This window comes from Micromonospora mangrovicola (genome assembly GCF_047200535.1).
GTDB lineage: Bacteria > Actinomycetota > Actinomycetes > Mycobacteriales > Micromonosporaceae > Micromonospora.
The window spans coordinates 1-54142 of the sequence record NZ_JBJZOG010000040.1 but is presented as its reverse complement, the minus strand read 5'-3'; the positions used below and the strand labels follow the sequence as shown (position 1 = coordinate 54142).

56 protein-coding genes and 1 riboswitch (1 of these 57 cut by a window edge) are annotated in these 54142 nt (G+C 73.8%); of the genes, 25 read left to right on the top strand and 31 right to left on the bottom strand.

Features of this window, described 5'->3' with window-relative positions; all coding sequences use genetic code 11:
- Window positions 1-772: the 5' portion of a carcinine hydrolase/isopenicillin-N N-acyltransferase family protein gene (locus tag ACL02O_RS17935; RefSeq protein WP_412819230.1), read on the bottom strand. It extends 221 nt beyond the left edge of the window; 772 of the gene's 993 nt are visible here — the first part of the coding sequence; the start codon lies at window positions 770-772; the stop codon falls past the left edge of the window.
- Between the two features lie 170 nt (window positions 773-942).
- On the opposite strand from ACL02O_RS17935, the gene ACL02O_RS17930 reads away from it, so the two are divergent.
- Window positions 943-1164: a DUF2188 domain-containing protein gene (locus tag ACL02O_RS17930; RefSeq protein ID WP_412819229.1), complete on the top strand. Its 222-nt coding sequence runs from the start codon at window positions 943-945 to the stop codon at window positions 1162-1164.
- 63 nt (window positions 1165-1227) lie between these two features.
- Here ACL02O_RS17930 and ACL02O_RS17925 read toward each other — a convergent pair whose 3' ends face one another.
- A complete protein-coding gene (locus tag ACL02O_RS17925) occupies window positions 1228-1701 on the bottom strand; it encodes a DUF1203 domain-containing protein (protein ID WP_412819228.1) in 474 nt (157 codons plus the stop codon).
- Between the two features lie 277 nt (window positions 1702-1978).
- Here ACL02O_RS17925 and ACL02O_RS17920 point away from each other — a divergent pair, with 277 nt between their 5' ends.
- Window positions 1979-2854 (top strand): transglutaminase domain-containing protein, encoded by an 876-nt coding sequence (locus ACL02O_RS17920; protein ID WP_412819227.1) that lies wholly within the window; start codon window positions 1979-1981, stop codon window positions 2852-2854.
- Window positions 2855-2910: 56 nt separating this feature from the next.
- On the opposite strand, the gene ACL02O_RS17915 is transcribed toward ACL02O_RS17920, so the two are convergent.
- The 6 genes from ACL02O_RS17915 to ACL02O_RS17890 all read right to left on the bottom strand — a co-directional run bounded on the left by ACL02O_RS17915 (window position 2911) and on the right by ACL02O_RS17890 (window position 9021).
- On the bottom strand, window positions 2911-4524 hold the full coding sequence (locus ACL02O_RS17915) for an asparagine synthetase B family protein (protein WP_412819226.1): 1614 nt from the start codon (window positions 4522-4524) through the stop codon (window positions 2911-2913).
- A 4-nt stretch (window positions 4525-4528) separates the two neighbouring features.
- Complete coding sequence (locus tag ACL02O_RS17910) at window positions 4529-5494, bottom strand: hypothetical protein (RefSeq protein WP_412819225.1); 966 nt, start codon at window positions 5492-5494, stop codon at window positions 4529-4531.
- Between the two features lie 99 nt (window positions 5495-5593).
- Window positions 5594-6391 (bottom strand): isocitrate lyase/PEP mutase family protein, encoded by a 798-nt coding sequence (locus ACL02O_RS17905; RefSeq protein ID WP_412819238.1) that lies wholly within the window; start codon window positions 6389-6391, stop codon window positions 5594-5596.
- Complete coding sequence (locus ACL02O_RS17900; RefSeq protein WP_412819224.1) at window positions 6388-7470, bottom strand: cytochrome P450; 1083 nt, start codon at window positions 7468-7470, stop codon at window positions 6388-6390. The genes ACL02O_RS17905 and ACL02O_RS17900 overlap by 4 nt, the downstream gene beginning before the upstream one ends.
- Window positions 7471-7632: 162 nt before the next feature.
- Window positions 7633-8376, bottom strand: coding sequence for an ArsR/SmtB family transcription factor (locus ACL02O_RS17895; RefSeq protein WP_412819223.1), 744 nt, complete (start codon window positions 8374-8376; stop codon window positions 7633-7635).
- A 111-nt stretch (window positions 8377-8487) separates the two neighbouring features.
- A complete protein-coding gene (locus ACL02O_RS17890) occupies window positions 8488-9021 on the bottom strand; it encodes a 2'-5' RNA ligase family protein (RefSeq protein ID WP_412819222.1) in 534 nt (177 codons plus the stop codon).
- 57 nt (window positions 9022-9078) lie between these two features.
- Here ACL02O_RS17890 and ACL02O_RS17885 point away from each other — a divergent pair, with 57 nt between their 5' ends.
- Window positions 9079-9507, top strand: a complete 429-nt coding sequence (locus ACL02O_RS17885; protein ID WP_412819221.1) for a nucleoside deaminase — start codon at window positions 9079-9081, stop codon at window positions 9505-9507.
- A gap of 101 nt (window positions 9508-9608) precedes the next feature.
- On the top strand, window positions 9609-11384 hold the full coding sequence (locus ACL02O_RS17880) for a DEAD/DEAH box helicase (protein ID WP_412819220.1): 1776 nt from the start codon (window positions 9609-9611) through the stop codon (window positions 11382-11384).
- Between the two features lie 44 nt (window positions 11385-11428).
- Here the strand turns inward: ACL02O_RS17880 and ACL02O_RS17875 are convergent, their stop codons facing one another.
- Window positions 11429-11800 carry a DoxX family protein gene (locus tag ACL02O_RS17875; protein ID WP_412819219.1) on the bottom strand — a complete coding sequence of 124 codons (372 nt, stop codon included), beginning with the start codon at window positions 11798-11800 and terminating at the stop codon, window positions 11429-11431.
- A gap of 106 nt (window positions 11801-11906) precedes the next feature.
- Between ACL02O_RS17875 and ACL02O_RS17870 the strand changes: the two genes are divergently transcribed.
- Window positions 11907-12395: a MarR family winged helix-turn-helix transcriptional regulator gene (locus ACL02O_RS17870; protein WP_412819218.1), complete on the top strand. Its 489-nt coding sequence runs from the start codon at window positions 11907-11909 to the stop codon at window positions 12393-12395.
- Between the two features lie 88 nt (window positions 12396-12483).
- Here ACL02O_RS17870 and lon read toward each other — a convergent pair whose 3' ends face one another.
- Window positions 12484-14820: an endopeptidase La gene (lon, locus tag ACL02O_RS17865; RefSeq protein ID WP_412819217.1), complete on the bottom strand. Its 2337-nt coding sequence runs from the start codon at window positions 14818-14820 to the stop codon at window positions 12484-12486.
- 258 nt (window positions 14821-15078) lie between these two features.
- Here lon and ACL02O_RS17860 point away from each other — a divergent pair, with 258 nt between their 5' ends.
- A complete protein-coding gene (locus ACL02O_RS17860; RefSeq protein ID WP_412819216.1) occupies window positions 15079-15426 on the top strand; it encodes a histone-like nucleoid-structuring protein Lsr2 in 348 nt (115 codons plus the stop codon).
- Between the two features lie 174 nt (window positions 15427-15600).
- On the opposite strand, the gene ACL02O_RS17855 is transcribed toward ACL02O_RS17860, so the two are convergent.
- Together ACL02O_RS17855 and ACL02O_RS17850 are read right to left on the bottom strand one after the other, a co-directional pair.
- The gene (locus ACL02O_RS17855) at window positions 15601-16833 is read right to left on the bottom strand and encodes a hypothetical protein (RefSeq protein ID WP_412819215.1); all 1233 of its coding nucleotides are present in this window, start codon (window positions 16831-16833) and stop codon (window positions 15601-15603) included.
- Window positions 16834-17098: 265 nt separating this feature from the next.
- The gene (locus ACL02O_RS17850) at window positions 17099-17965 is read right to left on the bottom strand and encodes a hypothetical protein (RefSeq protein ID WP_412819214.1); all 867 of its coding nucleotides are present in this window, start codon (window positions 17963-17965) and stop codon (window positions 17099-17101) included.
- A gap of 116 nt (window positions 17966-18081) precedes the next feature.
- Between ACL02O_RS17850 and ACL02O_RS17845 the strand changes: the two genes are divergently transcribed.
- The 6 genes from ACL02O_RS17845 to ACL02O_RS17820 all read left to right on the top strand — a co-directional run bounded on the left by ACL02O_RS17845 (window position 18082) and on the right by ACL02O_RS17820 (window position 21559).
- Entirely contained in the window at window positions 18082-18693 is a 612-nt protein-coding gene (locus ACL02O_RS17845; RefSeq protein ID WP_412819213.1) for a GNAT family N-acetyltransferase, read from the top strand.
- 10 nt (window positions 18694-18703) lie between these two features.
- Window positions 18704-19795: a DICT sensory domain-containing protein gene (locus ACL02O_RS17840; RefSeq protein ID WP_412819212.1), complete on the top strand. Its 1092-nt coding sequence runs from the start codon at window positions 18704-18706 to the stop codon at window positions 19793-19795.
- A gap of 116 nt (window positions 19796-19911) precedes the next feature.
- Window positions 19912-20100, top strand: coding sequence for a hypothetical protein (locus ACL02O_RS17835; RefSeq protein WP_412819211.1), 189 nt, complete (start codon window positions 19912-19914; stop codon window positions 20098-20100).
- Window positions 20101-20114: 14 nt separating this feature from the next.
- The gene (locus ACL02O_RS17830) at window positions 20115-20465 is read left to right on the top strand and encodes an Asp23/Gls24 family envelope stress response protein (RefSeq protein ID WP_412819210.1); all 351 of its coding nucleotides are present in this window, start codon (window positions 20115-20117) and stop codon (window positions 20463-20465) included.
- Window positions 20466-20492: 27 nt separating this feature from the next.
- On the top strand, window positions 20493-21011 hold the full coding sequence (locus tag ACL02O_RS17825; protein ID WP_412819209.1) for a DUF6286 domain-containing protein: 519 nt from the start codon (window positions 20493-20495) through the stop codon (window positions 21009-21011).
- Window positions 21008-21559 (top strand): hypothetical protein, encoded by a 552-nt coding sequence (locus ACL02O_RS17820; protein ID WP_412819208.1) that lies wholly within the window; start codon window positions 21008-21010, stop codon window positions 21557-21559. The genes ACL02O_RS17825 and ACL02O_RS17820 overlap by 4 nt, the downstream gene beginning before the upstream one ends.
- 3 nt (window positions 21560-21562) lie before the next feature.
- Here ACL02O_RS17820 and ACL02O_RS17815 read toward each other — a convergent pair whose 3' ends face one another.
- Window positions 21563-22264, bottom strand: a complete 702-nt coding sequence (locus ACL02O_RS17815; protein WP_412819207.1) for a nitroreductase family protein — start codon at window positions 22262-22264, stop codon at window positions 21563-21565.
- Window positions 22265-22320: 56 nt separating this feature from the next.
- On the opposite strand from ACL02O_RS17815, the gene ACL02O_RS17810 reads away from it, so the two are divergent.
- Window positions 22321-23037, top strand: coding sequence for a helical backbone metal receptor (locus tag ACL02O_RS17810; protein WP_412819206.1), 717 nt, complete (start codon window positions 22321-22323; stop codon window positions 23035-23037).
- Window positions 23038-23140: 103 nt separating this feature from the next.
- Complete coding sequence (locus ACL02O_RS17805) at window positions 23141-23617, top strand: universal stress protein (protein WP_412819205.1); 477 nt, start codon at window positions 23141-23143, stop codon at window positions 23615-23617.
- Between the two features lie 105 nt (window positions 23618-23722).
- On the opposite strand, the gene ACL02O_RS17800 is transcribed toward ACL02O_RS17805, so the two are convergent.
- Window positions 23723-24421 (bottom strand): CBS domain-containing protein, encoded by a 699-nt coding sequence (locus ACL02O_RS17800; protein WP_412819204.1) that lies wholly within the window; start codon window positions 24419-24421, stop codon window positions 23723-23725.
- Window positions 24422-24638: 217 nt separating this feature from the next.
- Here ACL02O_RS17800 and ACL02O_RS17795 point away from each other — a divergent pair, with 217 nt between their 5' ends.
- Together ACL02O_RS17795 and ACL02O_RS17790 are read left to right on the top strand one after the other, a co-directional pair.
- A complete protein-coding gene (locus tag ACL02O_RS17795) occupies window positions 24639-25214 on the top strand; it encodes a DoxX family protein (protein ID WP_412819203.1) in 576 nt (191 codons plus the stop codon).
- 173 nt (window positions 25215-25387) lie between these two features.
- Window positions 25388-25756 carry an FKBP-type peptidyl-prolyl cis-trans isomerase gene (locus tag ACL02O_RS17790; protein WP_412819202.1) on the top strand — a complete coding sequence of 123 codons (369 nt, stop codon included), beginning with the start codon at window positions 25388-25390 and terminating at the stop codon, window positions 25754-25756.
- Window positions 25757-25823: 67 nt separating this feature from the next.
- On the opposite strand, the gene ACL02O_RS17785 is transcribed toward ACL02O_RS17790, so the two are convergent.
- The 3 genes from ACL02O_RS17785 to ACL02O_RS17775 form a co-directional block, all read right to left on the bottom strand.
- The gene (locus tag ACL02O_RS17785) at window positions 25824-26198 is read right to left on the bottom strand and encodes an STAS domain-containing protein (RefSeq protein ID WP_412819201.1); all 375 of its coding nucleotides are present in this window, start codon (window positions 26196-26198) and stop codon (window positions 25824-25826) included.
- A gap of 99 nt (window positions 26199-26297) precedes the next feature.
- Window positions 26298-26954: a response regulator gene (locus tag ACL02O_RS17780; protein WP_412819200.1), complete on the bottom strand. Its 657-nt coding sequence runs from the start codon at window positions 26952-26954 to the stop codon at window positions 26298-26300.
- Window positions 26951-28105, bottom strand: a complete 1155-nt coding sequence (locus tag ACL02O_RS17775) for a sensor histidine kinase (RefSeq protein WP_412819199.1) — start codon at window positions 28103-28105, stop codon at window positions 26951-26953. The genes ACL02O_RS17780 and ACL02O_RS17775 overlap by 4 nt, the downstream gene beginning before the upstream one ends.
- 118 nt (window positions 28106-28223) lie before the next feature.
- On the opposite strand from ACL02O_RS17775, the gene ACL02O_RS17770 reads away from it, so the two are divergent.
- The 3 genes from ACL02O_RS17770 (at window position 28224) to ACL02O_RS17760 (ending at window position 31236) form a co-directional block, all read left to right on the top strand.
- Window positions 28224-29135 carry an ABC transporter ATP-binding protein gene (locus ACL02O_RS17770; RefSeq protein ID WP_412819198.1) on the top strand — a complete coding sequence of 304 codons (912 nt, stop codon included), beginning with the start codon at window positions 28224-28226 and terminating at the stop codon, window positions 29133-29135.
- Window positions 29132-30145: an ABC transporter permease subunit gene (locus ACL02O_RS17765; protein WP_412819197.1), complete on the top strand. Its 1014-nt coding sequence runs from the start codon at window positions 29132-29134 to the stop codon at window positions 30143-30145. Before ACL02O_RS17770 ends, ACL02O_RS17765 begins: the two co-directional genes overlap by 4 nt.
- A gap of 74 nt (window positions 30146-30219) precedes the next feature.
- Window positions 30220-31236 (top strand): SMP-30/gluconolactonase/LRE family protein, encoded by a 1017-nt coding sequence (locus tag ACL02O_RS17760; protein ID WP_412819196.1) that lies wholly within the window; start codon window positions 30220-30222, stop codon window positions 31234-31236.
- A gap of 77 nt (window positions 31237-31313) precedes the next feature.
- Here ACL02O_RS17760 and ACL02O_RS17755 read toward each other — a convergent pair whose 3' ends face one another.
- The 5 genes from ACL02O_RS17755 to pdhA all read right to left on the bottom strand — a co-directional run bounded on the left by ACL02O_RS17755 (window position 31314) and on the right by pdhA (window position 38215).
- On the bottom strand, window positions 31314-32591 hold the full coding sequence (locus ACL02O_RS17755; RefSeq protein ID WP_412819195.1) for a L,D-transpeptidase: 1278 nt from the start codon (window positions 32589-32591) through the stop codon (window positions 31314-31316).
- A 189-nt stretch (window positions 32592-32780) separates the two neighbouring features.
- Window positions 32781-34460 (bottom strand): right-handed parallel beta-helix repeat-containing protein, encoded by a 1680-nt coding sequence (locus ACL02O_RS17750; protein WP_412819194.1) that lies wholly within the window; start codon window positions 34458-34460, stop codon window positions 32781-32783.
- Window positions 34461-34572: 112 nt separating this feature from the next.
- Window positions 34573-36009 carry a dihydrolipoamide acetyltransferase family protein gene (locus ACL02O_RS17745; RefSeq protein ID WP_412819193.1) on the bottom strand — a complete coding sequence of 479 codons (1437 nt, stop codon included), beginning with the start codon at window positions 36007-36009 and terminating at the stop codon, window positions 34573-34575.
- Window positions 36006-37010: an alpha-ketoacid dehydrogenase subunit beta gene (locus ACL02O_RS17740; RefSeq protein WP_412819192.1), complete on the bottom strand. Its 1005-nt coding sequence runs from the start codon at window positions 37008-37010 to the stop codon at window positions 36006-36008. The genes ACL02O_RS17745 and ACL02O_RS17740 overlap by 4 nt, the downstream gene beginning before the upstream one ends.
- Entirely contained in the window at window positions 37010-38215 is a 1206-nt protein-coding gene (gene pdhA, locus ACL02O_RS17735) for a pyruvate dehydrogenase (acetyl-transferring) E1 component subunit alpha (RefSeq protein ID WP_412819237.1), read from the bottom strand. The genes ACL02O_RS17740 and pdhA overlap by 1 nt, the downstream gene beginning before the upstream one ends.
- Window positions 38216-38287: 72 nt before the next feature.
- On the opposite strand from pdhA, the gene ACL02O_RS17730 reads away from it, so the two are divergent.
- On the top strand, window positions 38288-38794 hold the full coding sequence (locus tag ACL02O_RS17730; RefSeq protein ID WP_412819191.1) for an Lrp/AsnC family transcriptional regulator: 507 nt from the start codon (window positions 38288-38290) through the stop codon (window positions 38792-38794).
- A 7-nt stretch (window positions 38795-38801) separates the two neighbouring features.
- Here ACL02O_RS17730 and ACL02O_RS17725 read toward each other — a convergent pair whose 3' ends face one another.
- The 3 genes from ACL02O_RS17725 to ACL02O_RS17715 all read right to left on the bottom strand — a co-directional run bounded on the left by ACL02O_RS17725 (window position 38802) and on the right by ACL02O_RS17715 (window position 40550).
- Window positions 38802-39773 carry a DNA polymerase domain-containing protein gene (locus ACL02O_RS17725; protein WP_412819190.1) on the bottom strand — a complete coding sequence of 324 codons (972 nt, stop codon included), beginning with the start codon at window positions 39771-39773 and terminating at the stop codon, window positions 38802-38804.
- A gap of 59 nt (window positions 39774-39832) precedes the next feature.
- Complete coding sequence (locus tag ACL02O_RS17720) at window positions 39833-40162, bottom strand: hypothetical protein (protein WP_412819189.1); 330 nt, start codon at window positions 40160-40162, stop codon at window positions 39833-39835.
- A gap of 157 nt (window positions 40163-40319) precedes the next feature.
- A complete protein-coding gene (locus ACL02O_RS17715; RefSeq protein WP_412819236.1) occupies window positions 40320-40550 on the bottom strand; it encodes a hypothetical protein in 231 nt (76 codons plus the stop codon).
- A gap of 304 nt (window positions 40551-40854) precedes the next feature.
- Here ACL02O_RS17715 and ACL02O_RS17710 point away from each other — a divergent pair, with 304 nt between their 5' ends.
- The 4 genes from ACL02O_RS17710 (at window position 40855) to ACL02O_RS17695 (ending at window position 45900) form a co-directional block, all read left to right on the top strand.
- Window positions 40855-42318 carry a S8 family peptidase gene (locus ACL02O_RS17710; RefSeq protein WP_412819188.1) on the top strand — a complete coding sequence of 488 codons (1464 nt, stop codon included), beginning with the start codon at window positions 40855-40857 and terminating at the stop codon, window positions 42316-42318.
- A gap of 468 nt (window positions 42319-42786) precedes the next feature.
- Window positions 42787-43170 (top strand): hypothetical protein, encoded by a 384-nt coding sequence (locus ACL02O_RS17705; RefSeq protein ID WP_412819187.1) that lies wholly within the window; start codon window positions 42787-42789, stop codon window positions 43168-43170.
- Window positions 43171-43208: 38 nt separating this feature from the next.
- Entirely contained in the window at window positions 43209-44153 is a 945-nt protein-coding gene (locus ACL02O_RS17700) for a vanadium-dependent haloperoxidase (protein ID WP_412819186.1), read from the top strand.
- A gap of 220 nt (window positions 44154-44373) precedes the next feature.
- Window positions 44374-44463, top strand: a riboswitch (ZMP/ZTP riboswitch).
- A gap of 18 nt (window positions 44464-44481) precedes the next feature.
- Window positions 44482-45900: a glycine hydroxymethyltransferase gene (locus ACL02O_RS17695; protein WP_412819185.1), complete on the top strand. Its 1419-nt coding sequence runs from the start codon at window positions 44482-44484 to the stop codon at window positions 45898-45900.
- 373 nt (window positions 45901-46273) lie between these two features.
- Here ACL02O_RS17695 and ACL02O_RS17690 read toward each other — a convergent pair whose 3' ends face one another.
- The 6 genes from ACL02O_RS17690 to ACL02O_RS17665 form a co-directional block, all read right to left on the bottom strand.
- Window positions 46274-47926, bottom strand: a complete 1653-nt coding sequence (locus ACL02O_RS17690; RefSeq protein WP_412819184.1) for a ribulokinase — start codon at window positions 47924-47926, stop codon at window positions 46274-46276.
- A gap of 54 nt (window positions 47927-47980) precedes the next feature.
- The gene (locus ACL02O_RS17685; RefSeq protein ID WP_091658185.1) at window positions 47981-48232 is read right to left on the bottom strand and encodes a hypothetical protein; all 252 of its coding nucleotides are present in this window, start codon (window positions 48230-48232) and stop codon (window positions 47981-47983) included.
- Between the two features lie 69 nt (window positions 48233-48301).
- Window positions 48302-49237 carry a carbohydrate kinase family protein gene (locus ACL02O_RS17680; protein ID WP_412819183.1) on the bottom strand — a complete coding sequence of 312 codons (936 nt, stop codon included), beginning with the start codon at window positions 49235-49237 and terminating at the stop codon, window positions 48302-48304.
- A 48-nt stretch (window positions 49238-49285) separates the two neighbouring features.
- Window positions 49286-50128: an ATP-binding cassette domain-containing protein gene (locus ACL02O_RS17675; protein WP_412819182.1), complete on the bottom strand. Its 843-nt coding sequence runs from the start codon at window positions 50126-50128 to the stop codon at window positions 49286-49288.
- Entirely contained in the window at window positions 50125-51153 is a 1029-nt protein-coding gene (locus ACL02O_RS17670; protein ID WP_412819181.1) for an ABC transporter permease, read from the bottom strand. Before ACL02O_RS17670 ends, ACL02O_RS17675 begins: the two co-directional genes overlap by 4 nt.
- A 95-nt stretch (window positions 51154-51248) precedes the next feature.
- Entirely contained in the window at window positions 51249-52325 is a 1077-nt protein-coding gene (locus tag ACL02O_RS17665; protein WP_412819180.1) for a substrate-binding domain-containing protein, read from the bottom strand.
- A gap of 230 nt (window positions 52326-52555) precedes the next feature.
- Between ACL02O_RS17665 and ACL02O_RS17660 the strand changes: the two genes are divergently transcribed.
- Complete coding sequence (locus ACL02O_RS17660) at window positions 52556-54034, top strand: glycoside hydrolase family 32 protein (RefSeq protein ID WP_412819179.1); 1479 nt, start codon at window positions 52556-52558, stop codon at window positions 54032-54034.
- Window positions 54035-54142: the final 108 nt, after the last annotated feature.

The window sequence follows — 54142 nt, the reverse complement described above, 5'->3', positions numbered from 1 at the left end:
CCCCGACGGCCGGCACGTTGGTCAACGCCTGCCAGGGTCCGCGCCGCCGGTCGACGCGCAGCTCGCCGTCGACGAACTCCACCACCGCCGAGGCGCCCGTCGCGTCGGCCAGCAGGTAGTGCAGCGGCGGCCCGCCGTCGAAGTCCAGGTTGTACCGGCCGAACACGGCGACCGCCTCGTCCACCGTGGCCGCCCGGTCCAGCACCAGCCGCAGGATGCGCACCGAACCCACGGTCGGGCGGCCCGGCACCGGCCGGGCGGTCGCCGCGTCGTCGGCCGCCAGCCCGACCGCCAGGCCCCGCTCGTTCATCCCGTCGAAAGGCAGCAGTGGCGCGTTGAGCAGCCGGCGGTCCCCGGCCGGGTCGGCACCCACCCCGAGATACGAGATGTCCACCAGGGAGATCGAGGCGTACCCGTCCGTCGGGTCGGTCCGCAGCACCAGGGCCGGGTTCGGCTCCCAGTCGAAGTTGCGGGCGAAGACCGGCCGGTCCCGGTCGCCGAGGGCGGCGAAGAGCGAGCAGCCGAACGGGCTGGCCTCGGTGCTACCGGCCACACCGACGGTCGGGTCGTAGTCCCCCACGTACGTCATCTCGTACAGCGGCAGGTCGTCGACCTGGCGGAGGCTGGCCAGGGTCCGCTCGACCTGGCCGGCGTCCTGCCGGGAGGCGGTCGGCGTGCCGGGTGCCGGCGGCGCCGCGCTCCGGCGGCTCTCGGCGCAGCCGGCCGCGGCCAGCAGCAGGGCGACTCCGGTGGCGAGCAGTATCCTCCGCATGCCGCGACGCTAGAAGAGGCAGCGAAGGATGTCCATCCGATCAGCGCACGGGGCCGGCCGCCCCCGGGGTGCCCCTGCGGGCGCGGCCGGCGTCCACCCTCGACGGTCCGGCCCGTTTCCCGTGGTCGCCGCCCGGGTACCTGCCGTCCATCGGAGGAAGGGACGGACTGATGAGCCGGAAGGAATACCACGTCGTGCCGAACGGCGACGGCTGGAAGGTGGAGCACGGCGGCCGGTCGGTCGGCACCCACGACACCAAGCACGCCGCCGTCGAGGCGGGCCGCCAGGTGGCGCGGGACAACCAGCCCAGCCAGCTGGTGGTGCACACCGCCGACGGGAAGATCGAGACCGAGCACACCTACCAGGACGACCCGTTCCCGCCGGCGGGCTGAGCCGGAGCACACCAACGGCGGCCTGCCGCCCACCCGTCGGGTGGGCGGCAGGCCGCGCGGCGCTCAGCCCCGCACGATCGCGAACATGAAGCAGCCGTACACCACGTTGCGGCTGTGCAGGCGCTCGACCGCCGGGTCGGTGAGCAGCTCGGCGACGACGGTCTCCGGATCGTCGCCGTCGTGCAGCCGGCCACCGACGATGCGCCCCCGGCGGTCGTACGCGCGGAGCACCTGGGGCCGTCCCCGCCAGTCGGCCGGGTAGCCGGACGCGTCGTCCGGGCCGGGGCAGTCGGCGTCGTGCGCGAACACCGGCCCCAGCTCCCGGTACGGCCCGTCCGGCAGCTCCGGGGCGTACCCGAACAGCAGCAGCGGCTCGCCGGCGAGGGCGTCGCGCAGGCAGCAGCGCAGCGGCTCGCCTCCCTCGGCGGTGGCCCGCTCCACCGGACGCCCGCCCGCGTCGAGGCCGGTACGCCGCACCTCGGCCAGCACCTCGTTCGGCAGCGGCTGGATCAGATACCCGGTACGCGTGTTCGTCATGTCCACCAGCCTGGCCGCGGCAGCCGTCGGATGCTGGCGGCGATCGGACGTCGCGTCCCGACCGGCGCCGTGTCCGGTCTGCCGCATCAGCCGACCTGGAGTGGGTATGTGAATGCTTGTGCCGCAGCATCCGAACCGACACCCGGCCGAGTGCGGCGAATTCTCCGATGGTGAACATGGCCTCCCCACGCTCGTCCCTGACCCGGTGTCAGAGTCAAGCGCGACTCCGGCACCGCCGGGTTGACCCTGACACCGTGGGAGAGTCGAGACTCGACGCATGGACATCGACGACTATCGGACGCACTCCCCGTACAGCGATCCCCGTGGCCACGCCGCGCTCCTGGACGCCGTGCCCGCCACCATCGCCACCGTCGCGGCGACCGCCCGGAACGTGATCGTCCACTACCGCGCCGGCGGCGTGGAGCTGCCCGCGAGCCGGCTGGCCGAGGTGAACCACCGCTGGGTGGACCAGATCCTCGACATGGACCAGTCCCGCTTCCCGCTGCCGCTCACCGCCGCGCGTCCCGCCGCCGACCGGGTCGCGGGCTGCTGCCGGGACCACACGCTGCTCACCGTCGCGGCGCTGCGCCAGCACGGCGTACCCGCCCGCAGCCGGGTCGGCTTCGCCGCCTACTTCACCCCCGGCTGGCACCACGACCACGTGCTGGTGGAGTACTGGAACGGCGAACGCTGGGTCTGGGCCGACCCGGAACTCGATCCCGCCGCTGACCGGCGGTTCGACGGCTACGACATCGATCCGATGGCGGGGCTCTTCGACTCCGCGGCGCGGGTGTGGTCCGCGTACCGGGCCGGGAGGATCGACCCCGACGTCTACGGTGTCCAACCCGACCTGCCGATCCGCGGCGCCTGGTTCATCTACGACTACGTCCTGCACGAGCTCGCCCACCGGCAGAAGGACGAGCTGCTGCTCTGGGACGACTTCGGCGGCATGGCCGGCGGCATCGAGGGCGCGGACCACGCCCTCGCCGACGAGATCGCCGCGCTGCTGCTCGCGGCGGACGACGGCGACGAGGCCCCGGAGAAGGAGCTCACCCGACGGTATGCAACCGACCGGCGGCTGCGCCCGGGCTCCGCGGTCCGCAGCGTCGACCCCACCACGGGCGTCGTCACCACGGTCGACCTGCGCCGCTGAGCCGCCCCGCGACGCCTGCCGGCCCCGGGTCGGGCACCTCGGCGCGGTCGACCGGCTCAGCCGGGCAGGGGCGCCTCGTCCCCGCCCCGGGACCGGCGCGGGTTGACCAGCCGGCGGACCATCGGTGCCGCGTTCCACCGCGCCGCGCCGACCAGGTCCCGCGCGTGCTCCAGGACCGTGTAGTCCGGTCGGGTCAGGCCGTCGGCGATGGCCCGGTCCAGGTCGTTGCCGCAGCGGGTGAGCACGTTGTCGAAGTCGCGGCGGACCGGTTCGAGCAGCTGGTAGCCGAAGGAGCGGTGCAGCCGGGCGAAGAGCGGCTTGTAGAGCCGGGCCCGCTCGTGCAGCCCGGAGGAGTACGACATCGGGTTCTTCGGCCGCCGCCGGATGTAGTCGGGAAGCAGGTCGGCGAAGGCCCGCCGGACGATCCACTTCTCCTGGCCGTCGCGGAGCTTGAGGTCGAGCGGAATCCGCATCGCCAGCTCCACCACGCCCAGGTCGAGGAAGGGCACCCGGGCCTCGACGCCGTGGCCCATGCTGGCCCGGTCCACCCGCTGCAGCTCGGTCCGGCACAGGTTACGGATCTTGTGCAGGAACAGCCGGCGGGAGCGCTCCGGACCGACCTGGTGGTACATCGGATAGCCGCCGAACAGCTCGTCCGAGCCGTCCCCGGTGAGCACCACCTTGATCCCCAGCTCGCGCAGTCGCCGGAAGATCGGCACGGTGACCACCGCGTTGATGATGTCGCCGTACTCGGTCAGCTCGGAGACCCGGATCGCCTCGCGGACGTCGGCCAGCCGGATGTCCCGCGGGCGCAGCTCGATCACCTCGTGCGGCACGCCCAGGTCGGCGGCGAGCCGCCGGGCGTACGCGACGTCCGGGCTGTCCGGCACGCCGACGGTGACCGCCACGCAGTCCGGGTGCAGCTGCCGGGCGTGCAGCAGCGCGAGCGAGCTGTCCAGGCCGCCGGAGAGGACGACGCCGACGGTGAGGTCGGTGTCGAGCCGGACCTGGATGCTGTCGGTGAGCGCGGCGCGGACCAGTTGGGCGGCCTCGTCCGGGTCGTCGACGGGCGGCGACCCGGCGCCGAGGTCGAGCAGGTCCGCGTGCGGGCGCAACCGGACCGGACCGTCGGGCTCGGCCCAGCCGTGATGCCCGGGCGGCACCTCGCTGATCGGCGCGCCGTGCGGCACCAGCGCCTTGACCTCGGAGGCCAGGTGCAGGCAGCCCGGGCCACGGGACCAGTAGAGGGGCTTCACGCCGAGCGGGTCACGGGCCAGGTACGCGCGGCCGGTGGCCCGCTCCACCACGACGAAGGCGTACTCGCCGCGCAACCGGTGTACCGCCTCCTCTCCCCAGTGCCGGAACGCGGCCAGGACCACCTCGGTGTCGCTGACGCTGCGGAAGGCGTATCCGAGCCGGGTCAGCTCGCCGCGCAGCTGGTGGTGGTTGAAGATCTCGCCGTTGTAGCAGAGGACGTGCCGCTCGTCGGGCGACACCCAGGGCTGCACGGCCCGTTCCCGGTCCACGATCCGCAGTCGACGGACGCCGGTGAGCAGGCCGTTCTCCTGCCGGGTCTCGGTCACCTCGCCGCGCGGGGCGAGGATGGCGAGCATGCGGCGGAACGTCGCCGGGTCGGCCTCCGGGCCGATGCTCAGCGCGATCCCGCACATCCGCTCACACCCCCATCTCGGCTTCGTACGCGTGCCGGAACCGGCTGCGGACGGCGGGCGCGAGACAGAGGTGCCAGGCCTGGCCCTCGTCCACCACGTTGATCTCGCCGGCCGCCTGCCGGGCCAGCAGCAGGTCGGCCAGGGTGTCCCGGACGCCGAACCGGCGGAACCACGCCATCTCCAGGTCGGCCGCCCAGCCGAGGCAGTGCCCGCTGGGCACCATGGCGGCGTACCCGAGGCGGCGCAGCCGGTACTGGTGCTCGGCGCTGCGGGCGAGGCTGGTCACCCAGAGCGGCGGCGTGCCGGGCGGGGTGGCCAGGGCGAACTCCCGCCCGAGGTCGTTGAGCAGGGCCACCACCTCCCGCCGGGCCCGGCGGAACAGCAGCCCGGCGGTGTTCGGGGTGGCGCCGGGCAGCAGCCGCCGTCGCACCGCGCGCAGGCCACGGCCGACGAGCGTGGCCGGCTGCTCCTGGTAGCGGAAGGCGAGCAGGCCCCGGCGGCGCAGCCACTCCAGGTCGACCAGGTCGGTGCTCATGTTGACCTGGCCGTCGGTGAGGAAGACCGCCGAACTCTCCCACCACATCACGTCGATGCGGGAGAGCAGGTAGATCCGGACCAGCGCGGTGAGGTCCTGCGCCGAGCTGCGGACGTTGGGCTGGTAGCGGGCCATCTCCAGCAGCAGGGTCTCCCGGGCCCCGACGAAGCCCTGGGGGGTGGCCTCGAGGACCGCTGCGATGGCCGGCTCCCGCAGCCGCTGGTCCAGCAGCACCTGCCGGGCGGCGGTCGACGGGGCGTCCGCCAGAGCGCCCACCTCGACCAGCAGCTCCGCCACCGCCGCCCGGTACGCCGCCAGGTCCGGCTGGGCCGGAGCGGGCCGCCGGCCGGCGGTGGGCGGCCGGCGACGGGCGGGGGCGGTGGACGCGACGGTGGGCCCGGGCTGCGGGCCGGGGCTTCGGCTGGGCACTCGCATGATCGGGTCCCCTCTCCGGGCAGGGCACGGCGTGATCGAACCTCAAACACACCGTAAGCTGCGGAAAGACCCCTCTTCGAACAATTCTCCTATCTCCCCCTAAGGAGCTTTTTTCGGCACGGAAAGCTCCTGCACCCATCCGTACGTCGGCGGGGCGGGCAGGTCGGCGTCGAGCCTGCCGCGGACCGCGTCGGCGAGGTGCAGCGCCGTCCCGAGGGCGGCCCGGAACAGCAGGGAACCTGTGCTGACCCGGGCCACGCCGAGCCCACCCAGCTCGGCCAGGTCCGGCCCACCGGGCCGGTACAGCACGTTGAGCGGTAGGCCCACCTCTGCGGCGAGCCGCCCCACCAGGTCGTCCGGCGCGCCGGGCACGAAGAGGCCGTCGGCACCGGCCGCCCGCCAGGCTCGCGCCCGGGGCAGGGCCTCGCCGAGCGGCTCGGGCACGCCCAGCCACCAGGCGTCGGTGCGGGCGTTCACGAAGAGCCCCGGCACCGCGGCCTTCACCGCGGCGATCTTGGCAGCGGCCAGCTCCACCGGGGCGAGGCTGCCGTCCGGGCGGCCGTCCTCCAGGTTCACCCCCACCACGCCGAGCGCGGCCAGCTCGGCGACGTACCCGGCCACCGCCGCCGGGTCGTCACTGAAGCCGCCCTCGACGTCCACGGTGAGCAGCACCGGCAGGTCGCGCAGCCGGTGGGCCAGGTCGAGATTGTCCGCCCGGGTGGCCCCGGCGCCGTCCGGCTTCCCGGCGGCCGCCGCGACCCCGAGGCTGGTGGTGCCGAGCGCCGGATGGCCCCGGGCGGCCAGCGCGGCGGCGGAGGCGTGATCCCAGGCGTTCGGCAGCAGCAGCGGGCTGCCCGGCCGGTGCAGGTCACGGAAGAGGGCGGCACGGTCGTTCAGCACAGGGTCACCTCGAGGCTGGTCGGGACGCGGAGGGTGGGATGGGACTCGTATCCGGCGCTCTGGTCGGCACCGGTGCAGCGGCGGCGCAACACGTCGACCACCCCGGCCGCCAGGGCCAGGGCGTGCCGCTCCCCCGGGCAGCCCCGGGGCCCGGCGCCGAAGGTCAAGGCCCCGCCGGGGCGGCCGGGCCGGAACCGGTCCGGGTCGGCGTGCCCGGCCGGGTCCCGGTTCGCCGCGTCGAAGCGCAGCAGCAGCGGGACGCCCGGGCCGACCTCCCGCCCGCCGAGGCGCAGCGCGGCGGTGGTGACCCGGCGGGTGGCCCGCACCGGCGGGTCGAGCCGCAGCACCTCGGCCAGCAGGTCGCCGGTCGACAAGGTGTCCGGCGCGGTCAGCCCGTGCCGGACGGCCGCGCCGATCAGCCCGGCGGTCGCGTCGCAGGCCTGCACCAGCAGCCCGATCCGGTTCGCGGCGACCTCGGGCGCAGCGGGCGGGGACAACTCCAGCAGCACGGCCACCGCGCGGTCCGCACGGGCCACCGCCGCCGCGTCCGCACCCGGCTGGTAGGCGGCGGCCACCGCCGGCACCGCCGCCGCGGACGCCGCCGGATCGGCCAGCCCGAGCCGTGCCGCCAGCACCGCCAGGGGTACGCGCCGGGCCAGCGCCGCCATCACGTCGACCCGGCCCGAAGCCCGGCGGTCCGCTCCGGCCGGCCGGGGGGCGGCCGGCTCGCCCGTCCCCTCGGCCCGTGGCCGGGGCGCCACCGCGTCGAGCGCCTCCTCGGTCAGCCGGGCGGCCGCCTCCCGCAGGTCGTCCTGGTCGAGGGCGGCCAGTGCGGCTACCCCGACCGCCCGGCGGCCGGGGTGCCGGTCCGGGGCGCTGAACCGGCTGACCGTCCCGCGCAGCCAGGCGAGGGTGCCGGGCGGCCCGCCGGGCGCGACGGGCACCACGCACCGGGGGTCGGTCAGCGCCGCCACCACGTCGGCGTACCGGGTGAGCACCCAGCCGCTCCCGGCGTCGTGCACGGGCTCCCCGCAGGCCGGCGTGGCGGGCGGCACGGGTATGACAGGAAAGCTCATCGCCCGACCGTAGGCGCTGATCCGTTCGCCGCCGGCCGAACCGTCCCCGGCGTGCGGCGCGGTGCCGGGGCGCCCCGTTCCCCGTCCCGCCCAGGGCGTGCGAGGCGACGGCACCGGGCCGGTCGCGGCACCACCTTCACCGGCCCGGAGTCGAGCGGGAGATCAGGCGCGGGCCGGTCCGGTGTCGCGGGCCGGCCGGTCGAGGTCGGCCACGTCCAGGCCGAGGGCGGCGGCCAGGGCGGGGAGCCCGGCCGGGGTGAGACGGATCGCCCGGCCAGCGCCGCGGGCGGTCCAGCCGAGGTCGAGGAAGCGGTGGCAGAGCGCCGCGCCCAGCGCCCCGGCCAGGTGCGGGCGGCGCTCGGTCCAGTCCAGGCAGTCCCGTACCAGCGGTCGGCGGGCCGTGCGCAGCGGCTCGACCGGTACGCCCAGCTCCGCCAGCCAGGTCGCCCCCGCGGGGGTGAGGGCGAGCCCGCCGGCGCGGTCCAGCACCCCCCGGTCGAGCAGGGCGTCGTGCAGCAGCACCCCCAGCCGCCCGGCCAGGTGGTCGTAGCAGGTCCGGGCGTACGCCAGGGCGGCACCGGCCGACGCGGCGCGCAACGTGCGCGGCGGCGTCGGCGGGGCGGGCGCGTGCCCCGCCAGGTCCTCGATCAACTGGGCCACTGCCGGGCCGGCCAGGCGGACGTAGCGGTGGCGGCCCTGCCGCTCCTCGACCAGCAGGCCGCCCCGGACGAGGCGGGTGAGGTGGTCGCTCGTGGTCGACGCGGCCACCCCGGCGGCCCGGGCCAGCTCCCCCGCCGTCCAGGCCCGCCCGTCGAGCAGGGCCAGGCAGAAGCTGGCCCGGGTGCGGTCGGCGAGCAGCGCGGCGAGCTCGGCCATCGCCCGGCCGTCGGTGCTGGTCGTGGTCATCCGCCCATGCTGACACGCGGACGGTTCGGCGCGGACCGACCGGTGCCGGCGGGGCGGCCCCGGCCGGTCGGGCGACGGGGAGCCACCTCGGGGCGGGCGGCGCTGGGGCCTTCAGGCACCCGGGTGCGGGCACGCCGGGACCAACTCGCTGACCGTCCGGGTCTCGCTGTCGTAGCTGCGCGCCGCGACGAACTCCCCGCTGGGGCGGTCGGGCCCGGCCAGCGCGCGGGCCCGGCGGCGGTCGGCGCCGCGGAACCGCAGCGCCAGGCTCAGGTGCGGGATCCACCGGCCCGGCTTGTGCCACTCGCGCTGTCCGCGGGCGTCGGCGAGCACGTCCCAGACCGCGCCGTGCAGGGCGACCAACTGCGGCGCGGGACGGATCAGCCAGACCAGCGGGGCGCTGCCGTCGAGCACCTCCACCCGGTCGAGCCGGGCCGGCAGCGGCAGCGCGGCGTCGCAGAGGTCGGCGAGGCGCTGCTCGACGCCGGGCGGGAACGCCTCGACCGCGGCGAGGGTCAGGTGCGGCCGGTTGGTGGGGTGCGCGTTGCGCGCCAGGCTGGGCAGGCCGGCGGCGGCCAGCCGCACCCAGGCCGCTCGTACCGCCTCCTCCAGCTTCGGGGAACAGAGCAGCTCGACCGTGCGCACGCCGTCAGGCTAGCCGCCGCCGGTGTGCCGCGACGGCCCGTGGGGAATGCGCACCGGATGAGCGTGCTGACCGAGACCGACGAACGCCACCTGCGGCGGGCCATCGCGCTGGCCGCCGCCGCCCGGGACGCCGGGGACGGCCCGTTCGGCTCGTTGCTCGTCGACGCCGACGGGCGGGTGCTGGCCGAGGAGGTCAACACCGAGCGGACCGACGACGACATCACCGCCCATCCGGAGCTGAAGCTGGCCCGCTGGGCGGCCCGCAACCTCACCCCCGACGCGGCCACGACCGCCACCATGTACACCAGCTGCCAGCCGTGCGGCATGTGCGCCACCGCGATCGAGCGCTCCGGCCTCGGCCGGGTGGTGTACGCGCTGAGCACCGAACAGCTGGCGCGGCTGCGCCCGATGCCGCCGTACGCCCCGGTGGCGTACGCCGGGCCGGCGCTGCTGACCGAGGCCCGGGTGCCGGTCGAGGCGGCCTGAGCCGGCCCGGCGGGGTGACCGGCGCCACCGCGCGGGTGTCCCGGCCGACGGTTGCGCCGGTCGCCGCGCCGGGCCGGGGGCGGTGATGAAAGGCTTGTCGCATGAGTTCCGGAGCTACACCGACCGACCCCACCGCCCCCGACGACGCCGTCGAGACGCCCACCTTCGCCGACCTCGGGTTGCGCCCCGAGCTGCTGGGCGCGCTCACCGTGCTCGGCTACGAGGAGCCGACCCCGATCCAGCGCGAGGCGATCCCGCCGCTGCTCACCGGGCGGGACCTGCTGGGCCAGGCGGCGACCGGTACGGGCAAGACGGCCGCGTTCGCGCTGCCGCTGCTGCAGCGGATGCCCGACGGGCGGTCCGGGGGCGAGCCGGTGTCGCTGGTGCTGGTGCCCACCCGGGAGCTGGCGGTGCAGGTGTCCGAGGCGTTCCACCGGTACGGCAAGGACCTCGGTGCCCGGGTCCTGCCGATCTACGGCGGTCAGCCGATCGGCCGCCAGCTGCGCGCCCTCGACCTGGGCGTGGACGTGGTGGTGGCGACGCCGGGCCGGGCGCTGGACCACATCGCCCGGGGCACCCTGCGGCTGGGCTCGCTGGCCACGGTGGTGCTGGACGAGGCGGACGAGATGCTCGACATGGGCTTCGCCGAGGACATCGAGGCGATCCTGGAGCACGCCCCGGCCGAGCGGCAGACGGTGCTCTTCTCGGCCACCATGCCGGCGCGCATCGACGGGCTGGCCCGGCAGCACCTCACCGACCCGGTCCGCATCCAGATCGAACGCGAGCAGCCGGTGGCGGGCGAGGCACCGCGGGTGCGGCAGAGCGCGTACATCGTGGCGCGGGCGCACAAGCCGGCGGCGCTGGGCCGGGTCCTGGACGTGGAGTCGCCGACCGCGGCGATCGTCTTCTGCCGCAGCCGGGAGGAGGTGGACCGGCTCACCGAGACGATGAACGGCCGGGGCTACCGGGCCGAGGCGCTGCACGGCGGGATGAGTCAGGAGCAGCGGGACCGGGTGATGGGCCGGCTGCGGGCGGGCACCGCCGACCTGCTGGTGGCCACCGACGTGGCGGCGCGCGGGCTGGACGTCGAGCAGCTCAGCCACGTGGTCAACTACGACGTCCCGTCGGCGCCGGAGTCGTACGTGCACCGGATCGGTCGGGTGGGCCGCGCCGGCCGGGAAGGCGTGGCGATCACTCTCGCCGAGCCGCGCGAGCACCGGATGCTGAAGACCATCGAGCGGGTCACCGGCCAGCGGATCGCCATCGACAAGATCCCCACGGTCGCCGACCTGCGGACGCGGCGGCTGGAACTGACCCAGGCGGCGCTGCGGGAGTCGCTGCTGGAGGACGACCTGGAGCCGTTCCGGGTGATCGTGGAGTCGCTGTCGGACGAGTTCGACATGATGGAGGTCGCGCTCGCGGCGGTGAAGCTGGCCCACGAGGCGACCCTCCCCGGCACCGCGGACGAGGAGGAGGAGATTCCGCAGGTCGCGGTCCGTCCGCCCCGCGAGCCCCGCCCGGGGTACGAGCGGCGCGGCGGCGGCCGCCCCCGCTCCGGGGGTACGACGCAGGTCTTCATCGGGTTGGGCCGGCGCGCCGGGGTCCGGCCGCAGGACCTGGTCGGGGCGATCACCGGGGAGACCGGGGTCAGCGGCCGGGACATCGGCTCGATCGAGATCGCCGACCGGTTCTCCCTGGTGGAGGTGCCGTACGCGGTCGCCGACGAGGTGATCCAGGGGCTGCGCGGCAGCACCATCAAGGGCCGCAAGGCGACCGTACGCCGGGATCGGGACGGTGACGGCGGCGGCGAGCGGCGGGAGCGGCGCGGCCGGGAGAGCGACGGCGGCGCGCGGCGGGAGCGCCGGGACCGCTGGTGACGTCCGGGCGGGGGATCCCCTGGGGCTCCCCCGCCCGGCACGGCTCAGAAGGCGTACGGGCCGAACCGGCCCCACGCCACCACGAGGGCGGCGACCAGCAGCACGGCGGGGGCCACGATCATCTGGGTCTCCCGGGCCCGCGCGTGCACCGCGACCGCGCCCGCCAGCACGATCGCGGCGCCCACGGCGGCCAGCGGCGTGAGGACGGGGGCGATGCCGGTCACCGCCGGCAAAACCAGCCCGAGCGCGCCGAGCACCTCGACCGCGCCCAGTGCCTTGACCCGGGCCGGTGGCACCGGGTCCACCCAGGTCATCCACGCGCGCAGCTTCTCCTTCGGCTGGCTGATCTTGGTCAGGCCGGCGCCCAGCAGGACCAGGGCGAGAATGATCTGCAGGGCCCAGAGCACGATGTTCACGCGAACCTCTTCGGGGGATGGTGGCCGTCGCCGAAATTGCTTGACCGTTCAAGTAGTCAACGTACGGCCTGATACTTGAACCGTCAAGGAAAGGTAGGCTGGGCGCATGGACGAGACCCGCTGGCTGACCGACGAGGAGCAACAGGTCTGGCGGCGGCTCGTGCACCTGGTGACCGTGCTGCCCGCGGCGCTCGACGCCCAGTTGCAGCGCGACGCGGACCTGACCCACTTCGAGTACCTGGTGCTCGCGATACTCAGCGAGACACCGGGGCGGTCCCGGCGGATGAGCGACCTCGCCGGCGTGGTCAACGGCTCCCAGTCCCGGCTGTCGCACCTCGTCGGGCGGCTGGAGCGCCGGGGCCTGGTGCACCGGCAACGCAGCGCCGAGGACGGTCGTGGCTCGGTGGCGGTGCTCACCGACGCGGGCTACGACGTCGTGGTCGCCGCCGCGCCCGGCCACGTCGACCGGGTGCGTTCACTGGTCTTCGATCCGCTCAGCCCCGAACAGGCCCGCGAGCTCGGCGGTGCGCTGGGCGCGATGCTCGGCCGGATCGCCCCGCCCGAGGGCTGCCCGGGGCCGTCCGACGCCTGCTGACGGCCCGCCCCCGGTCACCCGGACCGCACCGGCGCGGACGCCCCCGCCGTCCGCGGACGGCGGGGGCGTACCGGTGGTACGGGGTCGGTCAGGCCGCGGCGAGCGGCTGACCCCCGATCGTCCCGGCGTCGACGTCGGCCGGCCGCAGCGCCAGGGCGAGCACGTCGGCGACGTCGGCGAGGGTGTGGATGGTCAGCGCCTCGCGGACCTCGGTGGGCAGGTCGTCGAGGTCCGGCTCGTTACGCTTCGGGATGATCACCTCAGTCAGACCGGCCCGGTGGGCGGCGAGCAGCTTCTGCTTCACGCCACCGATGGGCAGCACCCGGCCGGACAGGGTCACCTCACCGGTCATCCCGAACTCGGGGCGCACCGGCCGGCCGCTGGCCAGGGAGGCCAGGGCGGTGACCATGGTGATGCCGGCGCTGGGGCCGTCCTTGGGCACCGCGCCCGCCGGGACGTGCAGGTGGATCCGCCGCCCGGCCAGGGCGTTCGGGTCCAGCCCGAGCCGTCGCCCGTTCGACCGCAGGTACGACAGGGCGATGTGCGCGGACTCCTTCATCACGTCGCCGAGCTGGCCGGTGAGGGTCAGTCCCGGCTCGCCGTCCATGCTGGTGGCCTCGATGAAGAGCACGTCGCCGCCGGCCCCGGTGACCGCCAGTCCGGTGGCCACCCCGGGCACCGCGGTCCGCTCGGCCGACTCCGGGGTGAACTTCGGCCGGCCCAGGTAGCGGGCCAGGTTGTCGGTGTCCACCCGGACCGGCGCCGGGTCGGACGCCAGCGTGACGGCGACCTTCCGCAGGATCCTGGCCAGGGCCCGCTCGAGCTGCCGGACGCCCGCCTCCCGGGTGTACTCGCCGGCGATCCGGGCGAGGGCCTCGTCGGCGACGGTCACCTCGTCGGCGGTCAGCCCGGCCCGCTCCCGCTGCCGGGGCAGCAGGTGATCCCGGGCGATGGCCACCTTCTCGTCCTCGGTGTAGCCGTCTAGGGTGACCAGCTCCATCCGGTCCAGCAGCGGGCCGGGGATCGTCTCCACCACGTTGGCGGTGGCCAGGAAGAGCACGTCGGACAGGTCGAGGTCGACCTCGAGGTAGTGGTCGCGGAAGGTGTGGTTCTGCGCCGGGTCGAGCACCTCCAGCAGCGCCGCGGCCGGGTCGCCGGAGTAGCCGACGGCCAGCTTGTCGACCTCGTCGAGGAGCACCACCGGGTTCATCGAGCCGGCCTCGCGCAGGGCCCGGACGATCCGGCCGGGCAGCGCGCCGACGTAGGTGCGCCGGTGGCCGCGGATCTCCGCCTCGTCCCGGACGCCACCGAGGGAGACCCGGACGAAGTTGCGGCCCAGCGCCCGGGCGATCGACTCGCCGAGGCTGGTCTTGCCGACACCGGGCGGGCCGGCCAGGCCGAGCACCGCGCCGGAGCCGCGGCCGCCGACCACGCCGAGGTTGCGCTCGGCGCGCCGGTTGCGTACCGCGAGGTACTCCAGGATCCGGTCCTTCACGTCGGCCAGGCCGGCGTGGTCGGCGTCGAGCACCGCACGGGCCGCGGCCAGGTCGGTGTTGTCCTCGGTACGCGTGCTCCACGGCATCTCCAGGACGGTGTCCAGCCAGGTACGGATCCAGCCCGCCTCCGGGGAGGCGTCGCTGGCCCGCTCCAGCTTGCCGACCTCGCGCAGGGCCGCCTCGCGGACCTTCTCGGGCAGGTCGGCGGACTCGACCCGGGAGCGGTAGTCGGCGGAGCCGTCCGGCTCGTCCTCGCCGAGCTCCTTGCGGATCGCCGCGAGCTGCTGACGCAGCAGGAACTCCCGCTGGGACTTCTCCAGCCCCTCGCGGACGTCGCTGTTGATCCGCTCGGTGACCTCCTGCTCGGCCAGGTGATCCTTCACCCAGCCGACCAGCAGCTCCAGCCGGGCGGTGACGTCCGGGGCGGCGAGCAGCTCGGTCTTCTGCGCCAGGCTGAGCCAGGGCGCGTAGCCGGCCGAGTCGGCCAGCTCGGAGAGGTCGGTCATCCGCTCCATGGCGTCGATGACCTGCCAGGCGCCGCGCTCCTGGAGGACGGAGGTCATCAGGGCGCGGTACTCGCGGGCGAGTTCCCGGGCCCGCCCGGCCGGAGCGGGTTCGTCGATCTCGGTCGCCTCGACCCATAGGGCGGCGCCCGGACCGGGCACGCCGGATCCGATGCGGGCGCGGGTCAGGCCACGGACCACGGCGGCGGGCTCCCCGCTGGGCAGCCGGCCCACCTTCTCGATGGTGGCGATCACGCCGACGGAGCCGTACTCGCCGTCGAGGCGGGGCACGGCGAGGAGCTGCTTGTCGCCGCTGGCGCGGGCCGCGTCGACCGCGGCCTGGGTGGTCGGGTCGAGGGTCACCGGGATGACCATGCCGGGCAGCAGGACGGCGTCGGTCAAGGGAAGTACCGGAAGAGTTGCCATCGAACACCTGCTATCACGTTGAGTTGAGCGTGACAGACTCAAGTAACAAAGCGTTCCCCTTGTTCCAGGTTGTGACCCACGCCACTGACACTCCCGGGGCGCCGACCGGTCGCAGCACCCGACCGGGCGCCTGACGCGCCATTCCGGCAGCCGGATTTGCCGACTCACCGAATGGCGAACGACCGATATTGTTGCGAAATTGCCGCGCCATACGTCAAACTCTTAGCCACACCCCGCCCGACACAGGGAGTAATGGCGATGGCAAGGAAAGTAATCACCGTTCTGACCGACGACCTGGACGGCGGAAAGGCCGACCGGACCGTCGAGTTCAGCCTGGACGGCGTGGCATACACGATCGACGTCTCCGACGAGAACGCGGGTGTTCTGCGCAAGGCGCTGGACCCGTACATCAGCGCTGGCAGGCGAATCGGGCGTGGGCCGGTGGAGGCCGGGCGCGCGGCGCGCCGGACCGGCCGCCCGGCCACCGCGGGAATGGACCGCGAGCAGAACCGCGCCATCCGGGAATGGGCCGCGAAGAACGGCTACGAGATTTCCGAGCGGGGCCGCATCCCCGTGTCGGTGGTGGAGGCGTACAAGAACCGCTGAGCCCTCCCGGCTCACCGTCGGGCGTCCCGGGGTCACGCTGAGAAATCGGCGTGACCCCGCTCGGCTTTGCCGGTGTACACAATTTCCGGCAACCGTGTCCCGCTCGGCACCCGGACACGGCGACGGCCGGGGCCGCCCGGGTACGCCCCGGACGGCCCCGGCCGTCGTGCCGGCTCAGTTGACCCGGATCCGCACCACGTCGATCGCGGGTGTCTGGTTGGCCCGCTCCATCATCGGGATGCGGTGCGAGCCGTCCCCGGCCCAGACCGCGCACTGCGCGACCCCCGACTCGGGCAGGCCCGGGACCTGGATGAGCACGTCGTCGGGCTGGCCGCTGCCCCTGCCGTCCTCGGTGGCCACGAAGAACGCCGGCACGTCCTGCGGGTTCGGCGGCTGGCGGAGGCTGTTCAGCATCCGGCACGCGGTGTGGAAGTGGCCGCGTACCAGGCCCTGGTCGTTGAGCAGCGCGCTCTCCAGGTAGTAGCCGCCCTGACCGGCCGCGAGGAAACGGTCCCGCACCAGGTTCCGCGTGGTGACCCGCAGGGTGAACGGCTGGTTCCGCCGGACCTGATCGGGGAACCGGGTGATCAGCAGCGACGGATTGTTCGCCGCCGCGCCGACCTCACCGAAGGCGGTGCTCACACACCGGTTACCGGCCTGGAAACCGTCGTGCGGCTGCAGCCGGCTGTCGCTGCAGTCCTTGGCCAGCACATCCAGCCCGTTGCCGTTGTTGCCGCCGTTGTTGTTCCCACCGTTCTGGCCTCCGTTGTTGCTGCCGCCGTTGTTGTTCCCACCGTTCTGGGCATTGTCGGACAGTGCGCACTGGGCGAGTTGGTCGAGTCCCTGCGGCCGCTGCGCGACCCGGCCGATCGCGGTGGCGATCCGGTTCAGCGTCGCGGTCCGCTTGTCGGCCAGCGGCCGCAGGACGGCGTTCTCGATGAAGTCCTGGCCGTTGCGGTCGCCCTCGGCGGCGAGCCGCCGGTTGGCCTCGGCGATCTGGGTGTCCAGCAGGGCGAGGTTGCGGTCCACCTCGTTGCGCGCCCGGTCGGGCACCTGCGGCAGCCTGCTCCTGACGTCCGGGCAGGCCACCGCCGGCGTACCCGCGCCGCCGCCCCGGCTCTGCTGGCATTCGGCGACCGACATCTGCCCGTCACCCCAGTGGTTGCGCACCCACCGGCCGTTCTGCCAGGTCCGGGTGGTGCTGCCCTGGCCGCCCGGCGCGGTCGCGCCCGGGCTCGGGGCGGTGCACGACACCGGGGCGGTACGGCTCGGCCGCCGGTCCTGGGCGGACGAGATCTGGGTGACGGCGACGATTCCGCCGAAGACCGCGAGCGTGCCGACCACGGCCAGCAGCCGCTTGCTCCGCGCGTTACCGGATGACCGGCGCGCCCGTGTGGACCTGCGCATCGAATTGCTCTCCTTCTCGATCCGGTAGTTGACTCGTGACCCCGGCGGACCTGCGAAATTCGGGGTGAGGGTCACTGCGACGTTCCGGTTACACGTCGACGACCGACGATGCCCTTTCCGCACCGTCGCCGTGCCGTCCGGCGTGACGGGGAAGATCTACGTCCATTCCCGCTTAGGTACGGAGGGACAGCGGCGAAGGTTCAACCGTGATCGGGAGAATTCGAGAAGGAGATGCCACCGGGGTCCCGACGGTCGGGATGCCGGCTCAGTCGGCGCACAGGTGGTCGAAGGCGAAGCCGCCGTCGAGTTCAGCCCGCCGCGCGGCCAGCCGGCGGATCCCCTCGTGCAGTTCGTCGCGGTCGACCAGGGTCGGCTCGACCCCGTCGCGGTCGCGCAGCCGCTCCCCCACGGCCAGCACGGCCAGGTCCTCGGCCAGCCGGCCCGGCGCCACCCCGCAAAAGAGCCGCTGCGCGAAGAGCTGCACCCGCTCCACCAGGCACCGTCCGGGCCGCACCTCGACCCAGCTCCATCCCTCGGCCGGGCCACCGGTCCAGCACACGTGCAGGCCGCGCACGATCGGGTCGGCGAGGCGTCGCTCGACGTACGCCTCGACGACGGCGGCCCGGGCCAACGCCCCGAGGTCGTTGACCGGCCCGCTCCGGCCGTCCGGGAGCCGGCCGACGATGTCCCGGAAACCGACCACGTAGCCGCTCTCCGGGCCGCTGCCGTCGGCGTAGGCGCGGGCGCCGATGACGTACTCGACGAGCCGGCGGCTGTGGCCGGCGCCCTGCAGCGTCGGTGACTCGACCCGCAGCACCGGCAGGCCGACCGCGGCGCAGACCGTGCTCGTCATCCGCTCGGCGCGGCGGGCCGGCGAGCCGGGCGCCGCCGGCGGCGCGAACGCCACGGCGAACAGCGGCCGACCGGTGTCGGCGGCGCACACCACCTGGTCGAAGCTCTCCCGGATGGCGGTACTCCACTGGTTTCCGGTGACGCCCGGCGGGCGGCCCTGGACCAGCTCGCTGAGCCGGCGCGACGGATGGATGACCTGCCCCGACCGGGTGGACGGCGGCGCGCCCCCGGCCGCGACCGGGCGCAACCAGGAGGCCGCCACGCTGCCGGTGCTCGTCATCTTCGCCAGATCCATCCGTCGGTCGCCAGACCGGCCCGAGTGTAGGGCGTCGACCATGCCCGTCGCCTCGCCGGTGCGGTGAAATCCGGTTGCCCACCGCACCGGCCGGGGATGGGATGTCCGACGTGTCGATCTTCCTGACCACCGACCGCCTGGTACTGCGCGAGTTCACCCCGGACGACGCCCCGCTCCTGGCCGACCTCGACGCGGACCCGGCGGTGATGCGCCACCTCACCGGCGGCCGGCCCACCCCGCCGGCGGAGATCCGCGAGCGGGTGCTGCCGCGGATCCTGGCCGCGTACCGGCAACCGCCGGGGCTCGGGTGGTGGGCGGCCCAGCGACGGACCGACGGCGTCTTCCTCGGCTGGTTCGAGTTCCGGCCCGTCCGCGCGGGGGATCCCCGCGAGGTGGAGCTGGGCTACCGGCTGCACCGGTCGGCCTGGGGTGCCGGGTACGCCACCGAGGGAGCCCGGGCGCTGGTCCACCGGGGCTTCACCGAACTCGGCGTCGAGCGGGTCGTGGCCGCCACCATGGCGGTCAACGCCGGGTCGCGCCGGGTTATGGAGAAGGCCGGCCTGTCGTACCGGCGGACGTTCCACCAGGACTGGCCGGAGCCGATCGACGGATCCGAGCACGGCGAGGTGGAGTACGCGCTGACCCGCGCGGAGTGGGCGCGGGCCACCGACCCGGCCGCGGCGACCGGTGCGCCGGACGGCGGACGCCTCTAAGCTCCTGCGCGTGCACAGCGGACGGACCCCGGAGCGGTTGACCAAGCGCAGTCTGGTCGCCGTCTCCCACGCCATCGAACGGGCCGCGCTGGCCACGGCCGAGGACGGGCCGCTGGTGGTGCTCGCCCTCTTCCAGCGGCCGCCGTACTTCGCCCGGGAACGCGCGGTGTACGAACGGATCGCCGCCCGGGCCACGGTGACCGTGGTCGGCATGGTCGGCCCGAGCCCGGCCCAGCTGCCGCCCGGCACGTACGGGGTGGCGCTGGACGAGGCGGAGGAGCTGGCCCGGGAGTGGAGCGTGGTGGCGTTGACCCCGCGCTTCGGCGCGACGCTGGTGGCATACGACCGGGGCGAGGTGGCGCCGGCGGCGACGTTGGAGTCGGGACGGCTCTTCGACGGGCGCTGGGGGTTCCGCCGGGACGAGGCCCTGCACGAGGTGCTCCGGCTGCGCGAGCGCCTGGCCGAGCGGCTGCCCGCGCCGGCCCGGGCCGGGCTGGACGAGACGATCGCCCGGGTACGGGACATCCCGGCGGGGCCGGGCGAGTCCCGCGCCGAGGCGGCGATCCGGATGCTGGCGGTACGGGGCGAGCGGGCACACCGGCCCGAGCCGGCGGACGCCTCGGCCGGGCTGCTGGACGAGCCGGGGCTGCGCCGGTGGACCGGGATGGACGGGGTGACCGCCCCGGGCACCCTGCCGGTGGCGCTGGTCGCCGTACGGGTGGACGAGCCGGCGGGGGCGCCGGAGCGGTTCGGCCGGCGCAGCGCGGCCCGGGAGGGCCAGGCCGTCCTCGCGGCGGTCACCGCGGTGCTGCGCCCGGTGGACCGGGCGGTACGCCTGACCGACAACGAGTTCCTGCTGATCCTGCCGGCGTTGGCCGAGCGGGAGGCCCTGACCGTGGTGGGCCGGTTGCACGAGGCGATCGGCGGCCTGGCCCGTTCGTACCCGTTCGTCGCGTTCTCGGTCCACGCGGCGGTCACCGTGACGACCCGCCGCCCGCTGCCGGTGGCGGAGGTACGGCACGCCGTGGAGTGGGCCGTCCGGGAGGGCGTCCCGGTGGCCACCCTGGCCCCGGAGAACGCCGCCACCGCCGGGTCCCGCTGAGCCCGCCGCTCGCCGGACGGCCCGGGCCGGCAACGCCACCGCCGGTCGCGACTGACCGGGCCGGAAACGGGTACGCCGCGCCCGTCCGGTCGGTCACCGGCGGAGCGGAGGTGGGCATGACGCGGCAGCAGTTCGGATTCCTCACCGGGTTCCTCCTGGTCGCGGTCTGGGCGCTCGGCGGGGCCGGCGCCGCGGCCGGCGCCACGCTGGCCGGGCTCGTCGGCTGGCTGCTGGTGCGGGTCGTCGACGGCGACGTCACCGTGCCCGGTCTGGCCGACCGGGTGGGCGCGGACCGGCGCCGCTGAGCGGGGTGGCCAGGATGACCGGCACCCTGCCCCGGCGCGGCACCGCCCCGAGCGCCGGGACGGCACCGGCCCGGTGGGTGGACGAGGAGGACATCGCCCGCCTCGCCGAGGCCGCGGCCCGCCGTACCCCGGCCGTCACCGCACCGAAGGCCACCGTCCGGGTCGACGGGCCGGCCGCCCGCGTCGACCTCGACGTCGTCGTCGACCACGGCGTCCACCTGCCGACGGCCGCCGACCGGGTACGCCGCCGCGCCGCCGCCGAGATCGAGGCGCACACCGGCCTGACCGTCGAGGCCGTCACCGTCACGGTGGTGGACCTGCGGCTGCCCGCGCCCGTCCCGGACGACCACCGGGAGGCGACATGAGTACCCGTCGACGGGCCGGGGGCTGAGGTGCGCACGGTCAACCGGGTCGGCACCCTGCTGCTGGCCGTCGCCCTGCTCGTCGGCGGCGTCCTCGTCGCCGCCGCCGGCCTGCTCGCCGCGCTGGGCCGGTCCGGGCCGCTGCCGCCCGACTGGCCCGCCACCCTCGCCACCACCCGGTGGCGGGACCCCCCGGTCCGCGCGGTCGCCGCCTCCCTCACCCTGCTCGGCCTGGTCGTGCTCGTCGCCGAGCTGCGCCGGTGGCGCCCGACCCGGCTGCGGCTGCCCGGCGACGACGGCTGGCACCTGCACCGCCGCTCGGTGGAGCGGCGGCTGGCCCGGGCGGCCCGCTCGGTGCCCAGCGTCCGGCGGGCCCGGGTACGCGTCCGCCGGCGCGGCGACGCCTGGCGGCCCCGGGTGACCGCCACCGGCGACCCGGCGGCCCGCGCCGACGTCGAGTTCGCGCTGCGCCGGGAACTCGACCGGCTGGCCGCGCCCCGCCGGGACCGGATCGAGATCCGGCTCGTGCCGGCCCGGCGGGCGACGTGAGCAACGCCGCCCACCGGCTGCTCTGGACGGTGCTCGCCCTGCTGCTGGTGGCCGTGGGCGGCACGGCGCTGGCGGTCGGCGCCGGCCGGCTGCCCGGCGGCGACGCGCCGCTGCTCGGGGCCACCACGGTCACCTGGTGGCGGGCCGGGGCGCCGTGGAGCGCCCTCGCGGTGGCCGGCGGCGGGGTGCTGCTGGCCCTGCTCGGGCGGCAGCTGCTCGTCGCGGGGCTGCGGGTGCCGGGCCGGCTCTGCGGCACCCTGGCCCAGCCCGGGCACGGCGCCGGGCGTACCCGGGTGGCCAGCGGGGTGCTGACCGGCGCGCTGGAACGGGACCTGCTCCGGGCGCCCGGGGCCCGCCGGGCCCGGGTGGTGCTCACCGGCCCGGCGGCCCGGCCGGACGTCTGGGTGGAGGTGCGCCTGGATCCGTGCGCCGACGTCGCCGCCGCCCGCGACCGGGTCGACGCCGCGGTGCGGCGGTTCGCGGCGACGCTCGGTTGCCGGCCCGCGCACCTGGACGTGACGGCGCTGCTCGACGAGCCCGGGCGGTGACCGTCAACGCCAGACGACCACCTCGGAGAACGGCTTGCGGGCGATGTCCGGCACGGTGGCGTCGGCCGCCGGGTAGCCCACCGGAATGATCAGGTTGGCCCGCTCCTCGGACGGCCGGTCGAGCAGCTCGTTGAGGAAGCGCATCGGGCTGGGCGTGTGGGTGAGCGTGGCCAGGCCGGCCCGGTGCAGCGCGGCGAGCAGGAAGCCGACGGCGATGCCCACCGACTCCTTCACGTAGTACGGCCGGGGAGACCCGGGACCACGGTGGAGCTCGAACACCACGATCACGGCCGGCGCGGCCTCCAGGAACGGCTTGCTGGCGTCGGTGCCCAGCGGGGCGAGCGCCGTCAGCCACTCCTCCGGGGCGCGGCGTTCGTAGAACTCCCGCTCCTCGGCCTCGGCCGCGGCCCGCAGCCGCCGCTTCAGGTCCGGGTCGGTCACCACCACGAACCGCCACGGCTGCCGGTTCGCGCCGCTGGGCGCGGAGGCCGCCGCCCGCAGCGCCTCGGCCAGCACACCGGGCGGGATCGGTCGGTCGCTGAAGTCACGTACGGTCCGGCGGCGGGCGAGTTGGTCGGCGAACTCACGGACACGGGGCAGCGCCTCGGCGGGCGGGACGCCGTAGTCGGGGACGGGGATCACGGCGCGGAGGTCGGGGTCGACAGGCACCCGCCCATTCTCGACGCGGCGGCGGGCCCCGGCCAACCGGCCCGCGAGCCCAATACGCGAGCATGGGCGGGACAGCGAGGAAGGGAGCCGTCGTGCGGGTGGTGTCGCTGGTGCCGTCGTTGACCGAGGCGGTGGCGCTGACCCGACCCGAGGTGCTGGTCGGCGCCACCGACTGGTGCACCCACCCGGCCGGGCTGGCCGTCACCCGGGTGGGCGGGAGCAAGTACCCGGACCTGGACCGGGTGCTCGCGCTGCGGCCCGACCTGGTGCTGCTCAACGAGGAGGAGAACCGGCGCGCGGACGCCGACGCCCTGCACGCGGCCGGCGTGCCGGTACGGGTCACCTTCCCGCGTACCGTCCCGGAAGCGCTGGACCAGCTCGGTGAACTGGTCACCGCGCTCGGCGTGGCCGGCGAACCGGAGTGGCTGTGGGCCGCCCGGCGGGCCTGGGCCGGGCTGCCCGCGCCGGCGGCGCTCCGGGCGGCGGTGGTGCCGGTCTGGCGGCGGCCCTGGGTGGTGCTCGGCCGGGACACCTTCGCCGGTGACGTGCTGCGCCGGCTCGGCGTGACCAACCAGTGGGCGGAGCACGAGGAACGCTATCCCCGTCCGAGCCTGGCCGAGCTGCGCGGGCGGCGACCGGAGCTGGCGGTGCTGCCGGACGAGCCGTACCGGTTCACCGCCGAAGACGGGCCGGAGGCGTTTCCCGGCGTGCCGGCCGCGCTGGTCTCGGGCCGGCACCTGACCTGGTACGGGCCGTCCCTGGCCGAGGCTCCGGCACTGCTCGCCGCCCAGCTCGCCCGCACGGTGTGAGCCGCGGAACGGGGCGAACGACCCGTGCGCCGCGGGCCCTTCGCGCCTGCCCGGACCCACCGGCACCGGTGTGGACTGCGAGCAGGAGGAGAGGAGTAGGGCGATGGAGAGCAACCGGCTGATCGTGGTGGGCGTGGACGGCTCCGACGGCGGGCGGCGCGCCCTGGACTGGGCGGTGGACGAGGCGGTGGCCCGCGGCGGCGCGGTGCAGGTCGTGGTGGCCTGGCGGTGGGACCGGATCGAGGTCGGCCCGATGACGGAGGCGACGCCGCCGGTCGATGAGCGGCAGCGCGCCCAGTCCCTGCTCGATGACGAGATCCGTGGGCTGGTGCTGCGCAAGGGTCCGGCCTGCCCGGTGGCCGGGGAGGTGGTGGAGGGTCCGGCCGCTGAGGTGCTCACCGCCGCCGCCCGCACGGCCGACCTGCTGGTGCTGGGCAGTCACGGCAACAGCCGGTTGCGGCACACTGTGCTCGGGTCGGTCAGCGAGGAGTGCGTGCGCAAGGCGAGCTGCCCGGTGGTGGTCGTGCCGGTGCCCGCCGCGACCTCGCGTACGTCCACCGAGCCGGCGTTGCGGGCCTGACCGCGACGCCGACACGGCCGCCCCGGTTCGGGGCGGCCGTACCCGCGTGCGCACGGTCCACATGGGTGGGCCCCGCCGGGTGGCGGGGCCCACCCGGCGGGGCGGTCAGCCGACCGGGGTGGTGTGGACCGGGTCCAGCTCCATCAGGCTGGTGTCGTCCACGTCGTACCCGACGGTGTTGTGCACCTGCACGACCCCGGCGACCTGGGCGGCGAGCCGACCGGCCAGCTCGACGGCGGTGCGCCGGTCCAGCCGCCCGTCCAGGGTGACCTCCCCGTCGCGGACCTGGACGGTGACCAGGCCGTCCCGGACCGCGAGCACCCGACGCAGCACCTGCTGCACCACGTCCTCGCGGATCTCCGCGTCGGTGCGCAGATGCACCCGGAGCAGGTCGCCGCGGGTCACGATGCCGACCAGCCGGCCCAGGTCGTCCAGCACCGGCAGCCGCTTGACCACCTCGCGGTCCATCAGCCGGGCCGCCGCCGGCAGCGAGGCGCGCGGGGTCGTGGTGACCGCCGGGGCGGTCATCAGGTCCCCGGCCACCAGCGCGCCCGCCTTCTCCCGGACGGTACGCCGGCGCCGCCCCTCGAAGACCCGGCGCCCGTCCGGGTGACCGGCCCGCTCCACCTTGTGCAGCAGATCCGCCTCGGAGACCACCCCCAGCACCCGGTCGAAGGAGTCCACCACCGGCACGGCGCTGATGCCCCGCCGGATCAGCACGTCGACGATCTGCCGGTACGGGGTCTCCTCCCCCACCGTCGCGACGTCCGTGGTCATCACGTCGCCCACCTGCCATGTCCGCATCACGACCTCCTCGGGCCCGGGCTTCCACTCGCGACGGTAGGACGACACCGGCGGCCCCGGTCAGAGGCGGTCGGCAGGCCGCCGAGGGCCCTCCGGACCGGGCCGGAACGGGTCCAAGGTCCCGGCCGGGAGCGCCCGGTCGGCCCTGCCGGTGACGGCTCCCCGGCGGTGGAATGAAGTTGCCACCGGAAACGCGGTGCGAGGCACAGGAAGGGACGTGGAGACCATGACCGCGACAGTCGAGCGGATCACCGCCAACACCAGGGTTCCGGCGGCCGCGACCACCCCGGATGTCGAGACCACCCGCCAGAAGGCCACCCGGTACATCTTCGCCGGGCTCCGGCTCGCGCTGGGCTGGACCTTCCTCTGGGCCTTCCTGGACAAGATGTTCGGCCTGGGGCACGAGACGGCGGCGAAGAATGCCTGGATCAACGGCGGCAGCCCCACCAAGGGCTTCCTCACCTTCGGCGCGGCCGGCCCGTTCCAGGGCTTCTACCACGACATCGCCGGCGCGGCCTGGGCGGACTGGCTGTTCATGCTCGGCCTGCTCGGCATCGGCGTGGCCCTGCTGCTCGGCATCGGCATCCGGCTCGCCGCCGTCGCCGGCGGGATCCTGATGGTCATGATGTGGACGGTCGTGCTGCCCCCCGAGAACAACCTGTTCATGGACGACCACCTCATCTACGCGGGCCTGCTGGCCGGGCTGGCGCTGGTCGGCGCCGGCAACACCCTCGGCCTCGGCAAGGTCTGGGCGAAGCTCCCCGTCGTCCAGCGGCTGCCCTGGCTGAAGTGAGGTCACCGACGGCAGTACCCACCGGGCGGGCGTCACCGACAGGCGGCGCCCGCCACGTCCGTGCCAACGCCGGTCCCCGCCGCCACGCCGCGGCGGGGACCGGCGCGTATCGGCCGGTCGCGATCCGGCAGGATCGACGACGACCGCACTGTCAGCACCGAGGAGACCCGTTCATGGAGAAGCCCGAGGTTGGCCCGATCGAGGGCGCGCCGCCCGCCGATCTCGTCATCGAGGACATCACGGTCGGCGCGGGGCCGGAGGCCCGCCCCGGCCAGCTGGCCAGCGTGCACTACGTCGGCGTGGCCCACTCGAACGGCCGCGAGTTCGACGCCTCGTGGAACCGGGGTGAGACGTTCGAGTTCCCGCTCGGCGGCGGCCAGGTCATCGCCGGCTGGGATCAGGGCGTGGTCGGCATGAAGGTGGGCGGCCGGCGGCGGCTGACCATCCCGCCGCATCTGGGCTACGGCGCCCGGGGCGCCGGTGGCGTCATCAAGCCGAACGAGACGCTGATCTTCGTGGTGGACCTGCTCGGCGTCCGCTGACCCGTAGCAGACCCGCTTTCGGGCCGTCGGCGGCGACGCCGGCGGCCCGGCGCGCACCCGGGGCCGGTCAGGCCGCAACCAACTCCCGCGCCGGTGACGCGGCAGCCGGCGGCGGGACGGGCCGGGTCGTCACCGGCACGACCCGGTGCAGGCCGGTGGCGCGCAGCACCCGGGCAACCACCGGATCGGGGTCGACCAGCACCAGCTCACCGCCCCGGGACCGGACCCGCAGGTGCACGGCGACCAGGGCGCGCACGCCGGCCGCGGAGAGCAGCCGGACCCCGGAGAGGTCCAGCCGCAGCACGGGCCGCGCCGGAGCGGCCCAGAGCGCCGCCCGGAACGACCCCACGGTGGCGATGTCGATCTCGCCGACCGCCCGGACGTCCACCACGTGGTCGGCCACGTCGATCTCCATGTGGAACCGGTCGCTGCGCTGCCCCATGCCCAGCAACCTATCCCGCGGGACCGACACTTCCGGCCGCTGGAGACCGGGATCCGGGAACGACCCGGGTGCTCCCCTGGAGAGCCTCCGGGGGAACCCTCAGGCGCCCTCCGCGATCCGGTTCTCCCAGGCCCACGCCGCGACCTCCACCCGGTTGCGGGCACCCAGCTTGCGCTGAATCGCGGAGACGTGGCTCTTGACCGTGCTCAGCGAGATGAACAGCTCCGCCGCGATCTCCTGGTTGGTCCGCCCCCGCGCGACGGCCCGCACCACCTCGATCTCGCGGTCCGACAGGGCCGGGCGGAACCGCCCGTCGGCGGGCCGCGCGGGCGGGTTCAGGTGGCGCAGCAGCCGCAGGGTCAGCGCGGGCGAGACCAGCGCGTCACCGTTGTCGGCCGCCCGCACCGCCTCGACGAGCAGGGCCGGGCCGGCGTCCTTGAGGATGAAACCGACCGCGCCGCCCCGCAGGGCGCCGTAGACGTACTCGTCGAGATCGAAGGTGGTCACCACGACCACCCGCAGCGGGTCCGCGACCTCCGGCCCGGCCAGGGCGCGGGTGACCTGGAGACCGTCGAGCCGGGGCATCCGGATGTCGACCAGGCAGACGTCGGGCCGTAGTCGCCGGGCCTGCTCCACCGCGTCGACCCCGTCCACCGCCTCGGCCACCACCTCGATGTCCGGCTGGTCCTCCAGGATCATCCGAAGGCCGCCGCGGACCATCGCCTGGTCGTCGGCGAGCAGCACCCGGATGGTCACCGCCGCTCCCGGGTGGAACCGGGCAGCACGGCCGTGACCGCCCAGCCGCCGCCCGGTCGGGGGCCGGCGGCGAGCGTCCCGCCCAGGGCCTCGACGCGCTCCCGCATCCCGACCAGCCCGTACCCGTGCCGACGGGGATGCCGGGCGGGGGCGGGCGGGCCGTCGTCGACGACCTCGACGGTGACCGTGCCGGCCGCCTCGACCACCGTGACCGCCACCGCACCGGCGTCGGGCGCGTGCCGGGCCACATTGGTCAGCGCCTCCCGGGCCACCCGGTACACGGTGGCGGTCACCTCCGGCGGCCAGCCCGGGTCGCCGTCCGGGACGCGCAGCCGCACCGTCGCGCCGTCCCGTTCGAAACGGGCGGCCAGCTCGGCGAGCTGCTCCGGGCCGGCCGAGGACGGGGCCGCGTCGGCGCTGTCCCGCAGGACGCCGACCAGGCGCCGCATCGCGGCCAGTGCGTCGGCGCCGGCCGACTCGATGCCGGCCAGGGACTGCCAAGCCAGCTCCGGCCGGCGTCCGCCGACCAGCTGCGCGGCCTGGGCCTGCACCACGATCCCGGTGATGTGGTGGACGACCACGTCGTGCAACTCCCGGGCCAGCTCCAGCCGCTCGTCCCGGCGTACCCGCTCGGCGGTGGACCGGCGCCGGGCGTCCGCCACCCGCAGCGCGCCGCCGACGCCGACGGCGACCAGCCAGGCCGCCACGTTCCACCAGGTCACCGCGGCCGCGCCGGTACGGGACCAGGAGCCGCTGTTCGCGCCGGCGGCCGCGGCCGTGGCCGCCACCACGGCGAGGCCTCCGGCGGCGACCGCGACGGCCGGGCGCGCCGGCAGCGCCCCGACCGCCGAGGCGACCAGCACGGCCAGCGGCAGGGCGGTGGCCGGGCCCGGCTCGTGCGGCAGTCCGGCCAGGTCGGCGACGAGGACGGCGACCGCGGCGACCACCAGGCCCGCGACCGCCGCCCACCCCCGATGCCGCCGCCGGAACAGGGCGAGCAGCGTGACCAGCACGCCCACCCCGCAACCGAACACCCAGTACGCTCCGCCCCAGCTGACCGCCAGCGCGGCCGCCTGGACGGCGATCGCGGCGGCGCAGCCGAGCCCGAGCCCGACATCAGCCGCCACGCTCCACCGGTCCGGATGTCCCATGCCGCCCAGGCTAGGGAACCGCGCCGCGCCTCGAACCGGCCGAAAGTACGGTCACGGCAGCGGAGAACCATGCTCCGGACCGATGGCGGGGCCCGCCCGGTCGGCGAACGTTCGGGGCATGACCGACGAGAACTCCCCACCGGTGCTGCACGCCGAGGGCCTGACCAAGCGGTACGGCAAGCGGGTCGCGCTGTCCCACTGCGACCTGCGGATCCCCCGGGGCCGGGTGATCGGCCTGGTCGGCCCGAACGGTGCCGGCAAGTCCACGCTGCTCCAGCTCGCCTGCGGGCTGATCACCCCCACCGCGGGCACCCTGCGGGTGCTCGGCGCCCGGCCCGCCGCCGACGCGGCACACCTCGCCCGGGTCGGCTACGTCGCCCAGGACACGCCGGTGTACTCGTCCCTCACCGTCGGGGACCACCTGCGAATGGGCGCCTGGCTCAACCCGGGCTGGGACCGGGCCCTGGCCGAGCGGCGGATCAGCCGGGTCGGGCTGGGCCGGTCGCAGCGGGCGGGCCGGCTCTCCGGCGGGCAGCGCGCCCAGCTCGCCCTGACCGTCGCCGCCGCGAAGCGTCCCGAGCTGCTGATCCTCGACGAGCCGGCGGCCGCGCTGGACCCCCTCGCCCGGGTCGGGTTCCTGCACCAGCTGAGGGAGTTCGTCGCCGAGCTGGGCGCCAGCGCACTGCTCTCGTCGCACCTGCTGGGCGACGTGGCCCGGGTCTGCGACCACCTGGTGGTGCTGGCCGGGGGCCGCGTCCAGCTCGCCGGCGACGTCACCGACCTGCTGTCCGGCCACCACCGGCTGACCGCCCCGCGCGGCGGGCTGGACCGGCTGCCGGCCGGCGTGACGCCGGTCCGGCGGGAGTCCGCCGGCGGGTACGACCGGGTCGTGGTCCGCACCGCGAGCCCGCCGCCGGCGCTGCCCGGCACGGCGGAGCCGGTGGGGCTGGAGGAGCTGGTGCTGGCGTACCTGAGCCGGGCGGCCGGCGACGTGACCGGGGCGGCGCCGGGCCCGGAGGTGCGGCCGTGATCCGGCTGGCCTGGCGGCAGTTCCGCACCCCGGCGCTCGCCGGCCTGGCCGGGCTGGCCCTGCTCGCCGCCTACCTGCTGCACCTGGGGCTGGCCGTGCGGCACGACCACGAGAGCTACCGGTCCCGGTGCCGGGCCGGCGGGGACTGCGCAACCGCCCTCGCCCAGTTCCTCGGCGACTACCAGAACACCCTGCTGTACGTGGCCGGGCTGCTCGCCCTCGTGCCGGCCGTGCTCGGCATGTTCTGGGGGGCGCCGCTGGTCGCCCGGGAGCTGGAGGCGGGCACGCACCGGCTGGTGTGGAACCAGAGCGTCACCCGGACCCGCTGGTTCGCGGTCAAGCTGCTGGTCGTCGGGGTGGCCGCGACGGCCTTCGCCGGCCTGACCAGCCTCCTGCTCACCTGGGCCGCCAGCCCGGTGGACCGGCTCGCCGGGGACCGGTTCAGCACCATCGTGTTCGGCGCCCGGAATATCGCGCCGGTCGGGTACGCCGTCTTCGCGTTCGCCCTCGGCACGGTGGTCGGGGTGCTGGTCCGCCGTACGCTGCCGGCGATGGCGTTGACCGCCGTCGTGTTCACGGTGGTGCAGTTCGTCATGCCGAACGTGGTCCGCCCGCACCTGATGCCCCCGGTCACGGTCTCCCGGCCGATGACCGCCGAGGCGATCAACGAGGCGCGGGGGCTGGGCAGCGTCACCGGCGCGCCGGTGGTCAAGGGGTTGTCCGTGCCGGACGCCTGGGTCAGCGGCGTCAGCGAGCTGCGCACCGCCGACGGCCGGCCGCTCGCGGCGGAGCGCTTCGACCGCTGCTTCCTGGACCCGCCGCACGCCGGGGCGACCGGCACGTTCGGCGACACGGCGGTCTGTCTGGGCCGGCTCGGCCTGCACGTGCGCCTGTCCTACCAGCCGAACCGGCGCTACTGGACGTTCCAGTGGCTCGAGTTCGGGATCTACCTGGCGTTCAGCGGCCTGCTGGCCGGCTTCGGCCTCCGGCGGATCCGCCGGGTCAGCTGACCGCCGACGGGCAGCCCTCGGCGACACGCCGCCGGGGGCTGCCCGACACGGCATCGGCGGGGAAGAATGACCGGATGGTCGTTCCTCGCCCGCGGGCGCCCCTGCTGATCCGGCCGGTCCGCGAGCCGGCCACCGTGCCGCCGCCGCTGGACGGGCCGTGGGCCCCGGCCGACGTCCGGCTGGACCGGGTCGAGCTGCTGCCGCTGCCGGAGGGTGCGCACGGACCGGAGGACGTGCTGATCGATCCTGACGGCCGGGTGATCAGCGGCGACGAGGACGGCCGGCTCTGGTGGTGGCCGGCGGACGCCCCGCCCGGTGCCCGCCCGACGCTGCTCGCCGAGACCGGCGGCCGGCCGCTCGGCGTCGAACTGGACCCGGTCGACGGCGGACTCGTGGTCTGCGACGCGTACCGGGGGCTGCTGCGGGTCACGCCCGACGGGGTGGTGCGCGAGCTGACCGGCGGGGCTCCGGTGCACCTCGCCGACAACGCCACGCTGGCTCGCGACGGCACGATCTACTTCACCGACAGCTCGGACCGGTTCCCGCTGTCGCACTGGCGGCGGGACCTGCTGGAACACCGTCCCAACGGCCGGGTGCTCGCGTACGACCGGCGGACCGGGCGGACCGAGGTGGTGGCCGACGGGCTCTACTTCCCCAACGGGGTGGCGCTGACCCCGGACGAGTCGGCGCTGATGCTGGTGGAGACGGCCACCCACCGGCTGTTGCGGGTGGACCTGCCGGACGGCCGGGCCACCGTGCTGACCGACCTGCCGGCGTACCCGGACAACGTCGCCGCGGTGGGCGACGGGACGTACTGGATCGCGCTGCCCAGCCCTCGGTTGCCGATCATGGAGCGGCTACTGCCGCACCCCCGGGTCCGGCAGCTCGTCGCCCTGCTGCCGGGCGCGGTACAGCCGCAGCCCCGCCGGTACGGCCTGGTCGCGCTGGTCGACGGCACCGGGCGGGTGCTGCGCACGCTGCACGGGCCGAGCGGGGCGTACCCGATGATCACGGGCGTGCGGCAGCACGGCGGGCACCTCTGGCTGGGCAGCCTGACCGCGACGGGCGTGGCCCGGGTCGACCTCGCGTGACGGCCGCCGGGCCGGCCGAAGGGGGCCGGCCCGCCGTGACGGCGTGACGGCCCCCTGGTCGTTCCTCCCCGGGTGGATCAACCGCCGTTGCTCTTCGACGGGGCGGGGGCGGGCGACGAGCCACCGGCCACCGCGCCCGGGTGCGGCGTGATGCTGGGCGTGGGCTTCAGCCCGGCCGGTACGGGCAACGCGCTGCCCTTGGCGAACTCGTCCCAGCTGACGTTCCAGGCGGTGAAACCGTTGCCCTGATCCAGCTTCACCTCGGTGCCCTTGACCGTGACCAGGTCACCGACCTGCGTGACGCCCATCAGCCAGTCCGCGGCGGCGGAGGAGACGTTGGCGCACCCGTGCGAGACGTTGGTGTAGCCCTGGTCCCCCTCCGACCACGGCGCGGCGTGGATGAACTCGCCGCCCCAGGTGAGCCGCTGGGCGTCGTCCACGTCGACCACGTACCCGCCGTTCGGCTCACCGCGCGTGTCAAACGTGGTGCGGTCGAACTTCTCCATGATCACCATCTTGCCGCTGGAACTCGGCGTGCTCGCCTTGCCGAGACTCACCGGGATCTTCCGCAGCAGCTTGCCGTCCTGGAAGACGGACATCTGCTTGGTGGCGTTGTCGATGTCGAGGCTGACCTGCCGGCCGATCTTCGAGACGGCGGTGTGGTCGGCGTCCCCGATGGCGTCCTTGCCGATCGGCAGCCCCTCGAGGGCGCTCCGGACACTGATCCTCGTGCCGGACCTCCAGAAGTCGGGCGCCCGGTATTCGACCTGCTTGCCATCCGACTCCCACGACCAGGTGCCCGGCTGCGGCGGGTCGGTCTTCACGAACAACCGGCGCTGCACGTCCGCTCTGGCCTCTTTGGGAATTGGTGGATCGAATGCGACGACCACCGGCATCGCCGTCCCGTACGTCTGATTACTGGTGAAATACAGTTCGCTGGTGATCGCCTGTTTGGTGGATTTCGCCATCGTGGTGAAGGTCGTCTGCTGCGTGGTCGTCCGCCCGGAATCGCCGGTCGCGGTCACCTCCGCCGTGTACGTCCGCGAGTTCCGCAACGGGCGGTCCGGCACCCAGCTCGACCCGTCCTCGCGCGGCTCCGCCGGCACAGGGCGACCCTTGTCGTCGGTGAGCTTCACCGCGGTGATCTTCCCGCCGCTGACCTTGGCCCCCACCTCGGCGCTGATCGGCACGTTCTTCGTCCGGTCGGCGGGGGTCACGATCACCGACGGCGCGGCGGCCGCCCGGCCGTGGCCGGGCTTCACGGCCTCCCGCTGCCCGGCGGTGCACGCGCCGACCACCAGTGGTGTGGCTGCGATGGTTACCGCAAATAGCGTCAATCGCCGCCTCACGTCCATATTCCGCACCCCATTTCCAACTCCCCTTGGCTCACATTCTGTACGGCCGGCAGGAAGCCGTGGCATATTCGGCGGAATTGCTCGACCAGCGCCGACTTCGATTTCGACGCGGCCGTGCGGAAGTGGGAATCGGCGGGGTGGAAGGGGGCGTGCGTCACGTCCGGCGCCAGACGCGCCGGGACGACCGGTTCAGGCCCAGTCGACGTCGCCGCCGTGGTTGCGTTCCCACCGTCCACCGATGGGTAGGGTGTCCAGTCGGGTCGCATCCTCCGCGTTCCCGGCGAGGTCGTTGTCCTCCACCCGGCAGTCGACGCAACTGCCCTGCCCGGTGATCCAGAGCCCGTGGGTCTGGGCGCGTGTCTGCCGGCCGTCCCAGATCCGGTTGCCCCGGATGCTGACCGAGTCGAGGGCCGCGTTCACCGTGATGCCGGCCCGGGTCGGCGGCGCCGCGGGCAGTTCGTACCCGCTGCCGGGCGTCGGGGTGTCCCCGCTCCACGCGGTGAAGGAGTCCGGGCGGATCGGTGCCAGGGTCAACGACGTGGCGTCGTTCGCCGCGACCACGGCGACCCGGTCACCGACCAGGACGACCTTGCCCCGGTGCTCGTCGTGCTGCCAGTTCGCCCGCCGGTCCACCACCTGCTTCTCGCCGTAGCGCACCGAGTCCCCGCCGCCGCGGACCGCCGGACCGCACTGCCGCCCGTTGCCCCGGATCCGGTTGTTGACGATGATCGCGTCGATGATCGGCCGGTCGATCCGGATCGCGTCGAGGCTGTTGCCGTAGAAGTCGTTGCTCTCCAGGACGATCTCCCGGGCCTGCTGCTGTTCCTGCTCGCCCAGGCTGCTCTGGTGGTACCCGTACCGGCCGTTGCCGCTGATCCGGTTCCCCCGGATGGTGTACGGCCCGGGGGTGTTGCCGATGCTGATCCCGTCGCGCAGGTTGCCGTCGATCACACAGTCGCTCACGATGCCGCCCCGGCCGGCCATGCCGGTGGTGCCCTTGGCCGAGACGTGGAAGCCCGCCTCCAGGTTGCCGGCCATCGTGCAGGCCGAGACGATCAGCCCGTTGCCGCCCCAGTCCGAGATGCCGAACCGGTTGCCCTGGGCGTGGCAGCCGATGATCCGGATGCCACGCGGTCGCAGCTCGCCGACCTCCTGCAACTCGAGGAAGATCCCGTTGGTGGCGTTGGCGACCGCCGTGCAGTTGATGATGTTGAGCCGCTCCATGCTGTCCCACCCGCCGATGCCGACCCCGATGCCGGCCCCGCCCATCTCGGTGCCGTTGTCCAACCGGCCGCAGCCGACGACCAGCACCCCGTCGATCAGGCTGTCCTGGAGGAAGTCGCAGCCCAGGCCGGTCGCCGCCGTGTGGTGGATGTACAGGTTGCGGAACACCCCCCGGACGACGTACTGCAGGCCGAGGCCCTTGGCGAGCGGGTTGTACTCGGCCGACGCCACCCCGGAGCCGTCGATCTCGAAGTCGGCGAAGGTGCAGTACGCCAGGTGGCGCTTCCGGTCCGCGCCGTGCTCGGCGGCGGTGTGGAAGGCCAGCGGGGTGGGATCGGCCCGGTTGCCCGAGTTGCTCAGCACGAACCGGGTCGCCCCGGGGCCGGCGCCCACCAGTGAGACCCCCGTGCGCCACACCGTCCCGGCGTCCCGGATCGAGTAGACCCCGGGCGGGCAGTAGATCACCCGCGCCCGCCCGTCGGCGGCGTACGCGTCGCCCAGCCGGTCCACCAGCGCGGCGAAGGCCGGCTGGTCGTTGGTCGTCCCGTCCCCGGTGAGGCCGTGCTCGCGGGCGTCGCACAGCAGCGGCGCGCCGGCGACCGGGTACGGGCGCACGCCACCGGCGGGCATGTGCGGGTACGCCATCCGTCTCCTCCCCCTCGACGACCGGGGGCGGATTCCCGGTCCGGCGGCGGAGAAACGGGCCGGCCCCGGCCCCGAAGGTGGACGGGGCCGGGGCCGGGGCCGGGTCGGGGCGTCAGACGTTCGCCACCAGCAGCGCGGGCTGCTCGACGCAGTCCGCCACGTGCCGCAGGAACCCGCCGGCCACCCCGCCGTCGCAGACCCGGTGGTCGAAGGTGAGGCTGAGCTGGCTGACCTTGCGGACCGCCAGCTGCCCGTCGACCACCCACGGCTTGTCCACGATGCGACCGACGCCGAGCAGCGCCGCCTCAGGGTGGTTGATGATCGGGGTGGAACCGTCCACGCCGAACACCCCGTAGTTGTTCAGCGTGAAGGTGCCGCCGGTGAGCCGGGCCGGCGGCAGGGTGCCGGCCCGGGCGGCGGCGGTGGTCTCCGCCAGGGCGGCGGCCAGCTCGCGGGTGGTCAGCCGCTGGGCGTCGCGCAGCACCGGGACGACCAGGCCCCGGTCGGTCTGCGCGGCGATGCCCAGGTGCACCCCGGCCGACTGGACGATCCGCTGCCCCTCCGTGTCCACCTGCGCGTTCAGCTGCGGGTACCGCCGCAGGCCGCTGAGGCAGATCCGGGCCAGCAGGGCCAGGATGCTGACCGGCGCGTCCGCGGTGGCGGCGTTGATCGCGGCGCGGGTCTCCAGCAGCCCGGTGGCGTCCACGTCCACCCAGATGGTCACCTCGGGGATCTCCCGCCGGCTGCGGGAGAGCTTGTCGGCGATCGCCTTGCGGATGCCGGTGAGCGGGATGACCACGTCGCCGTCGCCGGTGGGGGCGAGCCCCACGTGCGCCGCCGGGGCGTCCGGCACCGCCGCGAGCCGGGCCGCCGGGGCCGCCAGGGCCGTCTCGACGTCGGCGCGGCGGATCACCCCGCCCGGCCCCGTGCCGTGCAGCGAGGACAGGTCGACGCCGCGCTCCTTGGCCAGCCGCCGGACGATCGGGGAGATGACCAGGGGCGCCGTGCGGGATCCGTCGTCTCCCGCGGTCGGGCCGCCCGCCGCCGGGCCGGTGCGGTCCGCCGAGGTCGCCCGGCCGGCGACCGCTCGGCTCGCTTCGGCCGGGGCACCGCCGTCCGCCGCCGGGGCGTCGGCCGGGGCCGACGGACCGGACTCCGGGGCCACCGCGAGGCGGGGGCGACGCCGGCGGCGGCCGGAGCCGCCGTGGCCGGTGCCGTACCCGATGAGGACGTTGCCGGACCCGGCCCGCTCCTCCTCGCGGTAGGTGGCGTGCGGGTCGTCCCCACCCGCGCCGTCCAGCGGGGCGATGGTGATCAACGGCTGGCCCACCGGGCGGACCTCACCCGGCGCGCCGTGCAGCGCGACGACCCGCCCGGCGTACGGGCAGGGCACGTCGACGACGGCCTTGGCAGTCTCCACCTCGACCACGGTCTGGTCGACGCCGACCACGTCGCCGACGGCGACCCGCCACTCGACGATCTCGGCCTCGCTGAGCCCTTCCCCGAGGTCCGGCAGGAGGAAGTCGCGGGTCCCGGTCGTGGTGGTCATGCCGCCACCCACCGGGTGTCGGGCTGGTCGTCCCACTGGAGCCGGGCGACGGTGTCCAGCACCCGGTCCACCGAGGGCAGGTGGGTGTGCTCCAGCATCGGCGCCGGGTACGGGATGTCCAGCCCGGACACCCGCAGCACCGGGGCGTGCAGGGCGTGGAAGCAGCGCTCCTGCATCCGGGCGGCGATCTCCGCGCCGACCCCGGCGAAGCCCTGCGCCTCCTGGATCACCACGCACCGGCCGGTCCTGCGCACGGACGCGGTGACCGTGGCGTCGTCGAACGGCACGATGCTGCGCACGTCGACGACCTCCAGGTCCCAGCCCTCCTCGCGGGCGGCCTCGGCCGCCTCGAGCGCGACCGGCACGGCCGGGCCGTAGGCGACCAGGGTGGCGTCGGTGCCGGCCCGGCGCACGACAGCCGTCCCGAACGGCGCGGTACGGGCCGGCAGCTCCGCCTCGCCGCTGGAGAAGTAGAGCTTCTTCGGCTCCATGAACACGACCGGGTCCGGGTCGTCGATCGCCTCGCGCAGCAGCGAGTACGCGTCCTCGGCGGTGGCCGGGGTGACCACCTTCAGGCCGGGAGTGTGCGCGAAGTACGCCTCGGAGGAGTCGCAGTGGTGCTCCACGCCGCCGATGCCGCCGGCGTACGGGATGCGGATGACGATCGGCACGCTCAGCGCGCCCCGGGTCCGGTTGCGCAGCTTCGCCACGTGCGAGGTGATCTGCTCGAACGCCGGGTAGGCGAAGGCGTCGAACTGCATCTCCACCACCGGCCGCAGCCCGGACATGGCCAGGCCGACGGCGAAGCCGACGATGCCGGCCTCGGCGAGCGGGGTGTCGAAGCAGCGCTTGTCGCCGAACCGGGCCTGGAGTCCGTCGGTGATCCGGAAGACGCCGCCGAGCTGGCCGACGTCCTCGCCGAAGACGACCACCCGCTCGTCGTCGAGCATCGCGTCGGCGAGCGCGGCGTTGAGCGCCTTCGCCATGGTCATGGTGGCCATCAGGCGTCCCCCTCCTCGTCCCGGGCGGCGGCCAGCTCGGCGCGGACCTGCTCGCGCTGCTCGACCAGCTGCGGGGTCGGCTCCGCGTACACGTGCTCGAAGAGGCTGAGCGGCTCGACCGCCGGCTTGTCGTGCATCCGGTCACGCAGCTCGGCGGCGTACGCCTCGGCCTCGTCGGCGATCGCCGCGACCGCGGCGTCGTCCAGCACGCCCTGGCTGCGCAGGTACGCCTCCAGCCGGGCGATCGGGTCGCGGTCCCGCCACGCCTCGACCTCCTCGGCGTCCCGGTAGCGGGTGGCGTCGTCGGCGTTGGTGTGCGGCTCCATCCGGTAGGTGTGCGCCTCGACCAGGTACGGCCCCTTGCCGGAGCGGGCGTGCTCGACCGCGCGGGTGAGCACCGCGAGGACGGCCACCGGGTCGTTGCCGTCCACCTGCTCGCTGGGCACGCCGTAGCCGACGCCCTTGTAGGCCAGGCTCGGCGCGGCGGTCTGCCGGGAGAGCGGGACGCTGATCGCGTACTTGTTGTTCTGCACGAAGTACACGACCGGGGCCTTGAACACGGCGGCGAAGTTGACCCCCTCGTGGAAGTCGCCCTCGCTGGTGGCGCCGTCGCCGATGAAAGCCAGCGCGACGGTGTCCCGCCCCTGGTACGACTCGCCGTAGGCCAGGCCGGCGGCGTGCACGCACTGGGTGGCCAGCGGGGTGCACTGCGGTGCGGTGTGCCGCGCGGCGGCGTCGTAGCCGCAGTGCCAGTCGCCGCGCAGCAGGGTGAGCACCTCGACCGGGTCGATGCCGCGGGCGGTCAGCGCCATCGACTCGCGGTAGGTGGGGAAGACCCAGTCGCTGTCCCGCAGGGCGAGGACCGCGCCGACCTGGCACGCCTCCTGGCCGCGTGAGGACGGGTAGACGGCGAGCCGGCCCTGCTTGGTCAGCGCGGTGGCCTGCACGTCGAAGCGGCGGCCGACGACCATCCGGCGGTACATCTCCCGCAGCGCCTCGTCCGACGGCTGCGGGTAGTCGTCCCGGGCCGGCAGCGTGGTGCCGTCCGGGTTCAGCAGCCGGACCGGCTCGGTGGCCGGCAGCAGACCGGCCGAGGGATCGGGAGCGGCCGGGGTGGCCGGCCGGCGGGTGCGGGGGGATGCCCTGCGGACCGCCTGGGGTGTGGTCGTCACGGCGGGGACCTCCTGGACGTGTGGTGGCCCTATGCTCCTGCTGTTGGATGATTGACTCAACATCGCGGATGAACGCGGGACGAACGGCATCGGAATGAGGACTTCATGAGCCAGGAGACCGGCACCGCACCGGGCACGGGGGGCGGAACGGGACGTTCGGTCGGGCTGCTCGACGAGGTGGACCGGCGGATCCTGGAAGAACTGGTCCGCGACGGCCGGTTGTCGATGCGCACGCTGGCCGAACGCGTGCACGTCTCGCGCACCAACGCCTACGCCCGGGTGGAGCGGCTGGTCCGCGACGGGGTGGTCACCGGGTTCACCGCCCGGGTCGCCCCGGAGCCCGCCGGGCTGGGCACCTCGGCGTACATCGCGCTGACCATCGAGCAGAACACCTGGCGGGAGGTGTCGGACGAGCTGGCCCAGGTCCGCTACGTCGAGCACGCGGCGCTGCTCAGCGGCGAGCACGACGTACTGGCCCTGGTCCGCGCGCCGGACAACGCCACCCTGCGCAACGTGGTGCTCGAACGGGTGCAGAGCATCGCTGGGGTGCTGTCGACCCGGACCTGGCTGGTCTTCGAGGAGTTCGACGGGACGCAGAGCCCGTGGCAGTAACCAGGGCCTAACGCTCCGGCGGGGACTCCAGACCCTCCCGGTCGGCCAGCTCCAGCAGCGGTTCGAGCGAGAAGACCCGCCCGTCCAGGCCGGCGTGCGGGTCACCCCGCTCGGCGAACCGGGCCGGCATGCTCACCACGTCGAAGTCCTCGGGCCGCGCGTCATCCAACTCCGCCCAGTCCAGCGGCGCGGAGACCAGGGCACGTGGCGTGGGCCGGATCGAGTACGCCGAGGTCATGGTGTGGTCCCGGGCCATCTGGTTGTAGTCGACGAAGACCGGCCGGTCCCGCTGCTCCCGCCACCAGGTGGTGGTGACCACGTCGGGCAACCGGCGCTGCATCTCCCGGCCCAGCGCCAGCACCGCCCGCCGGCAGTCGCCGAAGCTCCACCGGGGCTCGATGGACAGATAGACGTGGATACCCCGGCCGCCGGTGGTCTTCGGGTACCCGACCAGGCCCAGCTCGTCGAGGAACGCCCGCACCTCGTGGGCGACCGGCACCACCTGGGCGAAGTCCACCCCGGGCATCGGGTCGAGGTCGATCCGGAGCTGGTCGGGGTGCTCCACGTCGCCGGCCGAGACCGGCCACGGGTGGAACCGCAGGGTGCCCAGGTTGGCCGCCCACGCCACCACCGCCAGCTCGGTCGGGGCCACCTCGTCGGCGGTCCGGCCGCTGGGAAAGGTGATGTGCGCGGTGCGCACCCAGTCGGGCGCGCCGGCCGGCAGCCGCTTCTGGTAGAAGGCGTCACCCTTGTTGCTCTGCCGGGTGGCGACCTTCGCACCCTCGAACACGCCGCGCGGCCAGCGCTCCAGCATGGTCGGACGGTCACGCAGCGCGCGCAGGATGCCGTCCCCGACGGCGAGGAAGTAGCGGACCACGTCCAGCTTGGTCAGTCCGCGCTCCGGAAAGTACGGCTTGTCGGGGCTGGAGACGCGGACCAGCCGCTCCCCCACCCGGATCTCCTCCGCCGCCGTCACCACGCCACACACCGTAGCCGCCGGAAGCGGCCGCCGGGCCAGCCGCAGCATCTCCATGGAGATCAGGTGATGAGCAGAAACCCGACGACGATCAGCGGTACGGAGACGAAGAGGAAGATGCCGATGCCGGTGAGCACCCGCCCGCCGCCCGCGTCCTCCCGCTCCGGGGCGAGGCCGAAGGTGGACCGCGCACCGAGCATGCCGATCCGGCTCAAGGTCAGGTCACCGGTCATCCCGAGCAGCGCGCCGACCAGCATGAACGCCACGCCGAGCCGGTGGGTGAACTCGCCGCCGCTGACCGCGACCCAGACGCCGACGGCGACGCCGACCGCCACCACCGCGATCGCGAAGAGCACCAGCGCTTCCCGTAGCCCCTTGATGACCGTCGACATCGTCGCCCTCCCCGCGGACCGGGCCCACCCCGGCACTCCGGACGACATTCTGCCCGGTCGATGCAAGATGCGGGGTCCCGGACCGGGCGGGTGCGCCGCCGGCGGACGCGCGACGGCCGGACGGGCGCGTACCGCCCGTCCGGCCGCCGCGCACGGCTCAGCCGTTTTCCTTCTGGAGCCGGTCCATGAGCATCTTCTTGCCCTGATCACCGGCCTTGCGGTTGTTCTCCTGGATCTTGCGGAACCAGGTCGCCAGCTCGGTGTCGCCCCGGTCCTCCGCGTCCGCGATGTACGTCTCCAGTTGCCAGATGTGCTGGAGTGACATCTGCACCGCGTGGATGAGGTCGTAGTTCTTGTCCTTCACCGGGCTCATCGGCTCTCGAACCATGGTCGCCACGGCACACCTCCCCCTGTGTCGACTTTCGGAGCCCGCGCTTACCCGCCGAGGCCCGGTTCACGCACCCCCCGGGCCGGCGGCCGGAGCTGGCCCGGCTCCGTCGGGTGAGCGGCCGCTGCACCCGGCCCCTCCGTTGGCCACCGTCTGACGGTTGCTGTTCGTCCGTTCGGGTGTGTGTAACACCACACTCGGCCCCTACGCTGGTCCCTCGAAGGCGAGCAACCTGCTCGTCTTCCGCCGGCCCGCTTCCCACCAGGGAGTGGGGCTCGGCTGGATCGGCCCCCTGGGAGTCTGTGTGAAGAACCTTCGTCGCAAGACACTGGCCGCCGCGTCCGCAGTGACGCTCGGCGTCGGTCTCGCCCTCACCGGCGGGCTGGCTCCGGCGGCGGCCACCGGACCGGACACCACGTTCCTGGTCCTCGCCCCGCAGGGCGCCAACACCACCAAGGCCGCCGCCCGGGTGGCGGCCGCCAACGGCACCGTCGTGGCCACCTACGACCAGATCGGCGTGCTCGTCGTCCGCTCGACCAACCCGAACTTCGCCACGCAGGTGGCGGGCGCGGGCGTCGAGTCGGTCGCCGCCACCACCGGTCTGGGCACGGCCCTCGACGAGGGCGAGACCGTGGAGGCCACCGCGGCCGACGTCGCCAGCGTCACCGGCGACCCGACTGGGGAGCCCCGCTACGGCGAGCAGTGGGACATGGACATGATCCACATCCCGCAGGCCCACGCGGTGACCATCGGCAGCCCGAACGTCGTCGTCGGCGTGCTGGACAGCGGTATCTCCAGCACGCACCCGGACCTGGCGACCCAGATCGCCAAGGACAAGAGCACGTCCTGCCTGGGCGGTGTCGTCGACACCAACGAGGCGGCCTGGAACCCGACCACCAGCGACCACGGCACCCACGTGGCCGGCACCATCGCCGCAGCCATCAACGGCGTCGGGGTGACCGGCATCGCACCGGGCGTCAAGGTCGCCGCCGTCAAGGTGGTCAACGACGGCGGCTACATCTACCCGGAGGCCGCGGTCTGCGGGTTCATGTGGGCAGCCGACCACGGGATGCAGCTGACCAACAACAGCTACTACATCGACCCGTGGGAGCTGAACTGCCGCAACGACGCACGCCAGCGTCCGGTGTGGCAGGCCGTGCAGCGGGCGATCCGCTACTCGCAGTCCAAGGGCGTGCTCAACGTGGCGTCCGCGGGCAACTCCAACTACGACCTGGCCCACAAGCTCTCCGACTACGGCAGCCCGGATGACGGGACTCCGGAGGAGCGGGAGAACCTGACCAACGCCTGCATGGACCTCCCCGCGGAGGCTCCGGGCGTGGTGACCGTCTCGGCGGTCGGCCCGACGGCGAAGAAGAGCTACTACTCGTCCTACGGCCTCGGTGTGGTGGACGTCACCGCTCCTGGTGGCGACAGCCGCTTCCGCACCGGCGGGGCGAGCCCGACCATCCCCGACATGATCCTCTCGACCACCTTCGACACGGCGACGAGGACCAACGGTTGGGGTTGGAAGCAGGGCACGTCGATGTCCGGCCCGCACGCCACCGGCGTCGCGGCGCTGGCGCTGTCGGCCCACCCCAGCATGACGGCGGGTCAGCTGGCGGCGTTCCTCGAGCGGACGGCCGTGGCGCTGCCGTGCGAGGAGGGCGTCTACGAGCCGCGGCCGGGCTACCCGGCCACCTGCACCGGGGGCGAGCGTAACTCGTTCTACGGTGCCGGCATGGTCGACGCGTACAACGCCGTCAAGTAGCACCTGCACCACCAGCGACGGGGTCCGGCGTTCCCACGCCGGGCCCCGTCGTGCTGTTTGCGTTGATCGCTCTGCGGCCAGCAGACGCGAGGTGCAGGCTGGTCACCGGACCGGAGTTCGCGGCCGGCCCGGGCGGTCGCTGCAGGCGGCTGGCATGCCCGGAGCGAACACGCCGCTGAAAGTCGGCGAGCCTCTCCGCGTCAGCTGCCGCCGACCGGATGCCACTCCGCGCCGCTACGGAGGCTCAACTACCCTTAAGTGTCTTCAAAGCAGCGAAATTCCACAAGCCTCTCGAATTGCTATCTTCCGCCAATTCCTGGGCGGCCAAAGCATCTGCGATCTTCACTGTTGTTTACGCCAGGACAACCTGGTCTAATAGGAATCACGTTCGCGCGAACGAAACGCTTGTCGATGACCTCCACGAGCCGATCGGATCGGCGCGTCCACGTACGGGGGAAGTATCCAAGAATGGGAAAAATCCGGTCCTTAACCAAAAAATTGACGCCCCTCAGCCTCGCGATAGCAACTGGCCTCACCCTCGCTGCCACCACCGCTTCACCCGCGCGCGCCGGCATCGATCCGCCGTACGACCCGGACATGGAAATCCAGGAAAGTGCGACGTACTGGAACGGCGTGCTGGTGGAGACGTTCCGCCGTATGGGCGGTGGGCCAGGACCGATGGCACGGGTCGCCGCGATCGTACACGCCAGCATTTTTGACACAGCCAACTCGGCCTACGCCAGCAAGTACCGGAATGGTCTGCCGGAATACGACCCGTACCTCACCTTCAAACGCGCCGATGCGTCCGTCAACACGGACCTCGCCATGGGTTACACGCGCGCGATCTGCTGATCTGGGCGGTACCGAACCAACGCACCTACTTCGAGCAGATGTTCAGCCAGCGGTACGGCACCGCTACCGACACACCGGCACGGCAACTCGCGGATGCGGTGATCAGCAACATTAAGGCGGCGCGAACCAACGACGGCTCCAGCGACACCGCCGGGTACACGCCGGACGGGGTGGCTGGCGCCTGGCACCCCACCGACGGCTGCACGGCCGTGACGCCCAACTGGGGCAAGGTGAGGCCCTTTGCGATGACCTCGTCAAGCCAGTTCCGCCAGCCACCACCGGCCACCGACTACACCAGCATCCTGTCGAGCAGCACCTACGCTGACAACCTGGCCGATGTCCGCAGCCTGGGCCGGTATGACTCGACGACACGTACCGCCGAGCAAACACAGATCGCCTGGTTCTGGGCCAATGACGTGGACGGCACGTACAAGCCGCCGGGTCAACTTCTCACCGCCACCGAATTCAGTGCCCAACTTAACACCGTTGGAGTGGCGACGCCGCGCCTCTACGCCCTGGCCTCCCTGGCAATGGCCGATGCCGGCATCGCAGCTTGGGACATGAAATTCCAGACCTCGGTCGACCTCTGGCGGCCGGAGACCGCGATTCAGGAGGGGTCGATCAACCCGGACCCGGCCTGGGAACCACTCTCGGCCGATCCGGCCAACAACAATTCCTTCAGCCCGTGCTTCCCAGCGTACGTATCCGGGCACGCGACATTCGCTGCGGCCTGGGCCGGCGTGATGCGGAATCTATTCGGCGACAGCACCTACCTTGTGCTCGGGACAGATGATCCGCACGCCGTCGGGGTGACCCGTACGTACATGTCGTACACTGCGGCGGCCACCGAGAATGCGCGAAGCCGGGTCTATCTCGGCGTGCATTACCAGTTCGACGGTGACGAGGGCGGAAAAGCTGGATACGGCATCGCCGACTACGTCGTCAACAACTACCTTTCGCCGAACAGCGGAGCCGCAGGCTGACAGGTGACGTGGGTGGTGGTTGATTGCGACCACCACCCACACCCGGTTCGGTGATGGAGCGCTGGACGACGCAGAGGAGGAAGAACGCGAGGGCTCCGTGGGGCGGGAACCGGTTCTCGCCGGTCCCCGCCCCACGCGACGGCTCCCAACCATGCAGTGACGACCGGCCCGGGTTGGCGGAGGTGGACCCGGCTGGCCGAGGGACGGACCCGGTAGGATCAGCGCGGGCCGTGACTGGCGCGTGGGGATGGAGAACCATCGGGAAGCGGTCCCGTCATGAGGACGCACGCCGAGCGCCTGGGCCTTCCGCACGTCACCAGGAGGTCGCATGTCGCTGAACGCCGAATCCACCGCATTCCGCAGCGCGCTCGAGGTGATCCGCGCCGTCGAGCCGCGGGTGGCGGACGCCATCGAGGCTGAGCTGGCCGACCAGCGCGAGTCGCTCAAGCTCATCGCCAGCGAGAACTACGCCTCCCCCGCGACCCTGCTGGCCATGGGCAACTGGTTCAGCGACAAGTACGCCGAGGGCACCGTCGGCCGCCGCTTCTACGCCGGCTGCCAGAACGTCGACACCGTCGAGGCGCTCGCCGCCGAGCACGCCCGGGAGCTGTTCGGCGCCGCCCACGCGTACGTGCAGCCGCACTCCGGCATCGACGCCAACCTGGTCGCCTTCTGGGCGATCCTGGCCGACCGGATCGAGTCCCCGGCCCTGAAGAAGGCCCAGGTACGCCAGGTCAACGACCTCACCGAGGCGGACTGGTTCGCGCTGCGCCGGGAGCTGGGCAACCAGCGGATGCTGGGCATGTCGTTGGACGCCGGCGGTCACCTGACCCACGGCTTCCGGCCGAACATCTCCGGCAAGATGTTCGACCAGCGCAGCTACGGCACCGACCCGGCCACCGGCCTGATCGACTACGACAAGGTCGCCGAGGCGGCCCGCGAGTTCCAGCCGCTGATCCTGGTCGCCGGCTACTCGGCGTACCCCCGGAAGGTCAACTTCCGGATCATGCGAGAGATCGCCGACTCGGTCGGCGCCACCTTCATGGTCGACATGGCGCACTTCGCCGGCCTGGTCGCGGGCAAGGTCTTCACCGGCGACTTCGACCCGGTGCCGCACGCGCACATCGTCACCACCACCACGCACAAGTCGCTGCGCGGCCCGCGCGGCGGCATGGTGCTCTGCGGCCCGGAGCTGGCCGACCAGGTCGACCGGGGCTGCCCGATGGTGCTCGGCGGCCCGCTGCCGCACGTGATGGCCGCCAAGGCCGTCGCCCTGGCCGAGGCCCGCCGCCCCGACTTCCCCGACTACGCGCAGCGCATCGTCGGCAACGCCCAGGCCCTCGCCGAGGGGCTGCTGCGGCGGGGCGCGAAGCTGGTCACCGGTGGCACCGACAACCACCTGGTGCTGATCGACGTCTCCGGGTACGGCCTGACCGGCCGGCAGGCCGAGCAGGCGCTGCTCGACTCGGGCATCGTGACCAACCGCAACGCGGTCCCGCAGGACCCGAACGGCGCCTGGTACACCTCCGGCATCCGGATCGGCACCCCGGCGCTCACCACGCGGGGGCTCGGGACCGCCGAGATGGACGCGACCGCCGAGCTGATCCACACTGTGCTCAGCCAGACCAACCCGGGCGGGTCCAAGGCGAAGTACGTGCTCGACCCCGCCCTGGCCGACAAGGTGAGCAAGCAGGCCAGCGAGCTGCTGACCAAGTTCCCGCTCTACCCCGCCGTCGACCTGGGCTGACCCGTTCCCCCCGACGCCCCACGCCCGGCTCCGGCCCGGCGCGGGGCGTCGCCGTTCCACCATCGCTGTTTGCTGGTCGCGCGGTTCGATGAGCACGACGCGGCCGAGTGGTCGCCCGGGCACCGGCTTGATGTTTTTGCGCCTGCGAACTTGATGACGCAGACGATTCGCGGTGTGGTGGCGCCCCGCCCGCACCGCCGAAGGTGCGGTGGCGCCCCGCCCGCCCCGCCCGGACCGGCTCGGCGGAGAGTTCCCTCCCGCGCTCACCCGGCCCTGAGTCGTTCACGCCATCAAGTTCGTAGCGGGAGTCCGGTGATGCTGTCCCCGCCGTGGACGGTCACGTAATCAGGGTCTCGAAACGGTGGCATGCCCGTCAGGAGGTGAGGTGGGTGCGGCGGCGCAAAGCGCGGAGGCGGTGCAGGACCTCCGTCCCGCCGCGGCCGAAGTGGTCGTGCAGGGCGCGGTACTCGGCGTACAGCTCGTCGTAGGCGGCGGCCCGGGCCGGATCCGGGTACCAGGTCTCGCGGCGCGGCGCGGCCATCGTCGCCGAGGCCGTCTCCAGGTCGGGGTACGCCCCGGCGGCCACCGCCGCGTGGATCGCCGAGCCCAGCGCGGCCGGGTGCGCCGCGTCGACCACGTGCAGCGGGCGGCGCAGCACATCGGCGTAGCTGCGCAGCAGAAGCCGGTTGGCGGTCAGCCCACCGGCGGCGGTCAGCTCGTCGACGCGTACGCCGGCGCCCTCGAACGCCTCGACGACCGTGCGGGCCCCGAACGCGGTCGCCTCGATGAGGGCCCGCCAGATCTCCTCCGGCCGGGTGGCCAGGGTGAGGCCGACCAGCACCCCGCTCAGCTCGTGGTCCATCAGCACCGAGCGGTTGCCGCTGTGCCAGTCGAGCGCGAGCAGCCCGTGCCCGCCCACCGGCTGGTCGGCGGCGAGGGCGTCCAGCAGCTCGGGCACCGGTACGCCACGCTGGCGGGCCTGTTCGGCGTACCCGGCGGGCAGCGCACGGTCCAGGTACCAGGCGAAGATGTCCCCGACGCCGCTCTGCCCGGCCTCGTAGCCCCACCGGCCCGCGGTCACCCCGCCTTCGACGACCCCGCAGACGCCGGGGACCTCCCGGCAGGTGTCCGCGTTCATGATCAGGCAGGTGGAGGTGCCGAGCACGGCGAGCATCCGGCCCGGCGCGACCGAGCCGGCCGCCGCGGCCGTGACGTGGGCGTCGATGCCGCCGACGGCCACCGCGATGCCCTCCGGCAGTCCGGTCCATCCGGCGGCCTGGGGGGTGAGGCCGCCGGCCCGGCCGCCCGGCGGCAGCAGCGGCCCCTCGATCTTCGGCAGCAGCGCGGGCAGCTCGGGGTGCAGGGCGGCCAGGAACTCCGAGCTCGGGTATCGGCCGTCCTGGCGCAGTCCCTTGAATCCGGCTGCGGAGGCGTTGCGGGTGGGGCGCCCGCAGAGCTGCCACACCAGCCAGTCGGCGGTCTCGATCCACTGCTCGGCCCGGTGGAAGACCTCCGGGTCCTCCTCCAGCACCTGCAGCGCCTTCGCGAGCTGCCACTCGGCGGACACCCGGCCCCCGTACCGGGGCAGCCAGGACTCGCCCCGGGCGGCGGCCAGCGCGGTGATCCGCTCGGCCTGCGCCTGCGCGGCGTGATGCTTCCAGAGCTTCGGCCAGGCATGGGGCCGCTCGCGCAGCACGGTCAGCTCGGCCAACGGGGTGCCGTCGGCCCGGGTGGGCAGCAGCGTGCAGGAGGTCGCGTCGAGGCCGATGCCGATCACGTCGGCCGGGTCGATCCCGGCGGCCCGGACCGCGGCGGGCACGGCCCGACGCAGTACCTCCCGATGGTCGGCCGGATCCTGCAGGGCCCAGTCCGGGGGCAGCGGCGGCCCGTCGGGCAGCCGCTCGGTGAGCACCCCGTTCGGGTACTCGTGGACCGCGCTGCCCAACTCCGCGCCGTTGGTCACGTCGACCACGACGGCCCGCCCGGAGAGCGTCCCGAAGTCCAGCCCGACGACGTACCGACCCACCCGTGGCTCCCTCCCCCACCGCCGGGGCCGGCGCTGGGGAGACAGGCTAGCCGGTCAGCGCAGCGGCCGCTTGAGGTGGTAGCGGTGCACCTCGGTGCTGCCCTGCACGTTGTTCACGTCCTCGGCGGCGGAGACCAGCTCCCAGCCCTCGCGGCCGACCCGGTTGAGGTGGGCGATGGCCGTGTCGCCGTACGCGGTCACGTCGGTGCGCGACCCGTCCGGGGCGTACCAGACGAACGAGACGTGGAAGTTGCGGCCCTGCCCCTGATAGCGGCGGACCAGCAACGCGTACTCCCAGGCAACCATCCGTCCATTATCTACGGACGGATCTCCGCGCGGGAACACGGGTGGTGGCGGAACGACGACACCGCGGTGTCAGGCCGGAGCGGTGAGACCGGCCAGCTCGGCCCGGGTGGGCGGATCCGCTCCCCGCCGCCCGCAGGTCCACGCGGCTACCCGGGCGGCCTCGTTGAGCACGGCGTCGAGCGTCTCCGGGCCGGCGGCGCGCAGCGCGGGACGCCGGGCGACACCGAGCAGGTCCCGCTCGCTCAGCGCGGCCAGCAGTCCCGCGGTGAACGCGTCACCCGCGCCGACGGTGTCCACCACCGCCACCTGTGGCGCGGTCACCCGCCGTTCCTCCTGCCGGGTGATCGCCAGTGCCCCGGCCGAGCCCAGGGTGACGACGACGAGAAGCGCGCCCAGTTCCAGCCAGCGCCGCGCCACCTTGTCCGGCGGCTGGCCCGGGTGCAGCCAGTCCAGGTCCTCCCGGCTGACCTTGACCAGGTCCGAGACCGCGACCAGTTCCGTGACCCGCAGCCGGGCCCTCGCCGCGTCGCGGGCGAGGGAAGGACGGCAGTTCGGGTCGAAGCTGATCGTTGTGCCCGCCCGCCGCTCCCGCACCAGCGCCAGCACGTCGTCGGCGCCCGGTTCGAGGACGGTGGCGAGGGACCCGGTGTGCAGGCACTCGCTTCCGTCGGCCACCCCGGAGAGCGATCCGTGGGGAAAGGACGGCCAGTCGATGGCGAAGTCGTACCTGGCCTGCCCGTCGGCGCCGATCTGGGTCCGGGCCACGCTGGTGCGCGGCAGGTCCGGCACCGATGCCGGATCGAGCCGTACGCCGCTGCTGGCGAGCTGGGTGCGGAGCAGCGCGCCGTACCCGTCACCGCCGAGCTGGGTGAGCAGCGTGGTGGGCTGGCCGAGGCGGGCGAGCGCCACCGCGACGTTGGCCGGACTGCCCCCGGGGTGCGCGACCGGCTCGCCCGACGGATCCTCGATCAGATCCACCAGGCTCTCACCGACAACCGTGATCAACTGTCTTCCTTTCCCGGGCCACCGGGGCCCCGGTCGCATCGCGGCGGCTCAGCCCGCCCGCCGGCCCGGCGTCTCCTCGAGGGTGGTCGCGCCGGTCATGATGGCCACCGCCTCGGGCATCGAGTGCGACGCCGGCGTCACCACGCCCGCGCAGCGGCCGAGTCGCTGGATGTGGATCCGGTCGGCCACCTCGAACACGTGCGGCATGTTGTGGCTGATGAGGATGACCGGCAGACCTCGGGAGCGGAGTTCCCCGATCATCCGGAGCACCTGGTTGGACTCCTTGACGCCGAGCGCCGCGGTGGGTTCGTCGAGCACGATCACCTTGCTGCCGAAGGCCGCGGCCCGAGCCACCGAGACCGCCTGGCGCTGGCCACCCGAGAGCGTCTCCACCGCCTGCGCGACGTTCTGCAACGTGCCGATCCCCAGATCCGTGAGGGCCTGCGCGGCCTCCCGGCGCATCCCATTCTGGTCGAGCATCCGGAACACCGAGCCGAGGACGCCCCGCCGGCGCTTCTCCCGGCCGAGGAAGAGGTTGCTCGCGATGTCCAGCGCCGGCGCCACGGCCAGGGTCTGGTAGACCGTCTCGATGCCGGCGTCCCGGGCGTCCTGCGGACGCTTGAACTGCACCGGCTTCCCCGCCAGGAACAGCTCCCCCGCGTCGGGGGTGAGCGCCCCCGTCAGGCACTTGATCAGGGTGGACTTGCCGGCGCCGTTGTCCCCGATGACGGCGAGCACCTCACCCGGGTACAGGTCGAGGTCCACTCCGTCCAGACCCACGACCTTGCCGAATGCCTTGACCAGGCCGCGCGCGGACAGCACCGGCGTACGGAGGCCGCCGTCCGCGGTGCCGGACCGACCGGCGGGGGTGTGCGTGGTGGTGGCGGTCATGACCTCACCTTCCTGATCCACTGGTCAACGGCGACGGCGAGGATCACCAGCACGCCGACGGCGAGTACCCGGTACTGGTCGTCCACCCCGGCCAGGGAGAGGCCGCTGCGGAAGAAGCCGACGATCAGCGCGCCGATCAGGGTGCCCAGCACGGCACCGCGACCGCCGAAGAGGCTGGTGCCACCGATGACGACGGCTGTGATGCTCTCCAGATTGGCGTCCGTGATGGCGTTCGGGCTGGCCGCGCCGGCCCGTCCGATGAGGATCCACGCGGTGAGGCCGTAGATCGCCCCCGCCACGAGGTAGACGCTCACCAGGACCCGGTCGACCCGGATCCCGGCGAGCCGGGCGGCCTCCTTGTCGTCCCCGACCGCGTAGACGTGCCGTCCCCAGGCGGTCTTGGCGAGGGCGAAGCCGACGGCCAGGTAGAGCAGCAGCACCGCGACCACGCCGATGGTGATCCGGAACCGGCCGACCGGGAAGGACTCGCCGGTCCAGCTCAGCAGCGGGGGCAGGTCGGTGGCCTGCACGCTGCGCCCCTCGGAGTAGAGAAGCCCGATGGCGGTGAAGACGCTGAGCGTGCCGAGGGTGACGATGAAGGGCGGCAGCTTCAGCCGGGTCACCAGGCCACCGTTGAGCGCGCCGGCTGCGGCACCGACCAGGACGGCCAGCACGACCGCGCCCGCCGCCGGCAGCCCCTGCCCCTCGGCCAGCTTGGCTGCCAGCATCATGGCCAGGATGACGATGGCGCCGACCGACAGGTCAATGCCCGCGGTCAGGATGATCAATGTCTGCCCGACGGCGAGCGCGCCGATGACCGCCACCTGCTGCAGCACCAGAGACAGCGAGTTGGGCGAGGCGAAGCGCGGGTTGAGGGTGGCGAAGACGACGAACGAGATGACCAGCACGAGGAACGGGCTGATCGCGGGGTGCGCGTGCAGGAGGTGCTGCACGCGTTGCAGTGGCGAGTGCCGGCGCAGCGCGAACTGCTGCGCGGCGGTGGTCGGTGGGGTCGTGGCGGTCATCGGGGGCTCCCTGCCGGTGTCGGCGGTGGCGGACGGGTGCCCGGCCGAGGGCGCGGGGTGGAGGCGGCCCCGGGCCCTCGACCGTGGCGGGTGGCTCAGCCCCAGCAGCGCTGGGCGCCGTCGGCGCTGGTGATGCTCTCGATCCCGGTGGCGGTCTTGTCGGTGACCAGCGTGACGCCGGTGTCGAAGAAGTCAAGGCCGTCGGAGACCTTCGGCTTCTCCCCACCGGTGGCGATCTTCTTGATCGCCTGCACGCCGAGTTCGGCCATCTTCAGCGGGTACTGCTGCGAGGTGGCGCCGATGACGCCGTCCTTGACCTGCCGTACGCCGTCGCAGCCGCCGTCGACCGAGACGACCAGGACGCCCTGGGTCCTGCCCGCGGCCTGGAGCGCCTTGTGCGCGCCCACCGCGGCCGGCTCGTTGATCGTGTAGACCACGTTGATGTCGGGGTTCTTGGTCAGGCAGTTCTCCATCGCCGTCCGTCCGCCGTCCTCGGCGCCGTTGGTCGGTTCGTTGCAGGCGATGGTGTAGGTGCCGCCCGAGTAGCTGCCGATCTTCGCCTCGTCGCCGTTCTTCTTCTGGTCGCCGGTGTCGATGCCCATACCGGTCAGGAAACCCTGGTCCCGGTTGTAGTCGACGGAGACGACCTTGTCGTTGAAGAGGTCGAGCAGGGCGATCGTGGCCGGCTTGCCGACGAGCTGGGCCGCGGTCCACTTGCCGATCAGCTCACCGGCCTTGAAGTTGTCGGTAGCGAAGGTGATGTCCACGGTGTTCGCCGGATCGGGTGGAGTGTCCAGCGCGATCACGAAGAGGCCGGCGTCCCGAGCCTTCTTGATGGCCGGGTTGACGCCGGGGCCGTTCGGGGTGATCAGGATGCCCGCGTCACCCCGGGCGACGGCGTCCTCGATGGCCTGCACCTGGCCGGCCTCGTCCCCGTCCTCCTTGCCCGCGGCCACGGTCAGCTTGACGCCTTCGGCCTGGGCGGCCTTCTTGGCGCCGTTCTGCATGGCGACGAAGAACGGGTTGGTGGAGTTCTTGGTGATCAGGGAGACGGCGACGGTCTTGTCGCCGGAGGCGCCGTCTCCCGAGCTGTCACCGCAGCCGGCGACGACCATGCCGGTCGCCGCGACGGCGGCCAGCAGGGCGGCGCGGCGGCCGATGCGCTGGATCATGTCTGCTCCCATCCGGGATCCACGGCCCGAGCCGTGGCGAAGATGACAACGATGTCAGCGCAGTTTCAAGGCAATGGCCGAGAGATGTCAATGCTTCGACCAAGGGTTTTCGCTAACCCGCAGGAAACTCCGACGCAACTCTTGACATCGATGTCGGGCCCGCTCAGGATTCGCCCCATGGTCACGCCCGGCACCCCGCCCCGAGCCCCGGATGTCCCGGCGCGCCGGCGATGGTCGCCGTCTACACCAACTGGTATCCGGCGACCGGCATCCAGGCGCAGTCGCTGGCGTACAGCACGGACCGGGGGCGCACCTGGACGAAACACGCCGGGAACCCCGTGCTGGACCTCGGCTCGCGGGAGTTCCGGGACCCGAAGGTGTTCTGGGACACCAGATCCGGTCGCTGGACGATGGCGGTGGTCCGCGCCATCGAGCACAAGGTGAGCTTCTACGGCTCCGCCGACCTGCGCTCCTGGACCCACCTGAGCGACTTCGGCCCGGCCAATGCGACCGGCGGGGTCTGGGAGGTGCCGGACCTGTTCGAGCTGCCGGTCGACGGCGACCCGCAGCGCACCAGATGGGTGCTGCTCGTCAACCTCAACCCTGGTGCGGTCGCCGGTGCATCGGGCGCCCAGTACTTCGTCGGTGACTGGGACGGTACCACGTTCACCGCCGACAACGTGGTGACCGAAGAGGCTGAGCCACCCGCCGGCACGCTCGTCGCCGACTTCGAGGACGGCTACGCGGGCTGGACCGTGGAGAACGACCCGATCCTGGAACCGGGACCGTTCGGCGGCACCCCCTACCCGGGCACCGTGCCCGGGCAGCAACTGGTCAGCGGTTTCCGTGGCCGGGCCCTGGTGAACAGCTTCCTCGGCTCCGACGCGCCCCGGGGCCGGATGGTCTCCGCCGACTTCAACGTCGACCGGAACTACCTGAACCTGCTCGTCGGCGGAGGAGCGCACCCGCACCTGCCGGGCACGACGACGACCGACTTCGTGCCGGCCGACGCCGAACCCGTGATCGACTTCGAGCTGCCCGACGGCCAGACGTACGAGCAGGCGGGCTGGACGGCGACCGGTGACCTGCTCAACCGCGCGCCGGTGGTGGGCCCCGCCCGGTGGGAACGCGGTCACGTCGGCGACAAGCTCCTCACCACCTTCTTCGATGCCGACTCGACGACCGGCACGCTGACCTCCCCGGCCTTCACCATCGACGGGAACCACCTCAGCCTGCTCGTCGGTGCCGGCGGGCACCTCGACGACGGCTCCGGACGGACCGTGGTCGAACTGCTGGTCGACGGCCGGGTGGTGCGTACCGCCACGGGAAGCTTCTCCGGCTATCTCAACTGGCGCAGCTGGGACGTGACCGAGTTCCGGGGCCGCCCGGCCCAGCTCCGGATCGTTGACGAGAACACCGGAGGCTGGGGACACCTGCTGGTGGACCACCTCGTCGCCACCGACCAGCCCGTGCTGCCCCGCGCGGTGGAGACCGCGATGAACCTGGTCGTGGACGGTGAGGTGGTGCGCACCGCCACCGGCACGGACAGCGAGCGCCTGGACTGGGTGGCCTGGGACGTTCGCGACCTCGCCGGAAAGCGTGCCCACCTGGAGATCAACGACTTCAACTCGGGCGGCTGGGGGCACATCCTGGTCGACCACGTGATGTTCGCCGACCGGCCGGCGCAGCGCCAGCTGGAATGGCGCTAACGTGGCAGTCGATCACCGCCGGGGGGGGGGGGGGGGGGAGGGGGGGGGGGAGGGACCCCCCCCCCCCCCCCCCCCCCCCCCCCCACCCCCCCCCCCTCCCCCCCCCCC

What these genes read in the sequence shown, in the direction of transcription:
- ACL02O_RS17930 (WP_412819229.1), top strand. Translation starts at nt 943, where the DNA reads ATGAGCCGGAAGGAATACCACGTCGTGCCGAACGGCGACGGCTGGAAG.
- ACL02O_RS17925 (WP_412819228.1), bottom strand. Translation starts at nt 1,701, where the DNA reads ATGACGAACACGCGTACCGGGTATCTGATCCAGCCGCTGCCGAACGAG.
- ACL02O_RS17920 (WP_412819227.1), top strand. Translation starts at nt 1,979, where the DNA reads ATGGACATCGACGACTATCGGACGCACTCCCCGTACAGCGATCCCCGT.
- ACL02O_RS17915 (WP_412819226.1), bottom strand. Translation starts at nt 4,524, where the DNA reads ATGTGCGGGATCGCGCTGAGCATCGGCCCGGAGGCCGACCCGGCGACG.
- ACL02O_RS17910 (WP_412819225.1), bottom strand. Translation starts at nt 5,494, where the DNA reads ATGCGAGTGCCCAGCCGAAGCCCCGGCCCGCAGCCCGGGCCCACCGTC.
- ACL02O_RS17900 (WP_412819224.1), bottom strand. Translation starts at nt 7,470, where the DNA reads ATGAGCTTTCCTGTCATACCCGTGCCGCCCGCCACGCCGGCCTGCGGG.
- ACL02O_RS17895 (WP_412819223.1), bottom strand. Translation starts at nt 8,376, where the DNA reads ATGACCACGACCAGCACCGACGGCCGGGCGATGGCCGAGCTCGCCGCG.
- ACL02O_RS17885 (WP_412819221.1), top strand. Translation starts at nt 9,079, where the DNA reads ATGAGCGTGCTGACCGAGACCGACGAACGCCACCTGCGGCGGGCCATC.
- ACL02O_RS17880 (WP_412819220.1), top strand. Translation starts at nt 9,609, where the DNA reads ATGAGTTCCGGAGCTACACCGACCGACCCCACCGCCCCCGACGACGCC.
- ACL02O_RS17870 (WP_412819218.1), top strand. Translation starts at nt 11,907, where the DNA reads ATGGACGAGACCCGCTGGCTGACCGACGAGGAGCAACAGGTCTGGCGG.
- lon (WP_412819217.1), bottom strand. Translation starts at nt 14,820, where the DNA reads ATGGCAACTCTTCCGGTACTTCCCTTGACCGACGCCGTCCTGCTGCCC.
- ACL02O_RS17860 (WP_412819216.1), top strand. Translation starts at nt 15,079, where the DNA reads ATGGCAAGGAAAGTAATCACCGTTCTGACCGACGACCTGGACGGCGGA.
- ACL02O_RS17855 (WP_412819215.1), bottom strand. Translation starts at nt 16,833, where the DNA reads ATGCGCAGGTCCACACGGGCGCGCCGGTCATCCGGTAACGCGCGGAGC.
- ACL02O_RS17850 (WP_412819214.1), bottom strand. Translation starts at nt 17,965, where the DNA reads ATGACGAGCACCGGCAGCGTGGCGGCCTCCTGGTTGCGCCCGGTCGCG.
- ACL02O_RS17845 (WP_412819213.1), top strand. Translation starts at nt 18,082, where the DNA reads ATGTCCGACGTGTCGATCTTCCTGACCACCGACCGCCTGGTACTGCGC.
- ACL02O_RS17835 (WP_412819211.1), top strand. Translation starts at nt 19,912, where the DNA reads ATGACGCGGCAGCAGTTCGGATTCCTCACCGGGTTCCTCCTGGTCGCG.
- ACL02O_RS17830 (WP_412819210.1), top strand. Translation starts at nt 20,115, where the DNA reads ATGACCGGCACCCTGCCCCGGCGCGGCACCGCCCCGAGCGCCGGGACG.
- ACL02O_RS17805 (WP_412819205.1), top strand. Translation starts at nt 23,141, where the DNA reads ATGGAGAGCAACCGGCTGATCGTGGTGGGCGTGGACGGCTCCGACGGC.
- ACL02O_RS17800 (WP_412819204.1), bottom strand. Translation starts at nt 24,421, where the DNA reads ATGCGGACATGGCAGGTGGGCGACGTGATGACCACGGACGTCGCGACG.
- ACL02O_RS17790 (WP_412819202.1), top strand. Translation starts at nt 25,388, where the DNA reads ATGGAGAAGCCCGAGGTTGGCCCGATCGAGGGCGCGCCGCCCGCCGAT.
- ACL02O_RS17785 (WP_412819201.1), bottom strand. Translation starts at nt 26,198, where the DNA reads ATGGGGCAGCGCAGCGACCGGTTCCACATGGAGATCGACGTGGCCGAC.
- ACL02O_RS17775 (WP_412819199.1), bottom strand. Translation starts at nt 28,105, where the DNA reads ATGGGACATCCGGACCGGTGGAGCGTGGCGGCTGATGTCGGGCTCGGG.
- ACL02O_RS17770 (WP_412819198.1), top strand. Translation starts at nt 28,224, where the DNA reads ATGACCGACGAGAACTCCCCACCGGTGCTGCACGCCGAGGGCCTGACC.
- ACL02O_RS17760 (WP_412819196.1), top strand. Translation starts at nt 30,220, where the DNA reads ATGGTCGTTCCTCGCCCGCGGGCGCCCCTGCTGATCCGGCCGGTCCGC.
- ACL02O_RS17755 (WP_412819195.1), bottom strand. Translation starts at nt 32,591, where the DNA reads ATGGACGTGAGGCGGCGATTGACGCTATTTGCGGTAACCATCGCAGCC.
- ACL02O_RS17750 (WP_412819194.1), bottom strand. Translation starts at nt 34,460, where the DNA reads ATGGCGTACCCGCACATGCCCGCCGGTGGCGTGCGCCCGTACCCGGTC.
- ACL02O_RS17745 (WP_412819193.1), bottom strand. Translation starts at nt 36,009, where the DNA reads ATGACCACCACGACCGGGACCCGCGACTTCCTCCTGCCGGACCTCGGG.
- ACL02O_RS17740 (WP_412819192.1), bottom strand. Translation starts at nt 37,010, where the DNA reads ATGGCCACCATGACCATGGCGAAGGCGCTCAACGCCGCGCTCGCCGAC.
- ACL02O_RS17730 (WP_412819191.1), top strand. Translation starts at nt 38,288, where the DNA reads ATGAGCCAGGAGACCGGCACCGCACCGGGCACGGGGGGCGGAACGGGA.
- ACL02O_RS17720 (WP_412819189.1), bottom strand. Translation starts at nt 40,162, where the DNA reads ATGTCGACGGTCATCAAGGGGCTACGGGAAGCGCTGGTGCTCTTCGCG.
- ACL02O_RS17715 (WP_412819236.1), bottom strand. Translation starts at nt 40,550, where the DNA reads ATGGTTCGAGAGCCGATGAGCCCGGTGAAGGACAAGAACTACGACCTC.
- ACL02O_RS17705 (WP_412819187.1), top strand. Translation starts at nt 42,787, where the DNA reads ATGGGAAAAATCCGGTCCTTAACCAAAAAATTGACGCCCCTCAGCCTC.
- ACL02O_RS17700 (WP_412819186.1), top strand. Translation starts at nt 43,209, where the DNA reads ATGTTCAGCCAGCGGTACGGCACCGCTACCGACACACCGGCACGGCAA.
- ACL02O_RS17695 (WP_412819185.1), top strand. Translation starts at nt 44,482, where the DNA reads ATGTCGCTGAACGCCGAATCCACCGCATTCCGCAGCGCGCTCGAGGTG.
- ACL02O_RS17685 (WP_091658185.1), bottom strand. Translation starts at nt 48,232, where the DNA reads ATGGTTGCCTGGGAGTACGCGTTGCTGGTCCGCCGCTATCAGGGGCAG.
- ACL02O_RS17675 (WP_412819182.1), bottom strand. Translation starts at nt 50,128, where the DNA reads ATGACCGCCACCACCACGCACACCCCCGCCGGTCGGTCCGGCACCGCG.
- ACL02O_RS17670 (WP_412819181.1), bottom strand. Translation starts at nt 51,153, where the DNA reads ATGACCGCCACGACCCCACCGACCACCGCCGCGCAGCAGTTCGCGCTG.
- ACL02O_RS17665 (WP_412819180.1), bottom strand. Translation starts at nt 52,325, where the DNA reads ATGATCCAGCGCATCGGCCGCCGCGCCGCCCTGCTGGCCGCCGTCGCG.
- ACL02O_RS17660 (WP_412819179.1), top strand. Translation starts at nt 52,556, where the DNA reads ATGGTCGCCGTCTACACCAACTGGTATCCGGCGACCGGCATCCAGGCG.